This is a genomic window from Arcobacter sp. CECT 8985 (genome assembly GCF_004116495.1).
GTDB lineage: Bacteria > Campylobacterota > Campylobacteria > Campylobacterales > Arcobacteraceae > Malaciobacter.
This window is the reverse complement of sequence record NZ_PDKC01000019.1, coordinates 1-56,818: the sequence shown is the minus strand read 5'-3', so window position 1 is coordinate 56,818 and position 56,818 is coordinate 1. Positions and strand designations below refer to the sequence as shown.

General features: G+C 27.9%; 50 protein-coding genes. 30 read left to right on the top strand and 20 right to left on the bottom strand.

Annotated elements, in window-relative coordinates:
* Nucleotides 1-194: 194 nt before the first annotated feature.
* From CRU93_RS09240 to CRU93_RS09225, 4 genes are read right to left on the bottom strand one after another with little or no spacing between them, the layout of a single operon-like run.
* A complete protein-coding gene (locus tag CRU93_RS09240) occupies nucleotides 195-833 on the bottom strand; it encodes a type II secretion system protein (protein WP_129103915.1) in 639 nt (212 codons plus the stop codon).
* A complete protein-coding gene (locus CRU93_RS09235) occupies nucleotides 830-2,029 on the bottom strand; it encodes a hypothetical protein (RefSeq protein ID WP_258238879.1) in 1,200 nt (399 codons plus the stop codon). Before CRU93_RS09235 ends, CRU93_RS09240 begins: the two co-directional genes overlap by 4 nt.
* Entirely contained in the window at nucleotides 2,026-2,595 is a 570-nt protein-coding gene (locus tag CRU93_RS09230) for an aminodeoxychorismate/anthranilate synthase component II (RefSeq protein WP_129103914.1), read from the bottom strand. Before CRU93_RS09230 ends, CRU93_RS09235 begins: the two co-directional genes overlap by 4 nt.
* Nucleotides 2,579-2,848 carry a hypothetical protein gene (locus CRU93_RS09225; RefSeq protein WP_129103913.1) on the bottom strand — a complete coding sequence of 90 codons (270 nt, stop codon included), beginning with the start codon at nucleotides 2,846-2,848 and terminating at the stop codon, nucleotides 2,579-2,581. Before CRU93_RS09225 ends, CRU93_RS09230 begins: the two co-directional genes overlap by 17 nt.
* Before the next feature lie 149 nt (nucleotides 2,849-2,997).
* Between CRU93_RS09225 and CRU93_RS09220 the strand changes: the two genes are divergently transcribed.
* The 3 genes from CRU93_RS09220 to CRU93_RS09210 are packed head-to-tail and all read left to right on the top strand — an operon-like array spanning nucleotide 2,998 to nucleotide 6,609.
* On the top strand, nucleotides 2,998-4,005 hold the full coding sequence (locus tag CRU93_RS09220) for a Fe(3+) ABC transporter substrate-binding protein (RefSeq protein WP_129103912.1): 1,008 nt from the start codon (nucleotides 2,998-3,000) through the stop codon (nucleotides 4,003-4,005).
* 3 nt (nucleotides 4,006-4,008) lie between these two features.
* Nucleotides 4,009-5,613: an iron ABC transporter permease gene (locus CRU93_RS09215; RefSeq protein ID WP_129103911.1), complete on the top strand. Its 1,605-nt coding sequence runs from the start codon at nucleotides 4,009-4,011 to the stop codon at nucleotides 5,611-5,613.
* A 3-nt stretch (nucleotides 5,614-5,616) separates the two neighbouring features.
* On the top strand, nucleotides 5,617-6,609 hold the full coding sequence (locus CRU93_RS09210; RefSeq protein ID WP_129103910.1) for an ABC transporter ATP-binding protein: 993 nt from the start codon (nucleotides 5,617-5,619) through the stop codon (nucleotides 6,607-6,609).
* Between the two features lie 18 nt (nucleotides 6,610-6,627).
* Here CRU93_RS09210 and CRU93_RS09205 read toward each other — a convergent pair whose 3' ends face one another.
* The gene (locus tag CRU93_RS09205; protein ID WP_129103909.1) at nucleotides 6,628-8,442 is read right to left on the bottom strand and encodes a menaquinone biosynthesis decarboxylase; all 1,815 of its coding nucleotides are present in this window, start codon (nucleotides 8,440-8,442) and stop codon (nucleotides 6,628-6,630) included.
* A gap of 74 nt (nucleotides 8,443-8,516) precedes the next feature.
* Here CRU93_RS09205 and CRU93_RS09200 point away from each other — a divergent pair, with 74 nt between their 5' ends.
* The 20 genes from CRU93_RS09200 to CRU93_RS09105 all read left to right on the top strand — a co-directional run bounded on the left by CRU93_RS09200 (nucleotide 8,517) and on the right by CRU93_RS09105 (nucleotide 32,494).
* A complete protein-coding gene (locus tag CRU93_RS09200) occupies nucleotides 8,517-9,683 on the top strand; it encodes a MalY/PatB family protein (protein WP_129103908.1) in 1,167 nt (388 codons plus the stop codon).
* A 149-nt stretch (nucleotides 9,684-9,832) separates the two neighbouring features.
* A complete protein-coding gene (locus CRU93_RS09195; RefSeq protein WP_129103907.1) occupies nucleotides 9,833-10,195 on the top strand; it encodes an NADH-quinone oxidoreductase subunit A in 363 nt (120 codons plus the stop codon).
* Nucleotides 10,186-10,704 (top strand): NADH-quinone oxidoreductase subunit B, encoded by a 519-nt coding sequence (locus tag CRU93_RS09190; protein WP_129103906.1) that lies wholly within the window; start codon nucleotides 10,186-10,188, stop codon nucleotides 10,702-10,704. Before CRU93_RS09195 ends, CRU93_RS09190 begins: the two co-directional genes overlap by 10 nt.
* Nucleotides 10,697-12,328: an NADH-quinone oxidoreductase subunit D gene (locus tag CRU93_RS09185; RefSeq protein ID WP_129103905.1), complete on the top strand. Its 1,632-nt coding sequence runs from the start codon at nucleotides 10,697-10,699 to the stop codon at nucleotides 12,326-12,328. The genes CRU93_RS09190 and CRU93_RS09185 overlap by 8 nt, the downstream gene beginning before the upstream one ends.
* Complete coding sequence (gene nuoE, locus CRU93_RS09180) at nucleotides 12,328-12,825, top strand: NAD(P)H-dependent oxidoreductase subunit E (protein WP_129103904.1); 498 nt, start codon at nucleotides 12,328-12,330, stop codon at nucleotides 12,823-12,825. Before CRU93_RS09185 ends, nuoE begins: the two co-directional genes overlap by 1 nt.
* A complete protein-coding gene (nuoF, locus tag CRU93_RS09175) occupies nucleotides 12,803-14,047 on the top strand; it encodes an NADH-quinone oxidoreductase subunit NuoF (protein WP_129103903.1) in 1,245 nt (414 codons plus the stop codon). Before nuoE ends, nuoF begins: the two co-directional genes overlap by 23 nt.
* Nucleotides 14,048-14,066: 19 nt before the next feature.
* Nucleotides 14,067-15,353, top strand: a complete 1,287-nt coding sequence (locus CRU93_RS09170) for a citrate synthase (protein WP_129103902.1) — start codon at nucleotides 14,067-14,069, stop codon at nucleotides 15,351-15,353.
* Between the two features lie 31 nt (nucleotides 15,354-15,384).
* Nucleotides 15,385-16,821 (top strand): 2Fe-2S iron-sulfur cluster-binding protein, encoded by a 1,437-nt coding sequence (locus tag CRU93_RS09165; protein ID WP_129103901.1) that lies wholly within the window; start codon nucleotides 15,385-15,387, stop codon nucleotides 16,819-16,821.
* Entirely contained in the window at nucleotides 16,818-18,101 is a 1,284-nt protein-coding gene (locus tag CRU93_RS09160) for an NADH-quinone oxidoreductase subunit H (protein ID WP_129103900.1), read from the top strand. The genes CRU93_RS09165 and CRU93_RS09160 overlap by 4 nt, the downstream gene beginning before the upstream one ends.
* 1 nt (nucleotide 18,102) lies before the next feature.
* A complete protein-coding gene (locus CRU93_RS09155; protein WP_129103899.1) occupies nucleotides 18,103-18,609 on the top strand; it encodes an NADH-quinone oxidoreductase subunit I in 507 nt (168 codons plus the stop codon).
* Entirely contained in the window at nucleotides 18,599-19,129 is a 531-nt protein-coding gene (locus tag CRU93_RS09150; protein ID WP_258238878.1) for an NADH-quinone oxidoreductase subunit J, read from the top strand. Before CRU93_RS09155 ends, CRU93_RS09150 begins: the two co-directional genes overlap by 11 nt.
* A complete protein-coding gene (gene nuoK, locus CRU93_RS09145) occupies nucleotides 19,126-19,440 on the top strand; it encodes an NADH-quinone oxidoreductase subunit NuoK (protein ID WP_129103898.1) in 315 nt (104 codons plus the stop codon). Before CRU93_RS09150 ends, nuoK begins: the two co-directional genes overlap by 4 nt.
* Entirely contained in the window at nucleotides 19,437-21,320 is a 1,884-nt protein-coding gene (gene nuoL, locus CRU93_RS09140; RefSeq protein ID WP_129103897.1) for an NADH-quinone oxidoreductase subunit L, read from the top strand. Before nuoK ends, nuoL begins: the two co-directional genes overlap by 4 nt.
* 1 nt (nucleotide 21,321) lies before the next feature.
* On the top strand, nucleotides 21,322-22,803 hold the full coding sequence (locus tag CRU93_RS09135; RefSeq protein WP_129103896.1) for a NuoM family protein: 1,482 nt from the start codon (nucleotides 21,322-21,324) through the stop codon (nucleotides 22,801-22,803).
* Complete coding sequence (locus tag CRU93_RS09130) at nucleotides 22,800-24,302, top strand: NADH-quinone oxidoreductase subunit N (RefSeq protein ID WP_129103895.1); 1,503 nt, start codon at nucleotides 22,800-22,802, stop codon at nucleotides 24,300-24,302. Before CRU93_RS09135 ends, CRU93_RS09130 begins: the two co-directional genes overlap by 4 nt.
* A 224-nt stretch (nucleotides 24,303-24,526) precedes the next feature.
* Complete coding sequence (locus CRU93_RS09125) at nucleotides 24,527-25,309, top strand: fumarate reductase cytochrome b subunit (RefSeq protein ID WP_129103894.1); 783 nt, start codon at nucleotides 24,527-24,529, stop codon at nucleotides 25,307-25,309.
* A gap of 1 nt (nucleotide 25,310) precedes the next feature.
* Nucleotides 25,311-27,296 carry a fumarate reductase flavoprotein subunit gene (locus CRU93_RS09120; RefSeq protein WP_129103893.1) on the top strand — a complete coding sequence of 662 codons (1,986 nt, stop codon included), beginning with the start codon at nucleotides 25,311-25,313 and terminating at the stop codon, nucleotides 27,294-27,296.
* Entirely contained in the window at nucleotides 27,296-28,030 is a 735-nt protein-coding gene (locus CRU93_RS09115) for a fumarate reductase iron-sulfur subunit (RefSeq protein WP_129103892.1), read from the top strand. The genes CRU93_RS09120 and CRU93_RS09115 overlap by 1 nt, the downstream gene beginning before the upstream one ends.
* A gap of 115 nt (nucleotides 28,031-28,145) precedes the next feature.
* Nucleotides 28,146-30,476 carry a dynamin family protein gene (locus CRU93_RS09110; protein ID WP_129103891.1) on the top strand — a complete coding sequence of 777 codons (2,331 nt, stop codon included), beginning with the start codon at nucleotides 28,146-28,148 and terminating at the stop codon, nucleotides 30,474-30,476.
* Nucleotides 30,473-32,494 (top strand): dynamin family protein, encoded by a 2,022-nt coding sequence (locus tag CRU93_RS09105; RefSeq protein WP_129103890.1) that lies wholly within the window; start codon nucleotides 30,473-30,475, stop codon nucleotides 32,492-32,494. Before CRU93_RS09110 ends, CRU93_RS09105 begins: the two co-directional genes overlap by 4 nt.
* 9 nt (nucleotides 32,495-32,503) lie before the next feature.
* On the opposite strand, the gene CRU93_RS09100 is transcribed toward CRU93_RS09105, so the two are convergent.
* The 4 genes from CRU93_RS09100 to CRU93_RS09085 form a co-directional block, all read right to left on the bottom strand.
* Nucleotides 32,504-33,652, bottom strand: coding sequence for a glycerate kinase (locus tag CRU93_RS09100; protein ID WP_129103889.1), 1,149 nt, complete (start codon nucleotides 33,650-33,652; stop codon nucleotides 32,504-32,506).
* A 72-nt stretch (nucleotides 33,653-33,724) separates the two neighbouring features.
* Nucleotides 33,725-35,395: a hypothetical protein gene (locus CRU93_RS09095; RefSeq protein WP_129103888.1), complete on the bottom strand. Its 1,671-nt coding sequence runs from the start codon at nucleotides 35,393-35,395 to the stop codon at nucleotides 33,725-33,727.
* A gap of 86 nt (nucleotides 35,396-35,481) precedes the next feature.
* The gene (locus CRU93_RS09090; protein ID WP_129103887.1) at nucleotides 35,482-37,296 is read right to left on the bottom strand and encodes a PhoX family phosphatase; all 1,815 of its coding nucleotides are present in this window, start codon (nucleotides 37,294-37,296) and stop codon (nucleotides 35,482-35,484) included.
* A gap of 152 nt (nucleotides 37,297-37,448) precedes the next feature.
* Nucleotides 37,449-37,883, bottom strand: a complete 435-nt coding sequence (locus CRU93_RS09085) for a hypothetical protein (RefSeq protein ID WP_129103886.1) — start codon at nucleotides 37,881-37,883, stop codon at nucleotides 37,449-37,451.
* A gap of 199 nt (nucleotides 37,884-38,082) precedes the next feature.
* Here CRU93_RS09085 and CRU93_RS09080 point away from each other — a divergent pair, with 199 nt between their 5' ends.
* Nucleotides 38,083-39,465 (top strand): chloride channel protein, encoded by a 1,383-nt coding sequence (locus CRU93_RS09080; RefSeq protein ID WP_129103885.1) that lies wholly within the window; start codon nucleotides 38,083-38,085, stop codon nucleotides 39,463-39,465.
* 12 nt (nucleotides 39,466-39,477) lie between these two features.
* Here the strand turns inward: CRU93_RS09080 and CRU93_RS09075 are convergent, their stop codons facing one another.
* Entirely contained in the window at nucleotides 39,478-41,037 is a 1,560-nt protein-coding gene (locus tag CRU93_RS09075) for a nitrite/sulfite reductase (RefSeq protein WP_129103884.1), read from the bottom strand.
* A 462-nt stretch (nucleotides 41,038-41,499) separates the two neighbouring features.
* Between CRU93_RS09075 and CRU93_RS09070 the strand changes: the two genes are divergently transcribed.
* From CRU93_RS09070 to CRU93_RS09045, 5 genes are all read left to right on the top strand, one after another.
* Nucleotides 41,500-43,170, top strand: coding sequence for an acetolactate synthase large subunit (locus CRU93_RS09070; RefSeq protein ID WP_129103883.1), 1,671 nt, complete (start codon nucleotides 41,500-41,502; stop codon nucleotides 43,168-43,170).
* A complete protein-coding gene (locus tag CRU93_RS09065; RefSeq protein WP_129103882.1) occupies nucleotides 43,163-44,557 on the top strand; it encodes an aldehyde dehydrogenase family protein in 1,395 nt (464 codons plus the stop codon). The genes CRU93_RS09070 and CRU93_RS09065 overlap by 8 nt, the downstream gene beginning before the upstream one ends.
* Nucleotides 44,558-44,889: 332 nt before the next feature.
* Entirely contained in the window at nucleotides 44,890-46,056 is a 1,167-nt protein-coding gene (gene sucC / locus CRU93_RS09055) for an ADP-forming succinate--CoA ligase subunit beta (protein ID WP_129103880.1), read from the top strand.
* A 2-nt stretch (nucleotides 46,057-46,058) separates the two neighbouring features.
* Nucleotides 46,059-46,931 (top strand): succinate--CoA ligase subunit alpha, encoded by an 873-nt coding sequence (gene sucD / locus CRU93_RS09050; RefSeq protein ID WP_129103879.1) that lies wholly within the window; start codon nucleotides 46,059-46,061, stop codon nucleotides 46,929-46,931.
* A complete protein-coding gene (locus tag CRU93_RS09045) occupies nucleotides 46,928-47,671 on the top strand; it encodes a phytanoyl-CoA dioxygenase family protein (RefSeq protein WP_129103878.1) in 744 nt (247 codons plus the stop codon). Before sucD ends, CRU93_RS09045 begins: the two co-directional genes overlap by 4 nt.
* 14 nt (nucleotides 47,672-47,685) lie before the next feature.
* Here the strand turns inward: CRU93_RS09045 and CRU93_RS09040 are convergent, their stop codons facing one another.
* From CRU93_RS09040 to CRU93_RS09005, 8 genes are all read right to left on the bottom strand, one after another.
* Complete coding sequence (locus CRU93_RS09040; RefSeq protein ID WP_129103877.1) at nucleotides 47,686-48,051, bottom strand: acyl-CoA thioesterase; 366 nt, start codon at nucleotides 48,049-48,051, stop codon at nucleotides 47,686-47,688.
* Between the two features lie 74 nt (nucleotides 48,052-48,125).
* Complete coding sequence (locus tag CRU93_RS09035; RefSeq protein WP_258238877.1) at nucleotides 48,126-48,917, bottom strand: NUDIX domain-containing protein; 792 nt, start codon at nucleotides 48,915-48,917, stop codon at nucleotides 48,126-48,128.
* A gap of 13 nt (nucleotides 48,918-48,930) precedes the next feature.
* Nucleotides 48,931-49,545 (bottom strand): LysE/ArgO family amino acid transporter, encoded by a 615-nt coding sequence (locus CRU93_RS09030; protein ID WP_258238876.1) that lies wholly within the window; start codon nucleotides 49,543-49,545, stop codon nucleotides 48,931-48,933.
* The gene (locus CRU93_RS09025) at nucleotides 49,542-50,165 is read right to left on the bottom strand and encodes a MarC family protein (protein WP_129103875.1); all 624 of its coding nucleotides are present in this window, start codon (nucleotides 50,163-50,165) and stop codon (nucleotides 49,542-49,544) included. Before CRU93_RS09025 ends, CRU93_RS09030 begins: the two co-directional genes overlap by 4 nt.
* Nucleotides 50,166-51,131 carry an amino acid ABC transporter permease gene (locus CRU93_RS09020; RefSeq protein WP_129103874.1) on the bottom strand — a complete coding sequence of 322 codons (966 nt, stop codon included), beginning with the start codon at nucleotides 51,129-51,131 and terminating at the stop codon, nucleotides 50,166-50,168.
* 3 nt (nucleotides 51,132-51,134) lie between these two features.
* Entirely contained in the window at nucleotides 51,135-51,950 is an 816-nt protein-coding gene (locus CRU93_RS09015) for a transporter substrate-binding domain-containing protein (RefSeq protein ID WP_129103873.1), read from the bottom strand.
* Between the two features lie 23 nt (nucleotides 51,951-51,973).
* Entirely contained in the window at nucleotides 51,974-52,795 is an 822-nt protein-coding gene (locus tag CRU93_RS09010) for a transporter substrate-binding domain-containing protein (RefSeq protein WP_129103872.1), read from the bottom strand.
* A 10-nt stretch (nucleotides 52,796-52,805) separates the two neighbouring features.
* Entirely contained in the window at nucleotides 52,806-53,534 is a 729-nt protein-coding gene (locus tag CRU93_RS09005) for an amino acid ABC transporter ATP-binding protein (protein WP_375153647.1), read from the bottom strand.
* A 436-nt stretch (nucleotides 53,535-53,970) separates the two neighbouring features.
* On the opposite strand from CRU93_RS09005, the gene CRU93_RS09000 reads away from it, so the two are divergent.
* Nucleotides 53,971-55,083, top strand: a complete 1,113-nt coding sequence (locus CRU93_RS09000) for a glycosyltransferase (RefSeq protein ID WP_129103870.1) — start codon at nucleotides 53,971-53,973, stop codon at nucleotides 55,081-55,083.
* 9 nt (nucleotides 55,084-55,092) lie between these two features.
* Here the strand turns inward: CRU93_RS09000 and CRU93_RS08995 are convergent, their stop codons facing one another.
* Nucleotides 55,093-55,887: a class I SAM-dependent methyltransferase gene (locus CRU93_RS08995; RefSeq protein WP_129103869.1), complete on the bottom strand. Its 795-nt coding sequence runs from the start codon at nucleotides 55,885-55,887 to the stop codon at nucleotides 55,093-55,095.
* Nucleotides 55,888-55,890: 3 nt separating this feature from the next.
* The coding region (locus CRU93_RS08990) for a bile acid:sodium symporter family protein (protein WP_309109279.1) at nucleotides 55,891-56,818 on the bottom strand (928 nt) is incomplete at its 5' end.

Genomic DNA, 56,818 nt, shown 5'->3' with positions numbered 1-56,818 from the left:
AACTCTCACTTATTCCTTTCGGCCTCAGCGAATTTGGACGGGAATTATAGTATCTTTTTTTACTTTTGTCAACACTTACACCTTAATATTAACTTAAATTTTTTAATTCTTTATACTCTCCCTCTTTCCCTTCTCTTTCTTATTCTTTTTTTATTGATTTTCTCCGCTTTTTATTGCCTTTTTTTGCTTTTTATTTATTCGATTTTTCTTTTACCTATATATCCTCCATTTGGTTGAAGCAATAATTCTCTTATATTTTTATTTTTATCTATTAATTTAATTATACAAACTCTATTAATTTCATATTTATTACTTTCATTTGTGTTATTACTAAGTTTTTTATATACCTTACCATCAGAGCCAAAGGATATTTTTCCTAATGAAGCATCCATTTTACAACTTATATCTACTTTATTAATATCAAATTCTTTAGTTAATAAAACATACTTTGAACTATCACTATTTTTTTCACACTTATTACTACTATAAATATACTTATTTGTTAAAGGATCTTTCATTGATTCAGATTTTTTAGGATGTCCACTCTGATTTTTGTCAGAATATAATACATAATATATACCTTTATGATTTCTGCAGTTAAAGAATTTTAGTGTCCATCTTTGCTTATACCATTTTTTATTTTCTAAATAGTATTTATCATCAATCAAAGCTTGATACCTACTTTGTTTTAAATAAAGAAGTAATCTATTTGTGGCTAAATCAATTTTTTTTATTTTAAGTTCAGATGTTTTATTTAAATTAAAAGAGAAGATGGTTATTGATATTATTATAATTGCAAAAATTAGTTCTAGTAAAGAAAAAGATTTTCTCATATTTTTTTCACATAGGCTGTTGCTACATTCACACCAAAATATTTAATTGGAAAAACAAAATTATAATCATTTAATTTATTTAAACTTATATAATATTTTTTTCCTTTATATATTTTATAAAATTTTAATCTCAAAAGTAATTTTTCATCACTTGAAGTAACATAATTGATATGTTGTTTTTTTAGTTCCTTACTTAACTCTTTTACGACGTGATACTTATAAACAAAATGTTTTTTAGGATTATTTAATACTAAATATAGTGGTTTATTAAATATGGTAATTGTAATATTTAATAAAAGAGTAATTAAAACCAAAATTGCAAAGAAATTATGTACTTTTCTAAACTCTTTTAATCTAACTCTATATGAATGAAAAAATAGTTTTACCATTAAAGGAATAGAAATTACTACAAAAGGAGCATAATTTTCTATATATACTTGTTGTCTAAATGAAAAAATCATTGAAAAAATCAATGCAGTTACACTTATATACCAAATAAAACTTCTTTCATTTTTTACACCTAATCTATAAATTGAATAGAAAAAATATAAGAATAAAAAAGGAGAAAAAATTGAAGCATAAATAGCAAAAGTATCAAGAAAAAAACCTTTTGGTTTTCCACTACTTTCAAAACCATAAATTCCCATAGATAATCCAAATAATATTAAACTTACATATATCATAAGGTTATCTTTTTTTCTAATTGAATGGAAAAATATTGCAAGAAAGAATATTGCAAAAGAGTTATCAACAAACAGATATACAATTAAAAAAAAGTAATTATGTTTACCTGTTTTTTGATAATAATATATATATAACAAAGTACAAAATGTAACTACTATCGCACTATTTACTAATAATGATGCACTTAATACTCCTGGTAAAAACATAAATATAATTGTTGAAATTGCTCTATCTATTTGGTATTTAAAGTAATCCTTTGTATTAATATAAATTAATACAACACTAAAAAAATAAAAAAATAAAAAGGGTAATCTTAGTGCAATATCATTTTCACCAAAAATTGTAGTAGAAATATTTGTTAATATTGAGAGTAATGAATTATTATAAAAAAAGTTAAGTGCTTCTTTATATGAAATACTAAGAGTATTTGAAACAAAAATCAATACTATTGTAGTAATAGCTAAAGTAAAATAAATAATTTTATTGTATTGATTTTTGCTTTGTATCATCATGACTTTAAGAAATTATCAATCATCTCATAACCATATTCACTCATTATTGATTCTGGATGAAATTGAACTCCATATAATTGTTTATCTTTTATCTCTAAAGACATTATTTCATTATCATCTAAACTAAAAGAAGTTGGTATAATATTATCATTTAATGTATTTTTATCTACTGTTAAAGAATGATATCTAGTTTGCGTAAATTCATTTGGTATATTATTAAAAAGTAAAGAATCATTTGAAACTTTAATTTTTGAAGTCTTTCCATGCATCATATTTGGTGCTTTTATAACTTTTGCTCCAAATGCCTGCGCTATACTTTGATGTCCTAAACATATACCAAAAATTGGAGTTTTTCCTGCAAAGTTTTTTATAACATCTAAACATACCCCTGCATCATCAGGTGTTGCAGGTCCAGGAGATAATATAATTTTTTCAGGATTTAAATCTTCAATCTCTTTTAAAGTTAATTCATCATTTCTTATTACTTTTAAATTTGCTCCTAATTCTTTACAATACTGAACAATATTATATGTAAAAGAATCATAATTATCAATCATTAGAATCATTGAATAGTTCCTTATGGTATTTTGCCATTTGTATTTTTACCTCTGTTAAATGTTCTGCAGAAACATTTTCATCGACAATCCACTTTACTTCATCAATATTACCACCGTAATCTTGACCCATTTTTTCAATTGTTGTAGAAAATTCTTCTAAATTATTGCAGTTTTCAATTCGCCCATCTACGGTATCTTTAAGCTGGATAAACCATCCACCTAATCCATTCTCTTTAATTGTCGCTTCAAATATAATTTTCATATATAACCTTAAAATAAAACAATATTATATCAAATAAAAAATAAATTTGGATAAAGAGTTAATTATTTGATAATAGTTATTACTATTCAGAAGAATAAAAGCTTGAAAAAATTATAATTCCAATAACTATTATCAATAAAGGAAGATAAATGATAAAAAATTTTGCATTAGGTGCAGTAATATTAGCTTCTTCACTATTTGCAAGTGGCGAAGTAAATGTATACTCACACAGACATTATGATACAGATAAAAAATTATTTAAAATGTTTGAAAAAAAAACTGGTATAAAAGTAAATGTAGTAAAAGCAAAAGCTAGTGCATTAATTAAAAGAATAGAAACTGAAGGTAAAAAATCACCAGCAGATGTATTAATTACAGTTGATGCAGGAAGATTATATCAAGCTAAAAAAGAAGGAATATTACAACCTATTCATTCTGATTATTTAATAAAAAATATTCCAGCAAATTTAAGAGATAAAGACAATGAATGGTTTGGTGTAACAATTAGATCAAGAGTTACTGCATATAGAATTGGTTCAGGAATGAAAGATAAACTATCAACTTACGAAGATTTAGCAGATCCTAAATTTAAAGGTAAACTAATGGTTAGATCTTCAAATAGTATCTATAACCAATCTTTAATGGCAGCAATGATTGCACATCATGGAAAAGATTATGCAATAAAATGGGCAAAAGGTGTAGTTGAAAATTTAGCTAGTTCACCAAAAGGAGATGATACATACCAAGTTAAAGCAATTGCTAATGGAATTGGTTCAGTTGCTTTAGTTAATACTTATTATATTGGTAAAATGGCCGGAAACAATGATTTGTCTCAAGCTGAATCAGTAAGAAAAATCAAAGTTTTTTTCCCTAAATTTGAAAATGGAGGAACACACATAAATATTAGTGGTGCAGCAGTTGCAAAATATGCACCTCACAAAGAAAATGCAATTAAATTTATTGAATTTTTAACTTCAAAAGAAGCACAAAAAATATTTACTCAAGAAAACTTTGAATATCCAGTTTTAAAAGGCGTGCAAAATACAGATATAGCAAAAGCGTGGGGAACATTTACACCTGATAATATTTCACTTGATGAATTAGGAAAATATAATAAACAAGCAGTTATGGCTTTTGATATTGCTGGATGGAAATAATAATTGAAAAACAATTTTTCAAAAGTAAAATTAAGTAGTGTTATTCTTACACTACTTATTTCTGCTCCTGCAATTATAATATTTTTGTATTTATTTATAGGACATAGCGATAATTGGCAGCATATAAAAGATAATCTACTTTTTACTTATGCTACTAACTCTTTATATATTATGGTTGGAGTTGCAGTGTTAACAACACTTCTTGGTTTCTCAACTGCATATTTAACTTCACTTTTTACATTTAGATTTTCTAGATTTTTTCACTACGCTTTAATTTTGCCTTTTGCTATTCCTACATATATTATTGCTTTTATATATGGAGGAATGTTTAACGTAGCAGGAACTGTAACTCAATTTATATTACATTTAATTGGGAAAAATATCACTGAAGTTCCTTTTTATGACATCATGTCTATACAAGGTGCAATTTTAGTAATGTCATTTGTTCTTTATCCATATGTATATTTAATCTGCAAAAGCTATCTAAGTTTCGAATCTGCTTCAATTATTGATGCAGCAAAAACATTCAATCTATCTTCATGGCAAATATTAATAAAAGTAATCCTTCCTATTTGTAGACCTGCAATAATAGCAGGTGTTACACTTGCTGTTATGGAAGCTGTTTCTGATTTTGGAGTAATGGACTTTTTTGGAGTAAATACTTTTGTAACTGGGATTTTTAAAACTTGGTATGGTATGGGAAGTGTGGATGATGCTGCAAAACTTGCAAGTATTTTAATGTCATTTGTTTTTTTACTAATTGTATTAGAAAGAATTCAAAGAAGAAATAAAGTATTTAAAAGTTCAGGGAAAGATTTTAAGCCAATAGAAAAAACAAAATTAACTGGATTTAAAGCCTTCATTGCAATTTTAATATGCTTTATTCCATTTTTCTTTGGCTTTTTACTTCCAGTAACACAATTAATATATTGGTTTGCAATAACTTATAAAGAAATAATTGATGATGATTTTATACAAGTACTTTATCAAACACTAATACTTGCAATTGTTAGTGCAACAATCATAACTTCAATGGCACTTTTATTTGTTTATAATGTAAGAAAAAATAAAGATAAAACATCATCATTTTTAACACAAGTTGTAAAATTAGGATATTCTATTCCAGGTGCAGTTATTGCTGTTGGAATTCTTTCATTTTTTGCAATAATTGATAAATATGTAATTGATATTTTCACTTCTTCATATATTATTAGTGGAACAATAATAGCAGTTGTATTTGGATATTGTGTTAGATTTTTAGCAGTAGGAATTAATAACTTTGAAGCAGGTTTCACAAGAATACCTCAAACATATGATGATGCAGCAAAAGTTTTAGATGTTGATGAAAAAAGAACTTTCTTTACAATATTTGCACCTTTAATTAAAACTTCTGCATTTTCTGCTTTTATTATTATTTTTATAGAAGTTATTAAAGAATTACCTTTAACAATGATTTTAAGACCATTTAATTATGATACTTTATCAATTATGGCCTTGGAGTTAACAAAACAATCTCAACTTGCAGAATCAGCTGTTCCATCAATGTTTATTTTAATTATTGGAATGATTTCTGTTTTATTATTAGCAAAAAATATAAATAAGGCATAATTTATGGTAAGTATAGAAAAATTTGGAGTTTCATTTGGAAATACAAAAATATTAGAAGATATCTCTTTTGATGTAAAACCAGGTGAAATAGTTACAATTCTTGGTTCAAGTGGATGTGGAAAAACAACCATATTAAGATCAATTGCAGGTTTACAAAAAGAACATGAAGGAAATATTTGTATTGGAGATGAGTGCGTTTCATCTAAAGATATTTATGTAAAAGATAGAGAAGTTGGATATATTTTCCAAGATTATGCATTATTCCCTCATCTAAATGTTTCTGAAAATATCGCCTTTGCACTTTATAAGCTACCAAAAAAAGAAAAAATTAAAAGAGTTGATGAGTTATTAGAACAATTCAATTTAGTTGAGCACAAAACAAAACAGATACATCAATTATCTGGTGGACAGCAACAAAGAGTTGCAATAGCAAGAGCTTTAGCAAATAATCCTAAAATATTGCTTCTTGATGAGCCTTTCTCAAACTTAGATGCAATGCTAAGATATAAAACTAAAATTTGGCTAAAAACACTTATAAAAGAACTTAATTTAAGTGCTATTCTCGTAACTCATGATAAAAAAGAAGCACTAACAATTTCAGATAAAATTGGTGTAATAAATGACAAAAAATTACTACAATTTGACACGGCAAAAACTATTTTTAATAATCCTAATAATTTATATGTTGCTAATTTCTTATGTGAAATAAATCAGCTTCCAAATAAACTTGTTAAAAAATTAGAAATTGATATTGATGATTCTCAAGTTGCAATTATAAAAATTGACAAATCAATTGTTAGTTTAGAAAAAAGTCAAATAAGAGTAAAAATAATTGACATTTCTTTTTGTGGTGATTATTATGAACTTGTTATTGAGTTAATAGATTTTAATAATAAAACATTAATTGTAAAAATGAATGATGTTCAAGATATTAATATCTTAGATATTGCATATATACATATAAATAAAAATGATATAAAAATAATAAATAAATAAGAGTAAATCTACTCTTATTTATAATTGATATTTTTTTTGAAACTCTTCATCAATATCAATAATTCCTCTTTGCTTTAAAGATTCAATAACCTCTTTTGTACAATCTACATCTCCAGGCCATCTTCTTTTAAAGTTATCAAGATTATTTTTATTTGTTCCATCAAGACACACTGTGTTTGAGTCAATATATAAATCTCTATTAGAATCAATATTATTTACAACTCTCCAAACTAACATATAAGGGTTTTCAACATCATTTTGATTTGCATCATCAATAATAATTAATATTTTAATATATTCATATAAGGGTTTCAAATCTTCAAATAGATGTTTTTGATTTCTTGTTTTATCAACTGCAATAACAGTTATTGGATTTTTTGTATTTGTATAATACTGCTTTAAATTTTTTACCTCATTAGTAATTTTTTGCATCTTTTCTAGTAATTCATCATCACTTAATAAAGTAATTCCTAAATCATTAATCTCTTCACCTGTACAATCAAGACCTAACTTACCACCCACTGCAAATTTAGGGCTAGAGTGATCAAGTGCATCAACTACACCTCTTGAAACTAACATCTCCTCAATATCAATTCTATTTAAAATGTATTGAACAATCTCATCATGATTTGTTAATTCAGGTGCATCTTCATTTACAAATATTGCATGTTTTACAAAACTCATTTGCCCTACTCCCCAAAAAGCATGCATCATTTGACTTGCATGTCCTGGATAAAGTGTTTTTATTTTTGCAATAATTAAGTTATGAAATACTCCATTTTCTGGCATATAGTAATCAATTAAATCAGGAGCAGTTGTTTTTAAAAGTGGAAGAAATATTCTTTCTGTTGCAAATCCCATATATTTATCTTCTAAAGGTGGTTTACCAACAACAGTTGCCAAATAAGTAGGTTTTTTCTTATGTGTAATTGCACTCACTTCTAAAAATGGATACTCTTCTTCTAATGTATAATATCCAGTATGATCACCAAATGGTCCTTCGATTTTCATCTTACTTGTATCTACAAATCCTTCAATTATAAAATCATTATCTTTAGGTACATAAATATCATTTGTAATTGATTTAACAAGTTGAGCATTTTTATTTTTTACAAATCCATATAACATTAATTCAAAAACTCCAATTGGTAAAGGTGCTTGCCCACACCAAATATACATTGGATCTCCACCAATACCTATTGATACTGGCATTTTTTTACCTGCTTTTTTATATTCATGAAAAAAGTGATTCGAATCTTTATGTATTTGCCAATGCATTCCCAAAGTGTTATCATCATAAACTTGTAATCTATACATTCCTAAGTTCTTCATCTCTCCATTAAGTGAAGTTGTATAAACTTGTCCCATTGTAATGAAAGGACCACCATCTTCTTCCCATGTAGTTAATATAGGTAAATCAGATAATTTGGCATCATCACCTAACTTTATAACTTCTTGGCACTCACCTTTTCCTTTTAATTTTTTTGGAATTGTGTTTTTTAAAGCAAATAATTTTCCAAAAGTTGAAAGTTTTTCACTAAATGTAACTGGTGGCTTCATTTTTAATAAAGATTCAATCTCTTTTCCTATTTTGTCTGATTCTCCTATAAATAATTCTACAGCTTTTTTAGAACCAAATACATTCATTAAAACTGGTATATCAAACTTTTTACCACTTTTTTTATCAATTGGATTAGTAAAGAGTATTGCTTTAGAATCTTCTTTTTTTACCTCTATATATGCAATATGAGGAATTTCTAAATATATATCTAATTCTTCATCAATAATCTTTAATAAATTATGCTTTTTTAACAATGCAATTGCTTTTTCCATAAAGAACCTTATTTTTAATTAATTTTATTTTTATATCATTATATCAATAAAATTTAGTTTATAATAGAGGAAATATGAATATTTATAATTTTGACGAACACGTTAATAGAAAAAATACAGACTGCGTTAAATATGATGGATTAAAAAAATTATTTAATGTTGAAGATGCAAAACCACTTTGGGTTGCTGATATGGATTTCAAAACTCCTGATTTTATATTGGATGATTTAAAAAAAAGTTTTGATAAACAAATACTTGGGTATCCAATAATAACAAGTAAAACTTCTAATAGTATTATATCTTGGTATAAAAGAAGACACAATATCTCATGCATTGAAGAATCTGATATATCATACACAACTGGTGTCGTAACAGCACTTAGCGCTTGTATTGAAGCATTAAGTCAAGAAGATGATGAAGTAATTATACAAACTCCTGTATATTTTCCATTTTTTTCTGTAGTAAAGAACAACAACAGAAAACTTATATTAAATGAATTAAAAAATAAAAATGATTACTATACTATAGATTTTGATGATTTAAAAAAGAAAATAACAAATAAGACAAAACTTCTTATTTTATGTTCTCCTCATAATCCTGTAGGAAGAGTTTGGAATAAAGAAGAGTTAGAAGAATTAGCAAAAATATGTTATGAAAATAATATTATAATAATTAGTGATGAGATACATTCTGATTTGGTATTTAAAAAATTTACTTCAATTTTACATCTTGATAAAAAATATCATGATAATATTGTACTTTTAAACTCTCCAAGTAAAACTTTTAATATTGCAGGATTAAAAAGTTCTTATATTATTACAAAAAATGACACAATAAAAAAACATATTGATAAAATATTAGAAAAAAGACATATTGGTTCAATAAACATTTTTGGGATTGAATCAATTGCTTCAGCATATAATAAAGGTGAAGAGTGGTTAGAGATGTTACTAAATTACTTAAAAAATAATATATTAACTTTAGAACAGTACGTAGAAAAAAGTAACTTAAAGATAAAGTTTAATTCACCTGAAGCAACATACCTGATTTGGCTTAACTTTTCAGAAGTTATAGATACACATGAAAATATACAAAAAAGGCTACTGAATAATTGTAAATTAGTCCTAAATGATGGGATAACTTTTGGTAAGGAAGGTAAAAAGTATTTTAGGTTAAATATTGCTCTTCCAAATGATGAATTATTGGAATCATTAGAACTATTAAATTATGAGTTTAATTGATTAATTTAAGTTAAAAAAAATGTTATTTTAAAGTATTACAATTTTTCTCACTATTATAAATAATATGCAAAATAATTATGTAATGACTTTGTTGTGGCATTAAAATATTGTACAATCGTTACATAAAAAATAATACGGGATAAATTAATATGTCAACAGAACTACTTTTATCAGCAAGTGTCTTTGTTATTATGGGTTTAGTCTTAGTATCAGTTTTTGTATTAACTAGATACTTAGGCCCAAGTAATAAAGATGACAAACAAAAAAATACAGTGTACGAAAGTGGGGTAACAAAACCTATTGGTACAACAAATCTAAGATTTTCTATCAAATTCTATCTTGTAGCAATCCTTTTTGTAATTTTCGATGTTGAAATTATTTTCATGTTCCCTTGGGCAGTTAATATTAGAGAACTAGGATATTTAGGACTAGCAGAGATGTTTATGTTTATGGCATTATTATTTGCAGGATTAATTTATATTTATAAGAAAAAGGCGTTATCATGGGATTAGGAGCAGAATCTTCATTTGGTGATTCAATAATCACTACGAAATTAGATCATGCAGTTAACTGGGGAAGATCATACTCTTTATGGCCAATGGTTTTTGGTACTGCATGTTGTGGTATTGAGTTCATGTCTGTAGTTGGTGCTAAATATGATTTGTCTAGATTTGGTGCAGAAGTTGTAAGATTTTCACCAAGACAAGCTGATTTAATGATTGTAGCAGGAACAATTACATATAAGCAAGCGCCAATTTTGAAAAAAATATATGATCAAATGTGTGAACCTAAATGGGTTATTTCAATGGGTGCATGTGCATGTTCTGGTGGTTTTTATGACAACTATACTACTGTTCAAGGAATTGACGAAATAATTCCAGTTGATGAATATGTATCAGGATGTCCACCAAGACCTGAAGCAGTACTAGATGCAGTAATGAGAGTTCAACAAAAAGCTCAAGGAGAATCTGTTTTAGAAGATAGAGCAAAAAGGCACTACAAAGGAATTTTAGATGCATAAAAACGAACTTTTAATAAATGCAAATGAGATAAGAAATACAATTGCAAAATTAAAAAATGATGGATATACACTTTTATTAGATATTACTGCTATTGATTATTTAAACTATCCAGATGCAACTGCATCAAGATTTGCAGTTGTATATATTTTAAGAGATTATACTTTCAAAAAATTCATCACAGTAAAAGCTTTTGTTGATGATGTTAGTTTAACTGTTGATTCTATTAGTGATATGTATTACAGTGCAAACTGGGCAGAAAGAGAAACATATGACCAATATGGAATTATTTTCAATGGTCATCCTAATTTGAAAAGAGTTTTAAATCATCATCAATTTAACGGTCATCCATTAAGAAAAGATTATCCAGTTACAAAAAGACAATTATGTACAGAAACTGAAGATTTAATGGATGAGATGACTCCATTATTAGAATCATATGGTTATTCAAAAGAAGATCATGATGATTTAATGTTTTTAAATGTTGGTCCATCTCACCCTGCAAGTCATGGTACTATTAGAAACTTTATGGCTATGGAAGGTGAATCAATTAAAGCATGTGTAACTGAAGTTGGATATTTGCATAGGGGATTTGAAAAATCATGTGAAACACATACGTATTCACAAGTAATCCCATATACTGATAGATTAAACTACTGTAGTGCAATTTTAAACAATATTGGTTACTCAAAAACAGTTGAAGATATGTTAGGAATAGATATAACTCCAAGAGCTAAAATGTTAAGAATTATTATTGGAGAACTAAGTAGAATAATAGACCATTTAGTTTGTAATGCTGCAAATATGGTTGATTTAGGTGGATTAACAAACTTTTGGTATCTATTTACACCAAGAGATAAAACATATGATTTATTATCAAAACTAACAGGAGCAAGACTAACAAACTCATATACTAGAATTGGTGGATTAGAATTTGACTTATATGACGGTTTTGAACAAGATCTAGATGAAGTTATAAAAGATGTAGAAAAAGGTATCAAAGATGCCTTATCTTTAGTTGAGCATAATAAAATTTTCTTAGATAGAACTCAAGATGTTGGAGTAATTAAAGAAGATTTTGCAATTAGTGCAGGAATTACTGGACCAAACCTAAGAGCTGCTGGAGTTGCATTTGATTTAAGAAAAAATGCACCATATTATGGATATGAAAATTTTGAATTTGATGTAGTTGTAGGTTCTCATGGAGATGTTTATGACAGAATAATGGTTAAATTTGAAGAGATAAGACAATCAATAAGAATAATAAAACAAGCTATGAAAGAATTACCAGATGGTCCTTTAAATGTAGATGATCAAGGTGTATTTTTACCTGCAAAAAAAGATGTATACGGAAATATTGAAGGATTAATGAATCAATTTAAATTAACTTTTGAGGGAATTAAAGTTCCAAAAGGTGAATATTATGGATACACTGAAGCTGCAAATGGTGAATTAGGATTTCATATAACAAGTGATGGTTCAGGAACTCCATACAAAGTAAAATGTAGACCACCATGTTTCTATTCACTTGGAGCATATTCAAAAATTGTAGAAGGTGGAATGCTAGCAGATGCAATTGTTACAATGGCAAGTATGAACTTTATTGCAGGGGAGTTTGATAGATAATGAGTAAATTTAAATATACACCTGAAAACGAAGCAAAGTTTCAAGAACAAATAAAAAAATATCCAAATAGTGATTCTATGATGCTTCCAGCTTTATGGTTAGTACAAGAACAAGAAGGATGGGTAAGCCCAGATGCAATGGTTTTTGTAGCAGACAAATTAAATAAAGCTCCAATTGAAGTTTATGAATTTGCAACATTTTATACAATGTTTAATTTAAAACCAATTGGTACTTATCATATCGAATTGTGTAAAACACTTTCATGTATGGTAATGGGAAGTAGAGATTTAAAAAAATTCATAAAAGATACAATTGGTATAGAACCAGGACAAACAAGCGAAGATGGATTATTTCATTTTAGTGAAGTTGAATGTATGGGTGCTTGTGGAGGTGCTCCTATGTTTGCACTTAATGGAGAATATCATGAAAACCAAAGTGTTGAGTCATTAGAAAAAGTAATTAAGGAGTGTAGAGATGCTAGTAAAAGTAGTAAGTAAAAATTTCGATATTCCTAATTCACATAAATTAGAAGTAGCAAAAGCTAATGGAAGATACACTTCAATAGAAAAACTTTTTTCTATGAAACCAGATGATGTTACAGAAGAAGTTACAAAATCAGGATTAAGAGGAAAAGGTGGTGGTGGTGCTGCTTGTGGACCAAAATGGAAATTAATGCCAAAAGATGATCCACGACCTGCATATTTAATTGTAAATGGTGATGAATCTGAACCAGGAACATTTAAAGATAGACAAATATTTCAATATGACCCACACCTATTAATAGAAGGAATTATTTGCTCTTCTTATGCGATTAATGCCCATGATGCTTATATCTATGTAAGAGGTGAATATAAATGGTTTATTGATAGACTAAATGAAGCAATCGATGAAGCATATGAAGCAGGAATAATTGGTCCAAAAGTCATGGGTCATGATTATAGAATGGATATAACTGTTCACCGAGGTGGTGGAGCATATATTTGTGGTGAAAAATCTGCATTAATTGAGTCTTTAGAAGGTAAAAGAGGACATCCAAGATTAAAACCACACCAAAAAGAGAGTGAATGGTTCTTTGGTAATCCTGCAACTGTTAATAATGTTGAAACTATAGCAACTGTACCTTTTATTGTTGAAAATGGATATGAAGCATACACTGCTTATGGAACTGAAAAATCACCAGGAACAATGCTTTTTGCTATGAGTGGTCCAGTTAAAAACCCTGGAGTTTATGAATTAGCATTTGGTAACAAAATGATTGATGTAATTAATCAAATTGGTGGTGGGATGCAAGATGGAAAGAAATTGAAAGCTGTAATCCCTGGAGGATCTTCATGCCCTATTTTAACTGCTCAAGAAGTTGAAAAAGCAGTACTGGATTATGAATCAATGTGGGATATAGGTTCAACACTTGGAACTGGTGGTATGATGATTATTGATGATAGTATGAATATGGTAGATGTTGCAAAAAACCTAATTGAATTTTATCATCATGAATCATGTGGTCAATGTACACCATGTAGAGAGGGTTGTGGTTGGATAGATAAAATACTTGCAAAAGTATTAGCTGGCGAAGGTACAAAAAAAGATTTAGATACAATTTTGGAAGTATGTGACACAATGAATGGTAAGACAATCTGTGTTTTTGCACCCGCTGTAAAAGACATCATAAAAAGTATTCTTATTAAATTCGAAGATGAATTTATCAAAGAAATTAAATAACTAACTCAAGGAGAAAAAAATGGCAAAAAATACAATGACATTAACTGATAATAGAACAGGAACATCATATGAATATAATATTATTGATGGTTCAAGAGGACCAAGTGTTGTAGATATTAGATCTTTTTATAAAGATTCAGGAATGTTTACGTATGACCCAGGTTATACTTCAACTGCTTCATGCGAATCAAAAATTACATTTATTGATGGAGAAAATTCTGAGTTAAGATATAGAGGATATGACATTAGAGATCTTGCAGGAAAAAAATCATTCCTTGATGTTTCTTATTTATTAATGATGGGTGAACTTCCAACAAAAGAACAATCTATAGATTTTGATTTAGAAATCAGACATAGATCATTTTTAAATGAAGGTATTATTAGACTATTTGATGCATTACCAGATGGTGCACATCCAATGGCAACTATGGGTGCAGCAACAACTGCATTATCTGCATTTTATAAAGACCACTTACATTTAGAAGATGAAGAAGAATTTAAAACAATGAGAAGAAGAATTTTTGCTAAAATGCCTACAATTGCAGCAATGGCATATAGAAATTCAATTGGAACTCCACTAATTTATCCAGATGTAAATAGATATTTTACAGAGAACTTCTTATATATGTTAAGATCTTATCCAGGTGGAAAAATGAAATATCTTGGAAATGGTCTAAATGATGAAATCAAACAAGTTGAAGTTGATGCACTTGATGCAATTTTAACTTTACATGCAGATCACGAACAAAATGCATCTACAACAACTGTAAGAAATGTAGGTTCAACTGAAGCTCATCCTTATGTAGCTATATCTTCTGGTATTGCAGCATTATGGGGAAGTGCTCATGGTGGTGCAAATGAAAAAGTTATGGACCAATTAAGATTAATTGGTGATGTAAAAAATGTACCTGCATATATTGAAAAAGCAAAAGATAAAAATGATCCATTTAGACTTATGGGATTTGGACATAGAGTATATAAAAATAGAGACCCAAGAGCAGAAACTCTTAAAAAATTACAAGATCAATTAAAAGAAGAATTAAATCTTGATTCTAAACTTCTTGATATTGCACATGCAGTTGAAGAAGCAGCACTAAGTGATGATTATTTTAAAGATAGAGGATTATATCCAAATATTGACTTCTATTCAGGAGTAATATTAACTGCACTTAGAATTCCAATAGCAATGTTTACTCCAATTTTTGTAATAGGTAGAATTCCAGGATGGATTTCTCAATGGTCAGAATTAAAACAAGATCCATCTCATAAAATTGCAAGACCAAGACAATTATATACAGGTAAATAAAATTGCTGATACTTAAAGGAGATATCAAAATATGAGTGAAATTGTTAAAATATCAGTAAATGGCGAAGAATTAGAAGCCCCAAAAGGTGGGCTTTTAATTGATACTTTATTAGATGAGAAAATACACATTCCTCATTTTTGCTATCACCAAGCACTAGGGAAAGATGGGAACTGTAGAATGTGCATGGTTGAAATAGAAGGTCAAAAAAGACCTCAAATTGCATGTGATACACCAATAAAAGATGGAATGATTGTAAGAACAAAAGGTGAAAATATTGAAAAAGTTCGAAGAGATATTTTAGAACTTGAATTAATAAATCACCCTATTGACTGTCCAACTTGTGATCAAGCTGGAGAGTGTAAACTTCAAGATTACTATATGCAATCTGGTTTCTATGAATCAAGAGTGAATGTTGATAGCAAAAATAATGCTAGAAAAAGAGTTGATTTAGGTGCAAATGTAATGTTAGATCAAGAAAGATGTGTTCTTTGTACAAGATGCGTTAGATTCTGTTCAGATATAACAGGCACAAATGAACTTGGTGTAATAAACAGAGCAGATCACTCTGTAATTGGAACGTTTCCGGGTCGTCCTTTGTCTAATCCTTATGCAATGAATGTTGTAGACTTATGTCCAGTTGGAGCTTTAACAAGCAAGGACTTTAGATTTAAACAAAGAGTATGGTTTTTAGAGACTTTTGATGCAATTTGTAAAGGTTGCTCAAAAGGTTGTAATATCCATGTAGATCATAGAAAAGAAAAATATAAAGATGATAATATCTTTAGATTTAGGCCAAAAGTAAATAATAAAGTAAATGGCCATTTTATTTGTGATGAAGGTAGATTATCTTATCACGATGAGAACAAAAATCGATTCAACACTCCAATTGTAGATTCTAAAGAATCTTCTTTAGAAAACTCTTTAGCTTCAATGTTCAAACTATTAGCAACTAATGATAATGTTTTATTTGTAGTTAGTCCTAACTTATCATGTGAAGAGTTACAAAATGTAAATGCACTTGCAAAAATGACAAATGCAAATATAACAGGATATTCACCAAATTATATTGATAATTCATTTGGAGATGATTATTTAAAAAATAATGATAGAAGTGCTAATAGAGCAGCATTTAAAGAGTATCAAATTAGTGAGCAAGAAGATGAATTCAATTCAAAACTAGCACAAGCAAATTTAGTTCTTATATTTGATAATAACTATTTCGATGACAATTTATCTTTACTAGAAAATAAAAAAGTAATCAGCTGTTTTTCACATAATTGTTTAACAATTGGAAAATCAGATGTTGCAATTCCAGTTTCATCTTTTTATGAAAAAAGTGGTACTTACATAAATTGTGATGGTATAAAACAAAAAGTTGTATCTAAAATGAACAAAGAGAATCCTGCTTTAAGTATTACTTCATTATTAGAAGAACTCAAAAGTATGGTTGAAAAAGGAAATATATGACAACAGTTTCTATTATAGCTACTATAATTAATATTAACCTTGCTCTAATATTAGCAACTGGTATGACTCCTGTTTTAGTTTGGTGGGAGAGAAGAATAGCAGGTTTTATCCAAGATAGAGCTGGCCCAAATAGATGTAATATTGGACCCTTAAGATTAGGTGGATTAATCCAAAGTATTGCTGATATGTTAAAACTTGTATTTAAAGAAGACTTTACACCAAGCCATATTAAATATAAGTTTTTCTTTACTTTAGCACCAATTATACTTTTCTTCTGTGTATTTTTAACTTTTGGAGTAATTCCATTTGCTGATAATTTAGTAATTGATGGACAATCTATTATGATGCAAGCACTTCCAATACAACTTGGAATTATGTGGTTTTTAGCATATGCAGGGTTATCAACATATGGAATTATTCTTGGAGGTTACTCTTCTGGAAGTAAGTTTGGTATTTTAAGTTCAATTAGAGCAACTGCGCAAGTTATCTCATATGAAGCAGCAATGGCACTTTCTGTAGTTTCAATGCTTTTAACGTATGGTTCAATTCATTTAGGTGATATTGTAACAGCACAAGGAGATACATTTTTTGGTTTTATTCCTTCATGGGGTGTATTTATGCAACCTTTAGCAGCACTTATATTTATTGTTACAGCTTTTGCAGAAACTAATAGAACACCATTTGATATTGCAGAAGGTGAATCAGAAATTGTTGCAGGTTATCATACAGAATATTCAGCTATGAAATTTGGTCTTTTCCAAGTTGGCGAATTAGCAGCAATGTGTGCAGCAAGTGCAATTATTGTTACACTTTTTTTTGGTGGATATCAAATTCCTTGGTTAGATACTCAAACATTAAAAGATAATATTGATTATGTAATGATTGCTATTATGATATTAGTACCTATTAAAATCTTTATCTTTACAAAATGGATGAAAAAGAATAATAATTGGGCAGATTCAAGTAATATTAGAGCAAAAGAGACTGCAATTTTAACAAAAGTTTTTTGGACAATTGCAATAGCTATTGTTGCTCTTTTTGCATGGTTCTTAGCAACAGGATTAAGTGCAAACGGTGTTGCTATAACAGTAGCAGTTCTTCAAGTATTAACATTTATCGTTAAATTTTTACTAGTTGCACTAGTATTTATTTGGATTAGATGGACTTTACTTAGATTCAGATATGACCAACTTCAAATGTTAGGTTGGAAAGTGTTATTACCTTTATCTTTATTAAATATAGTAATAACAGCAACATATATCGTAGTTACAGGAAGTTAATATGGGAATAAAAGTAGTACCTAGACACGGACAATCGCTAAAAGATAAATTATATTTACCTGCAATTGCAGGTGGTATGAAAACAACTTTTACGCATTTTGTTAAAAATTTAAAAGATACATCAAACCTAAGAACGATGGCATACCCAGAAGTACAACCTGATGACTTAAATGAAAGGTACAGAGGTGTACATAGATTAACAAAATGGGATGATGGTAGTGAAAAATGTGTTGCATGCTATATGTGTGCAACAGCATGCCCTGCTGAATGTATTTTTATTGATGCAGAAGAGAGATTTGACGGTTTTGCAGAAAAGAGACCTAAACAGTTTAAAATTGATCTTTTAGAGTGTGTATATTGTGGATATTGTGTAGAAGCATGTCCATGTGATGCAATTAGAATGGATACTGGTATTTTTTCTTTCACTGGTTCAAAAAGAGAAGATTTTGTTGTTGATAAAAAATACCTTATGTCAAATGAGCGTTCAAAGGATTTAAATGATGACTGATATTATTTTTCTTGCACTTAGTGCCTTTGCTATTATTGGTGCTATTGCAATGTTAGTAAATAAAAGTCCTATATATAGTGCATTGGGATTACTAATCACTATGTTATCAATTGGTGGATTATTTGCACTATTAAGTGCAAGTTTCTTATTTATGGTTCAAGTAATAGTTTATGCAGGTGCAATTATGACCTTAATACTATTTATTCTTATGTTTCTTAATATTAAAGAAGAAGATTTACCTAGTGAACCTAAGAAATTCCCTTTAATTGGACTTGGTGTTGTATTAATGATTCCTTTAAATGTATTAGTATTAAAAGCAATTTCTAATCTACCAAATAAAGACCTTAATATAATTGCTAATTCTAATTTTGGAGATATAAAACCAGTTGGAATGGCCTTATATAATAATTGGCTTGTTTCTTTTGAACTTATATCAATTTTACTTTTAGTTGCACTAGTTGGAGCAATTGTTCTTGCTAAAAAAAGAAAGCCTAGAGGAAATAAAGGAGAACAACAATGATAAGCTTAACATCATATGCTTTTGTTTCAATGATACTATTTTCAATAGGTGTTATTGGAGTTATAGCAAGAAGAAATATATTTGTAATATATATGTCAATTGAGCTAATGCTAAATGGTATTACACTATTTTTTGTAACATTTGCAAGATATCATTTTAGTTTAGATGCACAGATTATATCAATATTAGTAATTGCAATAGCTGCAGCTGAAGCTGCAATATTCTTATCAGTAATTATTTTATTATTTAGATCTAAAAAATCACTTGATACAGATGTATTTAATACACTAACACAAGGAGAAAATTCATGAATACTCCTTTATTAGTTTGGATAATTTTAGCTCCTTTAATAGGTTCATTATTAAATACTGTTTTTTACTTCTACCATATTAAAAAACAAAAGATATCAGAAGTTGTATTTGCACTTATTGGAACAATTACTCCTTTAATATCTTTTATAATTACACTTTGTTTATTTTTAAAAATGGATGATAATACAGCATTTTCTCAAGATTTATTTACTTGGGTTTCAATAGGTAATTTAAATATTGAAATGGCACTATTAGGAGACCACTTAGCAATATTTATGTCAATGTTTGTAACTTTTATTGGATGGTTAATTCATATTTATGCAGTTGGATATATGAAAGGTGACGATGGATTTGGTAAGTTTTTTGCTTATTTTAATTTATTCTTAGCATCGATGTTAATTCTTGTACTTGCTGATAATCCAATAATTTTATTCATTGGTTGGGAAGGAGTAGGATTATGTTCTTACCTTTTAATTGCATTTTATTATCAAGATAAAGATAATGTTCTAGCAGGTAATAAAGCATTTATTGCAAATAGAGTTGGTGACTTTGGATTCATATTAGGTATTGTTACACTATTTTTTGCAATAGGTGCTGATTCATTAAGTTTTTCTTCAATTGAAGCAAATATATCTAATGCATCAACACAGTTATTAGTATTATCTGGATTTTTACTTTTTGTTGGTGCTATGGGTAAATCAGCACAAATTCCATTATATGTATGGCTTCCAGATGCAATGGCAGGACCAACACCTATTTCAGCATTAATTCATGCAGCAACTATGGTAACTGCAGGTGTTTATATGGTATCAAGATTCCACTTTTTATATAGTGGTATAGAAAATATTGGGATATTTATTGCTTACATTGGTGCTTTTTCTGCTTTATTTGCTGCAATAATTGCAACAAAACAACAAGATATAAAGAAAATTCTTGCTTATTCAACAATGTCACAATTGGGATATATGTTTATAGGTGTAGGACTTGGCTTTTATAGTACTGGATTATTTCATGTATTTACTCATGCATTTTTTAAAGCAATGTTATTCATGGGTGCAGGTGGAATTATTATGGCACTTCACCATGAACAAAATATATTTAAAATAGCTCAACATAGAGCACAATTACCAATTATTCATTTTACATTTTTAGTTGGAGTTATTGCAATTTCAGGAATTCCTCCATTTTCTGGATTCTTTTCAAAAGATGCAATACTTGCAGCTGCATTTCAAAATGGTGAATATTTAATCTGGGGGATTGGAGTATTTACAGCATTTTTAACTGCATTTTATATGTTTAGATTGTATTTTGTAATTTTTGTTGCTCCAACAAAGCATGTAGCACAATATACATATACATCAAAAACAATTACAATACCACTTTTAATTCTATCTGTAGGAGCAATTGCAGCAGGTTTTTTAAATCTTCCAGAAGTACTTGGAGGGGAAACAAGAGTTGATACTTGGTTATCACAATTAAACTCACATAAATTACACCTTGCACATTCAACAGAATATATATTAATGGTAGTTTCAGTTTTAGTAGCAATTGCAGGAATTGTTGTAGCATATAAAAAATATGCAAAATTTGATGTTTACAAACCTGAATCTGATGAAGGAATTATTGCAAATAAATTCTATGTAGATGAGTTTTATGACAAAGTTCTTGTTAAAACAAGTAAAAAATTAAGTACTTTTATTGATAAAGTAGTTGATGAAAAAATCATTGATGGATTCATTATGGGTATATGTGATGGATTTATATCATTTGGTAAAAAAGTTGCAATGATACAAAATGCAAATGTAAGATTTTATGCTGCATTTATGCTAGTTGGTATGTGTTGTATCTTTGTATATTTATATAATTTGTTAGGATTGTAGTATGAGTGCAGATGTATTATCTTTTATAATATTTTTACCAGCTGTTGTAGCATTTGGATTAATGATTACAACAAAAAATGTAGAAGCTGTTAGAAATATAGCTTTTTTAACGACTACAGTTGTTTTAGCTCTAGTATTAAAATTATATTTGGAGTTTGAACCAAGTGCAGGTATGCAATTTGTAACAAATACTCCTTGGATTACAAGTTTTGGAATCAATTACTACATTGGAGTTGATGGTTTTTCATTAACAATTCTAATGATGATTGCTATTTTAATTCCAACTTCATATTTATTATTATGGGAAGGAAGAACAAAAGGTTATTGGATTAATTTATTATTAGTTCAAACAGGGGTTACAGGTTCTCTTTTAGCTTTAGATGTAGTACTATTTTATTTCTTTTGGGAAGTTATGCTTCTACCAGTTTTCTTATTAATTGGTATTTATGGATTTGGTGATAAAGTATTTACTACTATTAAAGTAACAGTTTATACTATGGCAGGATCATTATTTATGTTCGTTGCTATTTTATACCTAGGATCTGCTTTTAATGCAGAATTTGGTCACTGGTCATTTCAATATACAGACTTAATGAAAATATCAACACTTTCTTATAATGAAAAGATATGGTTATTTTTAGCATTTCTTGCTGCATTTGCAATTAAAATTCCAATTTTCCCACTTCATACTTGGATTATGGAAACATATAAAAATGCTCCAACTGGTGCAGTTTTCTTATTATCTTCTATTATGGCAAAACTTGGTGTTTATGCAATTGTAAGATTTATGATTCCAATTTTCCCTGATATTTATGTTGAATTCTCAACTTGGTTTGTAATATTTGGAATATTTGGGCTTGTATACTTTGGTATTGCTGCACTTATGCAAGATGATATAAAAAGAATGTTTGCATATGCATCAGCATCTCACTTAAGTTTAATATCAGCAGGTATTTTTTCACTAAATGAATTTGGTATAAATGGTGCTTTATATTTAATCATTGCACATGCAATAGCCACTGGTGCATTATTCTTACTTGTTGGAATCATTCATGATGAAACAGGTACAAAATCTATTAAAAAACTTGGTGGTTTAGCAAAAACTGCTCCACTATTTACAGTTGTATTTGCAGTAATGCTATTTGCAAATATTGGTTTACCAGGAACAAATGGATTTGTATCTGAATTATTAATTATTTTTGGTATTTATGAATTTAACCACACATTAGGTTATATTTCTGCACTTACAGTAATAATTGGTGCCTCATATATGTTATGGATGTTTCAAAGAGCTATTTTACAAAATAGAGATGGTGAATCTTTAAAAATGAGAGATTTAAAAATCAAAGAACTTATAGGATTAGCTCCTTGGGTGATATTAATTTTTGTAATGGGTATTTGTCCAGATATTTTTATCGATAAATTTGAACCAACAGTAACTCATTATATCAACGACATTTTAAAAATTGGAGTAATGAAATGAATCAACTAATATTATTAATGCCAATTTTAACGGTTTTAGTAGCAAGTATTGTTTTAATGCTGTTAAGTATGTATGATAGATTTAGTACAAAATATTTCATTGCTTTATCTTCAGTATTTTTAATTGTTGCATTAGGTTTTTCTATTGCAACTTTAACACATGAATATTCAATAAAAGTTTTTAGTGATATTTTCAATAATGTTTTAATATTTGACTCATTTTCTAATTTCTTTACGATTTTATTAATTGCAGGTACATTACTTACAATATTAATTGGTGAACATTATTTCTTACATAGAAAATATTTTAAAGGTGAATTTTTTACAATTTTAATGTTTGCTTTATTTGGTATGATATTACTAGGGAATGCAAACGAATTAATAACTGCTTTTATTGCTCTTGAAATTGCATCTTTTTCAATTTATGTGATGGTTGGATATAACAGTGATGATAATAAAAGAGTTGAAGCTATTTTTAAATATTTAGTTTTAGGTTCATTTATTGGAGCTTTTTACCTATTAGGTACAGTTTTAATCTATGGAGCAACTCAAACAACAAATTTATCTGAAATTTCAACTTATATCTCAACACATTCAGGAAATGATTTAGCATTAGTGTATATAGGTCTTACACTAATTTTATTTACATTTTTATTTAAAATTGCAGCATTCCCATTCCAATCTTGGTTACTAGATGTATACCGAGGTGCACCAATGATTATTACTGCATATATGGCATCTGTATTTAAAATTGCAATATTCTCATTTTTCTTAAGAGTATTCTTACAAGATATAACATCTGTAATTGACTTTTGGGATTCAATAATGTATGTAATTGTTATATTAACTTTAGTATTTGGTACTTGGTTAGCAATAACACAAAAAATTGTAAAAAGAATGCTTGCAGCATCTTCAATTGTGCATACAGGATATTTATTATTAGCATTTTTAGCAGTTGGTCAAAATTTTGAAGCTGCATATGCTACTATGTTCTATCTTATTGCATATTTACTATCAGCAATTGGTTCATTTGGACTTGTTTCGCATATTAATTCAGAAACAAGAGTAAGAGTTACATATGATGATTTTAAAGGATTATCAAAAGAAAGACCATTTTTAGCAGCAATGATGACTATATTTTTATTAAGTTTAGCAGGTATTCCTTCAACAATTGGATTTATTGGTAAGTTTTATGTATTTACTGAAGCAATTAATGCAGGATTTACTAGTTTAGCTGTACTTGCAATCTTAGCAACAATTGTATCTGTTTACTACTATTTTAAACTTATTGCAGTTATGTATTTTTACCCTGCAAATGCCTCTTGCGAAAGTGAAGGGTTTAATGATAAAAGAGTTTCAACTTATGCAATTGCATTTATTGCATTGTTGACAGTTTTAGGTGGTATTGGTAGTGCGATCGTATTTTTTATCCCAATGCCAGGCATAGATAATATGATAGATATTGCTCAAATGTCAGTTCAATCATTGATGATGAAATAAAATGTGTTATTATGTAACAATACAAGTATAACAATTTAAAATTATTTTATTTTTAACTACTTTTCAAAAGCCCTTTTTTAAGGGCTTTTTTTTTACTTATCAACTTTTTATGTACAATAATTGTACATAACACTAAAATTATTTTATAATTATTATTGAAGTGCTTATTTGCTATTATTGCGCTACGATTTAAAGATTAGTAATATCACTAGAAAGGATGTAAAATGAGTGACCTAATAGAAGGTTATATTGGTACTACTACAGAAAGAAAAAAGAGTAGGCTTCCAGCGAAACTTGACTATTTACAAAGTGCAACTGGACTATTCCTTGGTCTTTTTATGTGGGCTCATATGTTGTTAGTATCTTCGATATTAATAAGTAACGATTTCATGTATTATGTGACAAAAGCTTTGGAAGGAAGTTTTATTGTTGAGGGGGGAAATCCAATATTTGTTGCAATATTTGTTGCATTTATTTTTGTTATTTTTATTACTCATGCTGCTTTGGGAATGAGAAAATTACCGGGGAACTTTAAGCAATATCAAGTAATGAAAGCACATGCAAAAAGTATGGGTCATGATGATACAAAACTTTGGTTCATTCAAGCTTTCACAGGATTTGCAATGTTCTTCTTAGGTTCTGTACACTTATATATTATGTTAAGTAATCCAGGGGAAATAGGACCATATGCAAGTTCTGATAGAGTTGTTAGTGACTGGATGTGGCCATTATATATTCTTTTATTATTAGCTGTAGAATTCCATGGAACAATTGGTTTATACAGATTGTGTGTTAAATGGGGTTGGTTTGATGGGAAAGACCCTAAAGAGAGTAGAAAAAAACTTAAAAAAGTAAAATGGGTATTAACTGGATTTTTCTTAATATTAGGTTTTGCTTCACTTGCTGCATACATTAAAATTGGTTTAGAACATAAAGCTGATTATGGTCAAAGATATGTTCCAACTGCAAAAATTTTAAAAATTGATAATACAGGGAGGCTAGCATAATATGAAAATTAATTATTGTGATGCATTAGTAATTGGCGGTGGATTGGCTGGACTTAGAGCTGCTGTTGCTGCACAAAAGAAAGAGCTTAGTACAATCGTTTTAAGTTTAGTACCTGTTAAAAGATCACACAGTGCTGCTGCACAAGGTGGTATGCAAGCTTCATTAGGTAACTCAAAAATGTCTGAAGGTGATAATGAAGATTTACACTTTGCAGATACAGTAAAAGGTTCTGACTGGGGATGTGATCAAGAAGTAGCAAGAATGTTTGTTACAACTGCACCAAAAGCGATTAGAGAACTTGCAGGTTGGGGTGTGCCTTGGTCTAGAGTAAAAGCAGGAACAAGAGAAGCTGTTATTAATGCTAAAAAAACAACTATTACTGAAGATGAAGATAGACATGGTTTAATTACATCAAGAGACTTTGGTGGTACAAAAAAATGGAGAACATGTTACACAGCAGATGCAACTGGACATACTATGTTATTTGGTGTAGCAAATGAAGCTTTAAGACATGATGTAGATATTAGAGATAGAAAAGAAGCTATAAGATTAATTCATGCAGATGGAAGATGTTATGGTGCTGTTGTTAGAGATTTAATTACTGGTGAACTTGAAGCTTATGTAGCTAAAGGGACATGTATTGCTACTGGTGGATATGGTAGAGTATTTAAACAAACAACTAATGCAGTAATTTGTGAAGGTATTGGTGCTGCAATTGCTCTTGAAACTGGTGTTGCAACACTTTCTAATATGGAAGCTGTACAATTTCACCCTACTCCAATTGTTCCATCTGGTATTTTATTAACAGAAGGTTGTAGAGGTGATGGTGGTATTTTAAGAGATGTTGATGGTCATAGATTTATGCCAGATTATGAACCAGAGAAAAAAGAACTAGCATCAAGAGATGTTGTTTCAAGAAGAATGATTGAACATATTAGAAATGGTAAAGGTGTACCTTCTCCTTATGGATACCATGTATGGCTAGATATATCTATTTTAGGTAGAGAGCATATTGAAAGAAACTTAAGAGATGTTCAAGAAATTTGTCAAATCTTTAATGGTATTGATCCAGCAGATGAAGGTCCAAAAGGTTGGGCTCCAGTTTTACCAATGCAACACTACTCAATGGGTGGTATTAGAACAAAACCAACTGGTGAAGCAACAAGATTAAAAGGTTTATTTGCTTGTGGTGAAGCAGCTTGTTGGGATATGCATGGATTTAATAGACTTGGAGGAAACTCAGTTTCTGAAACTGTTGTTGCAGGTATGATTATTGGTAACTATTTTGCAGATTTTTGTAAAGAAAATGATATTACTCTTCCTACTGCAACAATTCAAAAATTCATAGATGAAGAAGATGCATATTTAGATGAAATTTTATCATATGATGGACCTGAAAGCATCTTTAAAATTAAAAATAGAATGAAAGACATTATGCATGATAAAGTTGGTATCTTTAGAGATGGTCCACACTTAGAAGAAGCTGTTAATGAATTAAAAGAGTTATTAGTAAAAACAAAACAAATCTCTGTAAAATCTAAAGAAAGAGCTGGAAATCCAGAACTTGAAGAAGCATATAGAGTTCCCAAAATGCTAAAAGTAGCACTTTGTGTTGCTAAAGGAGCAAGAGACAGAACAGAATCAAGAGGTGCACACTCAAGAGAAGATTATACAAAAAGAGATGATGCTAACTGGTTAAATAGAACTCTTTGTACTTGGCCAAAAAATGATGATTTAGAACCAACAATTGAATATGCTCCATTAGATATTATGAAAATGGAAATGCCACCAGCATTTAGAGGTTATGGTGCTAAAGGTATGATTATAGAACATCCAGATTCTGCAAAAAGACAAGCTGAAGTTGATGAAATTAAAGAAAAACTAGAAGCTGAGGGAAAAGATAGACATGAGATTCAAGATGCATTAATGCCATTTGAATTACCAATGAATTATAAAGATAGAAACGAAAGAGCAGGAGACAAATAATGAGTAATGAACAAAAAGGTAGAGAAATAACTATTTCAGTACTTAAATTCAATCCAAGAAGTAAGATTTCAAAACCTCACTTCGTAGATTATAAAATTGAAGAGACTCCAGGTATGACTCTTTTCATTGCATTAAACTATATTAGAGAAAACCTTGATCCTGATTTATCTTTTGACTTTGTTTGTAGAGCAGGTATTTGTGGATCTTGTGGTATGGTTATCAATGGAAAACCAGCTCTTGCTTGTAGAACTTTAACTTCAAGTTATCCAGAAGGAAAACTGAAATTAATGCCAATGCCAGCATTTGAACTTATCAAAGATTTATCAGTTAATACTGGTAAATGGATGGATAAAATGTCTAAAAGAGTTGAATCATGGATTCACTCAAATAAAGAAGTTGATATTTCTAAAATGGAAGAAAGAATTGATCCAGATGTTGCAAATGATACATTTGAATTAGATAGATGTATTGAGTGTGGTATTTGTGTTGCTTCTTGTGGTACTATGCTTATGAGACCAGATTTTGTTGGTCCTGTTGGTTTAAATAGAGTTGCAAGATTTGAAGTAGATCCTCATGATAATAGAACATCAGAAGATTTCTATGAATTAGTAGGTGACGATGATGGTATTTTTGGTTGTATGTCATTAATGGCTTGTGAAGACCATTGTCCAAAACACTTACCATTACAAAACAAAATTGCTTATCTTAGAAGAAAACTAGTATCAGTAAAATAGTTAACTTAAATTGTGAAGAGTTTTACTCTTCACAAAAATAACCCTATAAATAAAAAAGTTAATTACCATATTATATGGTAATTAACTTTTTCTATTTAATAAGTATGGAGACAAAATGAATTTAGCAAACGATTACTTTTTACTTTACCATGGTAGTCAAGTAAAAAAAGAGATTTCTTATGAAATCAAAAATACAAATGAAGCTGAATTTTTTGAAGTTGCTGCGCTAATTTTAAGTGCAACAAGAAAAAATTATGAAAAATATTTACCTTTAAAATCTTTCAATAAACTTTGTAAAAAAATAACAAATAATACACCTAACACAATTAATGAATTATATCAATTACAATATAACTTAATAGAAATAATTTCCCAACATAACAATAAAGATGAGATAGAAAAACTTCACAGTACGTTTGAATATCTAAAAAATGAACATATTTTAAATAATGCAGACAATGAAAAATTAATATCATTATTTGATCCTAGTGAACTAGTTGTAGAAGAGAATAAAAACTCAGAAATTTATATTGATAATAACTTAACATTTAAAGAGCATAAAAATCAAATAGAAGATATTGTTAATGAATTAAAAGAGCTTTTCAATAAAGAAGAATTAAAAAATAATTTAGATGAAACAATTAATTATATAAATAATCAAAAATTTTCAATTGGTATTACTGGTGTTATGAATGCTGGAAAATCAACAATGTTAAATGCACTAATGGGCAAAGAAATATTAGGAAGTGCTGTTGTTCCTGAGACTGCAAACTTAACAATTGTAAAATATGATAAAACACCAAGTGCAAATGTTTTTTATTGGAATAAAAAAGAGTGGGAAAGAATTGAAAATAGTGCAAATGAAATTGAATCAATCAAAGATTTTGTTATAGAAACAAAATCAATATTTAAAGATGAATTAAATAATTATATAAAAGATGAATCAAGAAATGATAGTGTTGATATAAACAATCTTGCAGCCTTTACCTCAGCAGAAGCTAGTGGTAAAAAATGTAACCTTGTAAAATTTGTAGAATTAAAATCCAATTTAGATTTTTTAAAAGATGGAATTGAAATAGTTGATACTCCAGGACTTGATGACCCAGTTATTCAAAGAGAAGAGATAACAAAAGAGTATTTATCAAATTGTGATATGATGCTTCACTTAATGAATGTAAGTCAAAGTGCCACACTTAAAGATGTAGAATTTATTATTGATGCTTTACTTTATCAAAATATATCAAAACTATTAATTGTTATAACAAGAGCAGATACAGTTACAAAAGAACAACTACAAGAAGTAATTGAATATACAAAAGCTTCAATAAAACAACAACTAAAAGCTTTAAATAAAGATAGTAAATTAGACTATATTTTAAAAACAATAAAATTTATACCAATTTCAGGGAGAATGGCATTACTTCATAGAACAAATAGACAGCAAGAAGCATTAGATGCAGGATTTAAAATAGAAGATACAGGAATTCTTGAAATAGAAGATTATTTAAATGATTCTTTATTTGGTAAAAATAGTTCAAAAAGTGAATTGATTGTAAAAAGTGCAAAATCTCAATTAATTAAAACTATAGAAAAACAAAATTCTGCACTTAATTATGAGCTAAGATTATTATCTAAATCAAAAGATGAATTAGAAGCTGAATTAAAAAATTTTAATAGAAAAAAAACTGCTAATGAGAAGATATTCCAAGCTATGAAAGAGGATATTTTATATTATAAGGATGATACAAAAAACTATATAAATTCATTAGAAACATTTTTAGTATCAGAGTTAATTGAACTTCAAAATGTTATAAAACAAAGAGTAATAAGTGATGTAAAATATACTTATGAAAAACATAAGAAAAAACCTGAAGACTCTAGAACAAAAAGTATTGTACAAACAGCAATAAAAGATGGAATCATTGATATTATAAGAGATTATAGATATAAGTTTATTAAAAAATCTCAAAGTATTGGAGAAATTTGTGAACAAAAATATCATGATTTTGGATTTGCCATTGGTCATAAAAATGATAATTTTGATGCAAGAGGTTTTTTTCAAGAAGACTTTAAAAGTGGTTTTTTAACAAAATCAAATGACATATTAATATCAAAAATAATTAATGCAGTAAATAAAACAAAAGCGACTAAATTAGAAGAATTGCAATCAAAAATAGAACTATTTTTAAAACAAGAGTTTAGTACTATTGAAAAAAGTATTACAACAAAAGCAAATGAAATATCACAAATGTTGATTAATAACTTTTTTGATGCATTAAATGCTCCATTAAAACACTTTGAAGATAAATTAAAAAGTGATGAAGAGATTCTAAATAATCAGTTAAAACTTGCTCAAGAAAATGACAAAAATAGAGATACTTTATCTCTAGAAATTCATAAAAAATTAAAAAAATTAGAAAGTATAAAAGAGGGTTGTAAAAAATGAAACTATTACAACAGTTTATAAATGAATATAAATTTGCATACGAAAAAAAAGAGGTCGTATATGATGATAGTATTACAGGAAATATAAATAGAGTAAAAGATTTACTATTAGATGATGAATTTATGCCATCAGTTCAATTAAAATCAATTTTAGATAAATTTAATAGAAAAGCAAGATATCCAATGGAAGTTGCAATAACAGGACAATTTAGTGCTGGAAAATCTACATTTTTAAATGCATTATTATCTAGAAATATTTTACCAACAGGAATAACTCCTGTTACTTCAAAAGTAAATTTTATTAATTATGGTGAAGAGTATAAACTTAAGATTACTTATAAATCAGGTGCTGAAGAGTACCATAGTATTGATGCAATTGCTGATTTTACAGACCAAAGAAAAGATGAATTAGATGATGTAAAATATCTTACATTATATGCTCCAATGGATATTTTAAAAGATATCTCTTTTGTTGATACTCCAGGTCTTAACTCACAATCACAAAATGATACAGAAACAACAAGAAGAGTTTTAAGAGATGTAGGTGGTATTATTTGGTTAACTCTTATTGATAATGCAGGTAAAATGAGTGAGGCAGAAGTATTAGAAGAGTATATGCAACACTTTAAAAATAAATCTTTATGTGTATTAAATCAAAAAGATAAATTTACAGATGAACAAATTAGTACAACTACAAACTATATAAAAAACAAGTTTGGTAAATATTTTGCAGAAGTTATACCTATTTCTGCAAAACAAGCACTTGATTCAAGACAACACCAAAAAAGTATATTACTTGAAAGTGCTTATGAAAAAATTACTAATAAATTCAAATCAAAACTAAGTGAAAATTTACAAGTTGAATCAATAGAGTTTTTTGATAAAGAATTTAATGATTTTAAACAAGAAGTATCAAAAATTAAAATAAAAGATGATACTCAAGATCTAAAACTAGTCGAAGATTCAAATATTAATAAAGTTTTAGAATTTATTGAAAATACAATTAGACCACAAGCAAAAGAAGCAAAAGAGTTTTCAATTAAAAATGATTTAAGAGGTGTTTGTGATATTTTAATAAAAGAGTATGAAACGATTATTGGTTCTTATGATTCTTTAGAAGATATTTTAAAAAATACTGAAAGTAAAGTTATCAATGCATTTGATGAAATTCATATAAAATACTCTAAAGATTTATATAATATATATAATTCTTTAGAGAATATTATGGAAAAAATAGCAAATGAAACTTTTAAAAATATAAAAAGAGTTAAATCAACTAGATATCAAGAAAAGAAAGGAAACTTTCTAACTGGTAATAAAATAGAAAAATTTGAATATGAAACATATTGGATTGATAGTGACAATGTTTATAAAAATCTATTTTATGATGATCAAACAATAGATAAAATGTTTAAAAGATCTATTAAAATGTTAAAAAATAATGAATTACAAACAGATGAAGCTTTCAGAGAAGTATACAGAAAACTAGAATCAGAAGTACACAAATGGCAAGAAGCCTATGAAAAGATAAGAAAGCACAGAGAAATTGCATCTGATTTAGAGTTTTCAAATACAAGGCACTTTGCTGCAAAAGTACATGAAAATGTATTAAAAGATTATCAAAAAGCTATATTAGAAAATATCTCAGCTTTAAGAAAGAAATTTGCTTATTTTAATGGTGCATTATCATATTCTTATATTCAAACAACTCAAGCAACTATTGCACATTTTGAACAACAAATAAAAGAATCTGAAGATTTGTATAAAAAAGAGCCTACAAAATTTAGTGTTAATCATCCAAGAGAAGATGAAATTTTGACTAAATTAAGAGCAAATTTTGCATTTGAAAAAATTGAAGATTTTCTAACATCAAAAAGAAACTATTTATTTAAAATCATTAAATATTCTAAAGAACAATATTTAGAAATAAATGAAGATAGAATAAAATTTGTAGAATCTAAAAAACAAAACTTTAAAAATAAAATAGATAAATTAATAGAAATAAAAAAGAGTATATAAATACTCTTTTTATTTATTTATATCAATTGCTAAAGTATTTGCAATTGCATATGCAGTTGATATAAGATTTTTTTCTGTGTGAGGTAATAGTTCTTCTAAAGGTTTACTAATTGGCGTAATATCATAAATAGCACTTGCCCCATACGAATATAATTTTTCGTATCCTTCATCTAATCCACCAGCTATTATAATTACTGGTTTATCATATTTTTTTGCGATATTTAAAACACCCATAATAGTCTTTCCATAGATAGTTTGTTCATCAACTCTACCTTCACCAGTAATTATTAGATCAGAATTAGCAATTTTTTCTTCTAAATTAATAAATTCAATTATAGTTTGAATTCCACTTCTACTTTTTGCTTTTAAAAATGCTTGTAAAGCAAAACCAACTCCACCTGCTGCTCCTGTTCCTTTCTCATTATGAACTTTTTGTTGAAGTCTTTTTTCACAAATATTACTATATTTTAAAATACTCTCTTCTAAAAATAAAATATCATCAGCAGATGCACCTTTTTGTTTTGCAAAAGTATAAGTTGCACCATTTTTTCCCGTAAGAGGATTATCAACATCACAAGCAACTACAAAATTAATATCAATAAACTTTTTCAATGAAGAGATATCAAAATTTTCAATTTTATAAATATCTTTTGCAGTTAAAATTTTTTTATGACTTATCTCTTCATTATGCTCATCGTAAAACTTTACTCCAAGAGCTTGAAGCATTCCTATTCCAACATCATTTGTAGCACTACTACCAATTGTAAGAATAATATCTTTTGCACCTTTTTTAACTGCATCAGCTATTTGTTGCCCAAAACCAAAAGATGTAGAATTTAAAATATCCCTATTCTCTTCTTTAACCAATTCAATACCTGTTGATTTTGCCATTTCAATTACTGCTGTATTATCATCTGTCAAAATATATTTTGCTTTAATTTTTTCTTCAAGTGGGTTTAGAACGTCAACTTCAATTTCTTCATAATTTTTTATACTATCTTTTAGACTATCAATAGTTCCTTCTCCACCATCTGCAAGGGGAACTTTTTCATATTCAAAATAATCAAGAACTCTTTTGAATCCTATTTCAATTGCATTTGCCACATTATGTGAAGACAATGAATTTTTGAATGAATCACTTGCTATTAATATTTTCATAAAATCTCCTTGAATTAAAATAATACAATAAGAAACTTTATAATATACTATTTTACAAGTTTTTCACCTTTTTTAATTATTAACTTTTTTAATCTTTGTTAATTGATTCTCTTTAACTACTTTATGTACTGTATTAATAGGCTTAATATGTGCATCTCTACCATAAATAAAACTTTGTTCTTCAACTATTACTTTGTATGCTTTATTAAGTTTAAGTGCTCTTTGTTTACTTGGCATAATTAAAAAAGTAATATCTTTTTTTAATTTATTTAAAGCATCTTTTTTTAAACTCAAATCTTTATTAAAAAACTTTTTCATTATCTCATCATTTGCTCTAAATTCATCACCTGATTTATTTAATTGCAAATATCGTGCATACTCTGTTTTATTTGAAATTAATTTTTTATCATTAATACCTTTCAATCCTTTTTGTGTCCAATGATACCAACCATATTTTAAAGATTTTGTATCAAACTTTCTTTGAAATACAAATGTAGAATCTGCAATTGCTCCAATATTACTATGACAACCTATACAATAAAGAGTTTCCTCTTTGCTTTGAGGTCTTAAATTACCTTTTTCATCTTCAATAAAACCTTGATAATACCAACCTCTTTTATTATTTAATCCTATTTCTATATTACCTGTATATTTTTCTGCTCTATCAGGATAATCACTCTCATCTTTCATCTCTTCTGCACTGATTTGCTCTAATTGAGAATATGTTGACCAATATCTTTTTTTGGCATATCTCAACTCTTTCATTCTAGAAGAAATTTTTATTTGTGAATTTTTCGTAATATCCAAATATCTAACAGAATGCAAAAATTCTGTACCTTTAGGATACAAACCTGGTGCAATATGTATTTGATTATTTAACAATGCTATTTGAGCTAAACCAACATAACTCATAGTAAAATTTTTTAATTTATTTGTCGAAATATCATAATCTGGTATTTTCCATTTAAATACAATTTTACTTGCAATATCAATTTTGCCATTTTTATTTAAATCTATACCAAATTTTGATTCATCTATATTTTCTATTGATATATCTTTTTGCTTTAGTAAACTCTCTACTATTGATAAATTTGTTTTATAAACTTCTAAATCTATTTTTCCCTTTTTATCTTTCCAAAATATTTTTGGAAGACGAATAAGTACATCATCTATGCTACCATTTGTTGGCCAAAATGTACCTAGAAATGGATAGTATGCAAATGCTCTCCATCCAGTAATATCACCTTTATTATTCCTATCAAAACCTTCTTTATCAAAATTATAATAACAATCAGGGATATAGCCATCCCATTTGCCATTATTATTTGCATCCCAATTTGTTGGAAGATTTTTTAATTTTTTAGCAAGAATAATATTCCTATTTTTATCTATATAGTTATTTTGTTTTATATATTTTAAAATCTCTTGATCTGATATTTTACTAACTTGTTTTGTTCTATCCTTAAACAAATTTATCCATGGATTTTTTAATGCAGAAGATGGAAAAGAATACTCTTCTTGTAAATCACTATCAGAAGATGTGAAATTTGGAATTTTATTTTTTCTATGACAAGAATAACATGGATTACTCAATAGTTTATTATCTTTTTCATGAATAGTTTTTGTATAACATTGACTTGTTATATAAGCTGTTGGATTATAAAAAATTGTATCTTTTAAATCAACTTTACTTGCATGAAGAGACTCAATTGTTATTAGTAGTAAGAAAAATAAATACTTCATCTTTTTTCTACTTTAATATAATAAATAATAAAAGTACTACAAAAAAGTAGTACTTCAATTAAAGATTTAAAACTCATTTTAAATCCTTATTTACTAATTACGGGAAGTGGTCCAATAAAACCTGTATATGCCTTCATATCTCCTACAGAGTTTGCATTCTTTGGCATATTAGTTTCACTTGTAAGTGCATCACCTTCACCATAAGGATGTTGAATAACCGCCATTAAATATCCATGACCTCCAATATTATTATAATAATAAGGAGATGTTGTTTCAGAACCATAAGGTGAAGTTAATATTCTTGTTAATTTATTTTGTTTAATATTGTATGACCAAATAAAATCATTTTGATGCCCTGATCCTGTATCTTCACCAATTATTAAAGTATTTGTATTTGGAATATAAGTAAGATTATCTGGATTTGCCAAACCATCTAAAGAACATTTATTTGCCTTTGCCATTTCATCTGTTTTTTTATTTTCCATACCAGCAATCAATCCTTTCATAGACTCTACAACATATGATGATTTTATATCTGAGCCATCATTAGAATATTTAATTGCATCTGTACCAGCTAGACTTAATTCATAAACTGCACCACATCTATTATATTTGACTCTAATATCATTATTTCCACCATCGTCATATTTGCTATTTACTTTGCCTTTTTTCATATTATCTTCCATCCCTTTTGCAATTTCAGAGATTGATAAATAAACTTTATTTTCATTTGGATTATATGTAATACCTTCCATTTTTCTAAATTCAGTAGTTGCACCTTTAATAGCTGCATATCTTCTTGTTTCCATTCTTGAAACTAATTTTTCCATTCCTGGTTTAATTTTTAAATATTCATGACCCATTGTCGTATTTATAGAAGAAAATCCTTCTTTTGGTGAATCTGAAACTTCAAATAAATCATCAAAAGTTAACTTTTGATCTAATCCAGCTTTTACATATTCATCACTTAAATGACCTAAATTAATCCATTTAATATTTGCAGAACCAGCTTTAATATTACTTTTTTGTTTCCATTTTGCAGCATATAATGTACCACTACTTAAATCTTTTGGTTTATCTGCTACATACATATATAAAGCCACATTTGTTCCATCATCTGATAAATATACAGTTTTTTCGTCAGGCATAACATAAGCTAACTCATGGGCAAATCTCCCCATTGAATAATGTTTTTCAACTTTAACATCACCTTTTTCATTTAAAACTGATATTTCAGGAACCCATCCATAATCATAAACATTTAATGCTTTTAAATCTTTATTATAATAATCAGCCATAGGAGCATAATAATCATCTAAAGATCCATCACTTGCAATTTTTCTTGCATCTGGTTCATACTCTTCACTTCCTAAGTGAGTATGCCATGGTGTTACGCTTCCTGCACATGGAACCCATAATCCATTTACTTTAGAAAAATCAATATTTTTAGTATTAACAGCTTTTAATTTTCCATTTGATTCTTGTTTTAATTCTGTTAAATACATAGCTGCTGGTCTACTTTCAAAGTGTGATACCATAAAAAGTTTATTTCCAACTGGCAATAATGAAGCAAAATCATTAGAATTAGAGATTCTTAGTGAACCATCTTTTTGTCTTATATGATTACCATTTTTATCATATAACAGACCAAAAATACCATCCCCTACTTTATCTCCACTTCTAATAATAGTGTTATAAGAAATATTTGTATTTCTACCATCTACTGTAATTTGATTTGTTGCAATTATTTTTCTTTTTTGATTATCTGTTGTTGGAACAGGGACTTCATTAAATTTAATATTGTGTTCAACTGTAGAATTAGTCATATCTGATTTTGACGCACATGCTGTAAATAGCACTGATGCAGCAACAACTGAAGCTGTAATTACTTTATTTCTCATTTTACTCTCCTAAATTGAATAATAATTCAGGATTGTATATGTTTATAGTTACAATATAATTACATTTTATTTGGAATAGTGTAGTCATTTTAATAAAAAGACTACACAAAATTATAAGTTAGCTGATTTTAGATGATTTTATTTGAAGATTTTTAATTATTATTTAAAAATCTCCATTTTTTAGATTTATGAGTTAATATTATTTCTCTTACTTTTTGGTAATAAGTTACATTTTTAAACCCAAGTTCTTTTAAAGCTCTTTTATATCTATATTTAATATTTTCCCAATTGATTTCACTCTCTTCTTTTGAGATTTGATTTTCAATCCATTTTACTTCTGTATCTAAATCTAAAATTTTACTATTTACAGACCTTGGATAATCACTATCAAAAGTAACTTCAAAAAATATTTTATTATTATTTTTGTTTACCCAAACAATATCATCTTTCGTTAATAGATTTTCAACTTCTCCTAAAAGATTCTCATCTTTTTGTAAAATATCTATAACATCATCCATATTATCTGTCATATTTGTAATTCTACTTGAAACTATAACTTCAGAAATTTCTTTCGCTAAATCTTCCACTATCAACCTTTTTTTCTAATATCTATATATATTATAGCAAAATTTAAGGTTATTTATGGTTGATTTTTGTATTTTTTTTGACATTTATTAAAAACACGCCTAAAAATAGGCATCAAAATTATGAAATTTATCGTTTTTATTATCTTAAATTCATATTAATTTCGTTAAAATTAATAAAAAACTATTATTAAGTGCTTACATGAAGAAACATATTATAGAACAATCAATTATATTTTTTAGTGTTACAAAATGGGTATTATTATCTTCATTTATTGGTGTAACAATCGGTTTTATTATCACTTTTTTCTTAAACTCCATACATGCTGCAGAAAGCAGTCGATCATTTTTGCCTTTTCATTATTATTATTTACTACCATTCGCTTTAATGTTAAGTGTTTTCTTAGTTAAAAAATTTGCACCAAATGCAAAAGGACATGGAACAGAAAAAGTAATTGAAGCAGTACATAAAAAAGATGGGAAAATTGAAGTTTCAGTTATTCCTGTTAAATTAGTTGCTACATTATTAACACTATTTGCAGGTGGTTCAGCTGGTAAGGAAGGTCCTGGTGCACAAATTGGTGCAGGAGCAGCTTCTTTTATCTCTGATATTTTTAAATTTTCTAAAGCAGATAGAAAAAAACTTGTTATTTGTGGTATTAGTGCAGGTTTTGCTTCTGTATTTGGTACTCCAATATCAGGTGCAATATTTGGTATTGAAGTTTTAATTGTCGGAATTATTATGTATGATGTACTTTTACCATCTTTTATATCGGGTTTTGCTGCATACACTACTTCAAAAATTTTAGGTATTAATTATACATATTATAATTTACATTTTGCTCAATCTATTCCAATTGAAATTACATTAATTTTCCAAGTTATTATTGCAGGGTTATTTTTTGGTATTGTTTCAGATTTTTTAATTACTGCTTTTAAAAAATCTGAATATTATATAAAAAGAATAGATATTAATATTTATGCAAAAGCTTTTCTTGGTGGATCAATATTAGTTTTCCTTTCATTTTTTGTAGGAGATAGATATTTTGGTTTAGGACTTGATACAATTTCTGATATTTTATATTCAGACCCTGCAGTTGGAGATTCACAAATTCCTTGGTATGCATTTATTATGAAAACCATTTTTACTTCTATTACCCTATCAGCAGGTGGAAGTGGTGGAGTTATTACTCCTATTTTCTATATTGGTGCAACAAGTGGGCACTTCCTAGGAACACTTTTTGGAGACCATTTAGCACTATTTGCTGCTTTAGGATTTACAAGTGTTTTAGCAGGTGCTGCAAATGCTCCTATTGCTGCAACAATTATGGCGGTTGAATTATTTGGTGTTGAAATTGCTCACTACGCAGCAATAAGTGCAGTTATTAGTTTTCTTATAACAGGACATAGAAGTGTCTATTTCTCTCAAATACTTAAGATGAAAAAATCTGATTTATTAAGTATAGAATTTGGTAAAAATTTAGAACATAATGAGATAAATTTATCCGAAAAAAGTAAAGAAAAGATTGTTATTATGAGAAGAAAATTAAAAAATATAAGAAGAAGAACTAGAGAAGAAGATTAATTCTTCTCTTTTTTAAATCTCTACTTTTGTTAAATACTGTTTAAAACTATTTGTTCCTAAATTATTTTCTTGGTAACCCGTAATTAATTTTTCTAAAAAGGAAGGAATTTCATCTGCAGGTACTTTAACTTTTGTTGATCTTGCAATTTGACTTTTTATTGTTCCTTCTAAATGACCACCTAATTGAATATCATAAGCATCAACTCTTTGGCCATCTACTCTTGTTTTACAACCAACAAGTCCAATATCTGAAACTTGTGGATGAGAACATGAATTTCCACACCCAGAAATCGATATCATTACATACTCATTAAAGTTAGGAAACTTTGTTTCTAAATGTTTTATCAATCTATTTGCATATGCTTTTGTTTCTGTAATACCAAATTTACAAAATTCTATTCCAGTACAACTTTGAGTTCTAGCTCTAAAAGTATTTGGTTTATATGGGTATCCTAATTCATCAAAATCATTTGCTAAATCTTCTGCAACTTCATCTTTTACACCATAAACAATAAAATTTTGAGTAGTTGTTAATCTAATTCCTTTTGCATCATATTTTTCAATAATCTGTGCAAATTTTTCAAAATCTTCCCCAGGAATTCTTCCTGCAGTTGTAGCAAAGCCAATAAAACTTTCACCTTCTACTTTTGATTTATTTATTCCAAAATGGTTTCTTTTTTCAATTGGAGTAATTTTTGGTTCAACTTCCCCTACTTCCAATTTATAACCAAGTTTATCTTCAATTGCATCAACAAACTTTTCTAATCCCCATTCATTAACAAGATGTCTAACCCTTGCTTTATTTCTATTATATCTATTACCATTATCTCTAAATATCTCAGCAACTGCAATTGCTACGTCTTTTATTTGTTCTTGTTTTACATATCTATTTGCTCTATATGCAATCTGTTTTGATTTTGCTAAACCACCTGCTAAAGTTAAATCAAAAATCACTTCATCATCTCTTTTAAAAGCAGTAAATGCAATATCTTGAACTTCATGCCCACAACAGTGACAGGCACATCCACTTACGGATATTTTATATTTTCTTGGAAAATTACAGAATTCATCTTCATGCGTATCAAAATAGGTATCTATCTCTTTAACAATCTTTGTTACATCGAAAATTTCATTTGCATCTACTCCACTTACAGGACAAGTAACAATTGGTCTAGGTCCATCACCTGAAGCCATTCTTGAAGTTAATCCAACAGATTTAAGTAATTCAAATATTGTTGGTAAATCTTTTATTTGAATAAAATGAAACTGTACATTTTCTCTTACAGTAAAATCAACTAAACCTTGCGCATACTCTTTACCAATTTTTGCCATAACTTTAAGTTGTTCAAGATTTAAAGAAGCATCTACTAGTTTTATTCTTTTCATAAAATATTTTTTATCTTCTTTATTTTCACTATTAATATGCGGATACATTCCATACCATTTAAGAAGCCCTATATAATCATCGCTTAAAGGTATTCCTTCAAGTGCTTCTTTATATATATCATCTATAACTCTTAATGGATTTCTTGATGCTTTTAACTGCTCTAATTTTGATAACTCTTTTTCCATAATTTTCCTATTAACCTATTAATTATTATTCAATCTTATTTTTATAATAAGTAAAACGTATTATAATTTCATTAAACTTACAAAAAACATAAGCAAAAATAGTATTTATTTATCATAGCAAAGATTTTCTTTGTTCATTTAATAAATACTTTATTTTTTTTATTCTTCTTTTTTTGTATAAATTCGTAACAATACATATTAAAATTACAAAAATAAATAATTTTATATACAAAAGTACCATTTTATGGTACTTTATAGTTTCATTAAATATTTTTTTGAATATTTAATATTTATCATATATATTTTCTATGCAAAAAACAATGTTTTTATGTATATTTACTGTGCATTTGTATTCAAAAAGAATTACGAATAGAAAGTATATTGTAGGTTTAATTTCAATTTAAAACATTTTGTGGGAAACTAACACAAATGTTAATTTTAAATCAATAATTTGGAGATAAGATGAAAGCATCTGATTTATTTATCAAAGCTTTAGAAAACGAGGGTGTGGAGTATATTTTTGGTATTCCAGGTGAAGAGAATCTAGATTTACTAGAATCACTAAGAAGTTCAAAAATCAAACTAATTCTAACAAGACATGAACAAGGCGCAGGTTTTATGGCTGCAACATATGGTAGGCTAACTGGAAAAGTTGGTGTTTGTTTATCAACACTTGGCCCTGGTGCTACAAACTTCGCTACTAGTGCAGCTTATGCACAACTTGGTGCAATGCCAATGATGATGATTACTGGTCAAAAACCAATTAAAAAATCAAAACAAGGTAGATTTCAAATTGTAGATATTGTAAGAATGATGAGACCAATGACGAAATATGCAAGACAAGTTGTTAATGGCAATAATATTTCTTCAATGGTTAGAGATGCTTTTAAAATTGCTACAACTGAAAGACCAGGTGCCGTTCATATCGAATTACCTGAAGATATTGCAGCAGAAGAAGCAGATGATGGTGTTTATCCAGTAAGAAATGTAAGAATTCCAAAAGCTGATAGCACTACTATAAATGAAGCAGTTAAAATGATTGAAGCTGCTAAAAATCCATTAATTTTAATTGGTGCAGGTGCAAATAGAAATAGAATTGGTGATGCATTAACAAACTTTGTTAATAAAACTGGTATTCCATTTTTTACTACTCAAATGGGTAAAGGTGTAATTGATGACAACCACAACCTTTGTTTAGGTACAGCTGCACTTTCTGCAGATGATTTTATTCACGGCGCGATTTCTAAAGCAGATTTAATTATCAATGTTGGACATGATGTAATTGAAAAACCACCATTTTTTATGAAAGAAGGACCAGATGCTACAAAAGTTATTCATGTTAACTTTTTCCCATCAGAAGTAGACCCTACATACTTCCCTCATTTAGATGTAGTTGGAGATATTGCATCAGATATTAATGATTTAAATGAAGCATTAACTCCACAAGATCATTGGGATTTTGATTTTTATAAAAAAATTATTAAAACAATTAATAAAAGATTAACTAAATACTTTGGAGATATGAGATTCCCAATCTTACCTCAAAGAACAGTAAAAACTATTAGAGATATTTTAGGTGAAGATGATATCTTAACTTTAGATAATGGTGTTTATAAAATTTGGTTTGCAAGAAACTATAAATGTGCTAAACCAAATACATTATTATTAGATAATGCACTTGCAACAATGGGAGCTGGTCTTCCTTCAGCAATTGCTGCAAAAATGGTAAATCCAGATAAAAAAGTTGTTACTGTTTGTGGTGACGGTGGATTTATGATGAACTCACAAGAAATTGAAACTGCTGTTAGACTAGGTATTGATTTAACTGTAGTAATATTAAATGACAATGCATATGGAATGATTAAATGGAAACAAACTGGTATGGGATTTGATACTTTTGGACTTGACTATAGCAACCCAGATTTTGTAAAATATGCTGAAGCTTATGGAGCAACAGGTCATAGACCACAATCTTGTGAAGAATTCACTGAAACGTTAACAAATTGTGTAAATTCAAAAGGGGTTCATATAATTGACGTAGCAGTTGATTACTCTTTAAATCATGCAATCTTAAATGACCTTGTGAAAAATGCTGAAACATTATTAGAAGAAGAAGGAGTAAATAATGAGTAATATGATAGATGTAACATCACCATTTGATGATAGCGTAGTTGGACAAGTTCCTTTTAGTACACAAGAAGAAGTAGAGGCAGCTTTAGATTTAGCTCACTCTACATTTCTTGATAGAAAAAACTGGCTACCAAAATATAAAAGAATTGAAATTTTAGAAAAATTAGCTCAAATTATGTCATCACAAGTTGAAGACTTAACTAAACTTTGTGCAAGTGAAGGTGGAAAACCTTACATGGATTCAAAAGTTGAAGTATTAAGAGCGATTAATAGTGTAAAACTTGCTATTGAACATTTAGGTGCATATGAAGGTAAAGAAGTTGCAATGGGTCAAACTCCAACTTCAGCAAATAGAATTGCATATACATTAAAAGAACCTATTGGTGTTGCAGTTGCAATTTCTGCATTTAATCACCCATTTAACTTAGCAATTGGTCAAGTTATCCCTGCAGTTGCAGTTGGTTGTCCAGTTATTATTAGACCAGCAACACAAACTCCAATGTCTGCACTAAAAGTAGTAGAAATGCTAGAAGAAGCAGGACTACCAAAAGGTTGGGCACAAGGAATTGTTTGTGATAGACATGGTAGTGAATATTTAGCTACATCTTCTAAAACTTCTTTCTTAACTTTCATTGGTTCAGCTTCTGTTGGTTGGTACTTAAGTTCAAAAGTAGCTCCAGGTACTAGAGTTGCGTTAGAGCATGGTGGAGTTGCACCAGTTATTGTTGCAAAAGATGCAGATATTGATGCAATGATTCCAGATTTAACTAAAGGTGGTTTTTATCACGCTGGTCAAGTTTGTGTATCTGTTCAAAGAGTATATGTTGATGAATCAATTTGTGATGAAGTTGCAACTAAACTAGCAGATTCTGCTTCTAAACTTGTAGTTGGTAATCAATTAGACCCTAAAACTGAAGTTGGTCCATTAGTTAACAATGCTGAAGTTGATAGAGTTGAAGAGTGGGTAAATGATGCAGTTGCAAAAGGTGCAAAAGTATTAGTTGGTGGTAAAAGAATCTCTAAATCTTGTTTTGAACCAACAGTATTATTAAACCCAACTGAAGATTCAATTGTATCTCAAAAAGAGGTATTTGGACCAGTTGTTTGTGTTTACTCATATAAAGATATTGATGAAGCAATTGAAAGAGCTAACTCTTTGGATGTATCATTTCAAGCAGCAGTATATAGTAAAAATATTGATACTTGTTTCAAATGTGTTAAAGAACTAAATGGAACAGCTGTAATGGTAAATGACCATACTGCATTTAGAGTTGACTGGATGCCATTTGGTGGTGCAAAAGAGAGTGGTATTGGTGTTGGTGGTATATCTCATGTTATGGATGAGATGTCAAATGAAAAAATGATGGTAATTAAATCACCAGTACTTTAATTTATAAAAAAGAATAAAAGTTTATACTTTTATTCTTTTATCTTCTACATAATAACTTCCAAATTTCTCATGTAATAGCAAACTATTAATATTTTTTTGTTATTATTAACCCAATGAAAGAAATCAAATTACACAAAAAGTATATACATTATAAAAATCTCAAAACATATATTCCTATAAATATTTGCAAAATACAGAAAAATGATATTTGGATTGAGGCAATTATATATAAAGCAGATGATGAAAGCTTATACGTAAGAGATAAAGAAGAATTCTTAAAGAAATTCTCTTTAAAAATATAGTAAAAAGCTTTAAATATTGGAGAAATCAAAATGAATTTACATGAATACCAAGCAAAAAACCTATTTAGAAAATATAAAATTCCTACAACAGTTGGCAAATTATTAACACATAGTTCTCAACTTGATGATATATTAGAAACACTAGGTGAAGAAGATCTTGTAATAAAAGCACAAGTTCATGCAGGTGGAAGAGGAAAATCTGGTGGTGTTGTATTAACTAAAAATAAAAAAGAAGCAAAAGAAGTAACAAATAGACTTTTAGGAAGTAGATTAGTTACTTACCAAACTTCAAAAGAGGGACAACCTATTAACTCTTTATATATTGAAAAACCTTGTGAAATCGATAAGCAATTATATCTTGCATTTGTTATTGATAGAAGTAGTCAAAGAGTTACAATTATGACTTCAATAGAAGGTGGAATTGAGATTGAAGAGGTTGCAAAAAATGATCCTAAAAAAATATTAAAAAGCAAAATCAACCCAGTTGTTGGAATTATGCCTTATCAATGTAGACAAATAGCCTTTGATCTAGGATTAGATGATCATCAAGTAAAACAGATGATTCCCCTTTTACAAAATATGTATAAAATGTTTTTAGATAATGATTTATCGCTTATTGAAGTAAATCCTTTAGTTATCACAAAACATGGTGATTTAGTATGTTTAGATGGAAAAGTACAAGTTGATAACTCAGCACTTTATAGACAGAAAAAATTAAATGAAATTAGAGATGAAACACAAGAAGATGCAAGAGAGTTACAAGCTGAAAAAATGCAATTAAATTATGTTTCACTTGATGGAAATATTGGTTGTATGGTAAATGGTGCAGGTCTTGCAATGGCAACAATGGATCTTATACAAACATATGGTGGTGAACCAGCAAACTTTTTAGATGTTGGTGGTAGTACAAATGAACAAAGAGTAATTGAAGCATTTAGAATTATACTTTCAGATGAAAAAGTAAATGGAATTCTTATTAATATTTTTGGTGGAATTGTAAGATGTGATGTAATTGCAAATGGAATTATTGCTGCAGTTGATAAAATGAAAATGGATATCCCACTTGTAGTAAGGCTTGAAGGAACAAATGCAAAAGAAGGACTTAAACTAATAAGAGAGTCAGGATTAAACATTGTAGAAGAGCAAGATTTAGATAAAGCAACTAAAAAAATTATTGAATTAACAAAAGGGAACTAATTATGGCTATTTTATTAGATGAAAATACAAAAATTATGTGTCAAGGTATGACAGGTACTCAAGGTAGTTTTCATACACAAAAGGCATTAGAGTATGGCACAAATATGGTTTGTGGTGTTGTTCCTAAAAAAAGAGGTTTAACACATCTTGATCTTCCAATGTATAATAGTGTTAGATGCGGTATTGACTTAACTGGTGCAAATGCAAGTGTTATTTATGTTCCTGCACCTTTTTGTAAAGATTCAATTATCGAAGCAGCTGAAAATGGAATTGAATTAATTGTTTGTATCACAGAAGGTATTCCTGTTCAAGACATGTTAGATGCAAAAGCAGCAGTGGATGCAAATGGTGCAAGATTAATTGGTCCAAACTGCCCTGGTGTTATTACTCCTGGTATTGGTAAGATGGGTATTATGCCAGCTGAAATTCATAAAATTGGAAGTGTTGGTATTGTTTCAAGATCTGGTACACTTACATATGAAGCTGTAAATCAATCAACTTTAGCAGGACTTGGACAAAGTACTTGTGTAGGTATTGGTGGAGATCCTATCCCTGGAAGTGATTTTATTGATATTCTTAAACTTTTTGAAGAAGATGAACAAACTGAATCAATTGTTATGATTGGTGAAATTGGTGGAACAAAAGAAGAGCAAGCTGCAGAATATATAAAAAATCATATAACAAAACCCGTTGTATCTTATATTGCTGGAGTTACAGCGCCAAAAGGAAAAAGAATGGGACATGCTGGTGCAATTATTGATGGTGGAAGTGGAAAAGCAGAAGACAAATATAAAGCTTTACAAGCAGCTGGTGTAAATACTGTTAAAACAATTACTAGTATAAAAGATGCACTTTTGGAAGTTACAAAAAAATGAAACTAACTCAAGAACAGATTAAACAGTTTCATGAAGATGGATTTTTATTATTAAGAAATTTTGCAGATAAAAAATTATGTGATGATATTTTAGAAAAAGCAAAAATTCATTTAGATAAAAAAATAGCCCCAATAGAGAGTGAACAAGAGTATCAAAGAGTAAATGATGATAATATTACAGTTAGAAGATTAAGACAAGTATATGATAGAGAAGATATTTTTAAAGAATGGATGACAAATAAACAGATTAGACCAATTTTAAAACAACTTTTAAATGATACTCCTGTCTTAACTCTTGCTCACCACAATTCAATTATGACAAAAATGCCAAAAGATAGTACAAGAACAACTTGGCATCAAGATAGAAGATATTGGAATTTTGAAAATGATGATTTAATTAGTGTATGGTTAAGTTTAGATGATGAATTTCTTGAAAATGGACTTTTAGAATTCATTCCAGGTTCACACAAGCTTACATTAAAAAAAGATCAATTTGACGAAACTACAAGTTTTAGAGATGATTTAAAACAAAACAAACAAATAATTGATAAAGCAATACATTATAATTTACATAAAGGTGATATTGTTTTATTTCATTGCCAAACGCTTCATCATGCCCATAAAAATGATACAAATGAACCTAAAATTTCATTTGTTTATACGGTAAAAGCAAAAAGCAATAACCCAATAAAAAATACAAGAAGTGATTTTAAAGAAATTGTGTTAGAAGATTTAGATTAAAAAGAGAATTCTTTTTAATCTGGCTCAGGAAGTCCATGAGGTGTTGGTTGTTTATTATAATCTAAATTAACCATAACAACTTCATCTACTTTTACAATAACTTTGTCAGTCGTTTTATTTCTAAGTTCACATTTTACAGTAATTGAAGTTCTTCCAATCTTTACTAATTCTGTTCCAATTACTAATATATCTCCAATATTAGCTGGATTTTCAAATCTTATTTCGCTTATTTTAACCAATGCAAGTCTAGTTGTTCCTAGTTTATTTGCACCAAAGATGATTACTTCTTCATCAATCCAAGCTAATGCTTGCCCACCAAATAAGATTCCTGCTGCATTTAAATGTGGATACATAACTAATCTTTGTGTTCCATATTCCATGATTTGTTAACCTTGTTTTTAGTTGTGTATTTATATCACTTATATAGTAAATAAATGATAAAAGCAGTATATATTTAAGCTAAATTTTCATTTGTAACATTTAATTTAGGAAAGAATAATTCATAATCTTTTTTTATATTTTTAAAAGCTTCTAATTTTTGAGAGTAAAAACCTTTTTTACTTAATGCTGCATTTATTATTACTTTATTATATTCAAAAACAGTTTCATCTTCTAAAAATTCAAATACATTTACCCATTTCGCATCTTCAATTTCAGCAATGTCTTTTATATTAATTTCATAACTTAATGGCTTTGCACTACATAAAACATATAAATTTGACTGGTCAAATTGATGTGGATAAAAATGTCCAATACTTATTATTGAGTCAAACTCAACTTTCACCCCTGTTTCTTCAAAAGTTTCTCTTGCTGCAGCATTTGAAATTAATTCACCATTATCAATATGCCCACCAGGAAGTTTATATCCAAGTCTTGAAACTCTTTCTTTAATAACTAATATCTCATTATCATCATTGATAACTACTACACCAACACCTAAAGTATGATTCACTGCAGTTGGAATAATTGCATCATCAACTAATCTTTTAACCATAAAAACATAATCTTTTTCACAAGTATGAAACTCGAAATTATGCTTTACTGCAATAGGAATTAAATGAGACTTATTTATATCAATAGTTATCCAAATAAGTCTTCTTTTCTTATTTTTTAATACTGAAATAAGATTTATTAAATTTTTTTCAAACTCTGTAATATCAAAAGGAACTGTATCTTTTGAAACTGTTATTCCATTATAAGGATCTAAAACAACTTCAAAACAACCTATTTTTTCTATATAATCCACAATAATTTAACTCCTATAATTTAACCAATTCAGTTAATGAATAAGCAATATAAAGCATCAACAGTGCAATTAAGATATCTAATATTTTCCATGTTATAGGTTTTTTAAATAATGGAATTAAAAGTCTTGAAAAATATCCTAATGATAAAAACCAAACAGCAGAAGCAGTAGAAGTTCCTAATATAAAAAATATTTTTAAACTATCTTCTACATTTGCACCAATACCGCCAATTAATAATACAGTATCTAAATAAACATGAGGGTTTAAAAATGTAAACATAAAAAGCATAGCAAATACTTTTTTTACAGGATTAGTTTTCACTTCATTATCTATTTTTAAACTTTCATTTTTTAATGCACTTTTAAAAGACAAAAATGAGTAAAAACAAAGAAAAATAATTCCAAATATAGCAATGCAATTAATTAATAATTGATTCCCTTTTATAAAATATCCAAGACCTAAAACACCACTTGATATTAATAATACATCTGTAATTATACAAAATAATACAGCTTTAAATATATGTTGCTTTAAAAGTCCAAGTTTCAAAATATATGCATTTTGAGAACCTATTGCAACAATTAAGCTAATTCCAACAATAAATCCATGAGTAAATACTTCTATCACATATAAACCTTAGATAAACTAACAATTCCAGAAACAATAAATTGTATTGATAAAGCACCAACAATTAATCCCATCAATTTAGTAATAATATTTTGTCCTGTCACTCCTAAATACTTTTTAATATATATTGAGTTTTTTAATACTAAATAAAATAAAAGAGCATTAATACAAAATGAAGCGATTAAAGATATAAGCTCTTCTACTGATGCAACTTGATTTTTAAAAATAATAATTGTTGTAAATAATCCCGTACCAAAAGCAATTGGAATACCAATAGGGATAACTGCAAGTTCTAAATCATTTTTATCACTATTTTCATCTCTTTTTTCATTACCAATACCCCTAACCATTGATATAGCCATAAGTAAAAGAATAAGTCCACCCATTACTTTAAGAGAATTTTCATGAATACCAAATAGTTTTAAAATAAAATCACCTGTTATTAAAACTACAAAAAAAGCTACTAATATTGTAGTTGTACTTCTTTTGGCAATTACAGAGATTTGACTCTTTGTGATATTTGGACTAAGTAAAGATAGAGCCATAGCACTAACTCCAATTGGATCCATAATTGCAAACAAACTTGTAGTTTGTTGCAAAAAATTCTGTAAAAGTTCCAATTAATTCATCCCACCTTTTGCTGTCATTCTTTTTTCAATTTTGTGACCTATGTAGCTAAGTGTTGAAGTAATTGTCAAATAAAGTAAAGCTATTATTATCCAAGTTTCAAAAGGAGAGAATGTATTTGCAACAATTTCTTTACCAACTTTTGTTAAATCTGTAATTGATATTACTGAAACTAAAGATGAATCTTTTACTAATGCAATCATTTCACCAACTAAAGTTGGTAATGCACGTTTAAAAGCTTGAGGTAGAATAATATATCTCATTGATTGAACTTTAGTAATACCTAAAGATGTAGCTGCTTCTTGCTGTCCTTTATCAATTGATTGAATAGCACCTCTTAAAATCTCAGCCATATATGCACCAAAGAAAATTCCAAGAGATAAAACACCTGCAACAAATCTATCTAATTCAAAAATATTTGCAATTATAAAATAAAAAAGAAATATCTGAACAAGAAGTGGTGTACCTCTAACTATAGTAATATAAACTGTTGCTATATCTTTTAAAAATTGATAAGAAGATAGTTTCATAAATGCTACGATAATTCCTAAAATATAAGTTAATATTGCAGCAAAAAAGGATATTTTTAAAGTAATCCATAAACCACTAATTACTGGCCCTGCTCTTAAATTTTCAGTAGAAGCAATATAATCACCTTGATAAACAAATTCACCTACTTTATAATCAAATGAAAAACTACTATTCAGATTTTTTAGTTCTACTTTTTCATCACCATCAATGAAATATTTATTATTCTCAAATACTAGTTTACCATCTATAGGAGCTTCTATCGTTGTTGTTTGATTATATGCAAAATATTTAGGAACAGAATTCCATTTCCAAACATAATTCATATTTGAAGCTGCAGAATAAAGGGAATACCCAAGTAGTAAAAAGAAAGCTAGAGCAATTACATGCCCTAACTTTTTATTTTGTGCTAAAGATTCTTTTCTCGCCATGTGCTACTGAACTCTTTTCAGCCATCTAGTATCAACTAGCCATTTTTTATATAAATGATCAGAGAATCCAACAACCTTATCCTCTTGCATTTGTCTTAAAAAATTATTTAGCCAGTTTAAGAAATCTGGATCACCTTTTCTAACTGCCCAACCAAGTGGTTCATAAGTAAGAGGTTTGTCTAAATGAATAAGTTTACCTTTACCTTTATCAGACATAAATAAAACATTATATGGTTGATCATAAACCATTGCATCAGCTTTACCGTTTAATACTTCTGCAGCAGCATCAGCTTCTGTTTCAAAAGTAACAATTTTTGCATTTTTAAAAAATTTTCTTGAAGCAATTTCACCAGTTACCCCAAGTTTTGTAACAATTGTATATTGTGGTTTGTCTAAATCTTTTGCAGTTTTTATTTTTCCTTTTAAAGATTTATTCATCATTACTGTTTGTCCCACAACTAAATATGGATTTGCAAAATTAACTTTTAAATTTCTTTTTTGTGTAATTGTCATACCAGACATAATAATATCACATTTACCAGTTACTAATGCAGCAATAATACCATCCCAAGCAGTTGGAAGAAGTTTTAATTTTACTCCCATTGCTCTAGACATTTTCTTTGCAAAATCCACATCATAACCAATAATTCTACCTTTTTTATCTTTCATCTCAAAAGGCATATACCCAGGTTCCATACATACTTGTAATTCACCTCTTTGTAAAACCTTATTAAGTGTAGATTTTTTCCATAAATTTATATCATCTGCAAAAAGAGTTGATGTAAATAACACTATAAACGCTAAAACCAAATTTTTCATTTTTTCTCCTAATCTTAAGATTATTATTGTACTTTTCTTAGCCAACTAGTATCTACAAACCATTTTTTATAAAGTTTTTCATAAATATTTTGAACTTTATCATTTTTTATTTGTCTTAAAAAGTTGTTTAGCCAATTAAGAAAATCTGGATCACCTTTTTTTATTGCAAATGCAAGAGGTTCATAAGTTAAAGGTTTATCTAAATGAATTAATTTATTTTTACCTTTTCCTGTCATAAATACAGCATTATAAGGTTGGTCATTTACAAAAGCTACTGCTTTGTTATTTAACACTTCTGATACTGCTTCTGATTCAGTATCAAAAGTATTTATTTTTGCATTTTTAAAAAATTTTCTTGCTACAATTTCACCTGTTTGTCCAAGTTTTGCAGTAATTATATATTTTTCATTATCAAGATCTTTTGCACTTTTTATTTCATCTTTATATTTTTTATTCAAAAGAATAGTTTGACCTATAACCAAATATGGGTCAGTAAAATTAATTTTTGAATTTCTTTTTTGTGTAATTGTCATACCTGCAATTATTATGTCAAATTTACCTGTTAATAATCCAGCTATAATTCCATCAAAAGTTGTTGGAACTATTTTTAGTTTAACTCCCATTTCTTTTGCCATAATTTTTGCCAAATCAATATCATAACCAATTAATCTTCCCCTTTTATCTTTCATTTCAAAGGGCATGTAACCTGGGTCTAATCCCACTCTTAATTCACCACTTTGTAATATTTGATTAAGTGTTGATTTTTTCCAAACATTGATATCATCTGCGAACGTTGAACTTGCACAAAATAAAAGTGCAACTAAAATTAATAGTTTTTTAATCATAATTATCTACCTAGTGTGTTAATATTTCTTTTAGAAAGTCTTTTGCTCTTTGGCTTTTTGGATTAAGAAAGAATTCATTTGGAGTACTCTCTTCAACAATTACTCCTTTATCCATAAATACAATTTTATCTCCTACTTCTTTTGCAAAACCCATCTCGTGAGTTACACAAACAATAGTAAAGTTTTCTTGTGCCAAATCTTTCATTACTGAAAGTACATCCCCAATAGTTTCGGGATCTAGAGCTGATGTAGGTTCATCAAAAAGGATAACTTTGGGTTTCATTGCTAAACTTCTAGCAATTGCAATTCTTTGTTTTTGTCCACCACTTAAATCTGAAGGATATGCATTTGCTTTAAATTCAAGTTTTACTTTTTTTAAAAGCTCCATTGCAACTTTTTGAGCTTCTTCTTTATTAACCTTTTTAACTAAACCTGGAGCTAATGTAATATTTTCTAAAATAGTAAGATGAGGGAAAAGATTAAAGTGTTGAAATACCATTCCAACTTCACCTCGAATTGTTTGTAAACTTTTTTTACTCTCATTTATATCAATCCCATCAACAATAACAGTTCCAGAGTCAATCTCCTCTAGTCCATTAATACATCTAATAAGTGTCGATTTTCCTGATCCTGAAGGTCCACATACAACTACGATTTCACCTCTTTTAACTTCAAAATTGATATTTTTCAATACATGAAAATCATCATAATATTTATCAATTTTACTCATACTAATAATATTCTTATTCATTATCTCTCTTTTTTTAGTCTAAACTATTATAATATAATAAATAGATTTAAACTTGAATATAATGTGTAACAATTATACATTTTTTATGTTTCAATAATTAAAAAAAATTAATTTCTGTATTTAATTAAACGCATATTTTAAACAAGAGAATTACTAATTTTATTGATTTTTAATAGTGAACTATTAGCTTTAATTTTTCTATTTTATTTGCACTTCAAATTTTATTTACAAATAAGTATTCAAAAAAATAAATGTATTATTACTTGTACTTTTTTAGTTTCTAACAGTAACAATTTTATTGACTATCTCACTTTTAATACTAAAAATCAGAAAACTTCCTTAATAAAATAAATTTTTTATAAAATGCTTTTCTTTTGCAACTATAAAAGTATATAATACATATTATTTTCTTCAAGGAGCGTTTATGAAAAACTTTTTATATATCACAGACCAAGATGAATATACAGATCACAGTTTTATTGGAGCTTTTTTTGAAAAATACCTTGGTAAACATATGAATGTACATATTTTATATTTTTCACATTATAAAGCAGACTTTGAAAAAAAGGATAGTAAACGTTTTGTTCTTCCATTAAAATTTAAAAATAATTTACTTAAAGAACTTGAAAAAAATCAAATTGATATCAAATCTTATGATTTTATTGTTGTAAGAAATGACATTGAACTTTTAAAAGATATCCAAAAAGCCAAAATCAGATATAATTACAAAGTTGGTTTTAGACTATCTTTTCCTAAAAGAATAGCAAAACTTAAAGAAGATGAAGCAAACAATAAAAAAACTTTCTTTGATATAATTGGAGATAAGATTCAATCATATAAAGAAACAAATATAATAAATGAATGCGATATTTTTATTCCATCTACAAATCAAATGAAAGAAGAATTTTTTTCTTCTATTAATATCAAAACATTTCCTGTACCAACAGGTATTGATCCAGAAATGCTACATGAAAATATTCAACATGTAGAAGATTTCAAAAGATTTATATACGCAGGGACTCTTGATAATCTTAGAAAATTTGAAACTATTTTAGAAGCATTTAGCCAAATAAACAATAATTTATTTAGAATTGTAATATCTACAAAAGATCCAGAATATGCAAAAAATATGATTTTAAAATATCCAAATTTGAAAAATTGTATTGAAATACATAATGCAAAAAATAAACAAGAACTTCTAGATTTGATAGCAAAAGCAGATATTGGTTTATCTATTTTACCTAATATTGCACTTTTTAATACATCAACTTCAATAAAAATTATTGATTATTACTCAAGTGCTGTACCTTGTATTATGACAAATAATGCAAAAAACAATACTCTTTTTAAAGATAATGTTGAAGCATGGTTTTGTGATTTTAATAAAAAATCAATTAAAGCAAAAATAGAAGAGTTACTAACTCTTTCAAAAGAAGAAGTTGCAAAAGTAGGTGAAAATGGTCAGAAAAAACTTTTAGACATTAGAAATTATGAAAAAATTGCACAAGATTTTGCAACAGAGTTAAACTTAATATAAATAAGAAGGTTATTCCTTCTTATCCCAAGATAGCATTGCCCATTGAACAAACTCTTTTTTGTTTTTTCTTTCTTCGCTTAAACTATCATAATACTCTTCTAAATTTTTAATCTCTTGTTCATCTAATTCTCCAATACTCCATTTTATTGATTGTATAAAGTTTTCTTTTGATGAATAAATAGTATTTCTACCCTCACTATTTATAAAATTAACACTTGCATTTATTCCCATAGAATAAAGAATATTTACAACATAAATATAATCAGGTTTTTTCACAATATCTTTTTTTAAAGCATCAAGTATTTCATCGCTTACAAAAGAACCACCTTTTTTATAAGATATTACAACTTTCTTATTTGCTTTTTCATTTAATTTACTCAAAGCTTCTTTCATATCTTTTACTTCCATAGATCTTGAAGCAATTACTAAATCTGCATTTGGAATATTATCCCAATTATCATACCAAGAACTATTTATTGTAGTAATATTTTTTATATTTTGTTCTTTTGCATTCTGCTTTAAAAGTTCTAACATTTTAGTAGAGTAGTCTAAACTATAAACATTTTTTAATTTTTTAGCTAATTTCAAAGATAAATTTCCAACACCACAGCCAACATCTAGTAAAGAGTCAATTCCATGTAAATCTAAATTTTTTAAAAACTCATCATTATAAATAGAAGTATGAACTCGTTCATTCATTGAAGGTGCTTTATTATTCCAATCATCACTACTTTTTGGTTTAAATGTTGTTTTTTGTTTCTGTTTTTTATATAATTTATTAAAATCTATATCTTCTAAATTCATAAATCAATCCTTTTGTTTTGTCCAATAACCTGCAAGAATAGAGCCTGAAATATTATGCCAAATACTAAATATTGCTCCAGGTAAGGCACTTAATGCAGAAAAATATTTCATAGCTAAAACTACAGCTAATCCTGAGTTTTGCATTCCTACTTCAATGGCAACTGTTTTACACTCTTTTTTATTATAACCAAATATTTTAGATATAAAATACCCACCTAAAAGTCCAATTAAATTATGACAAATAATTGCTAACATCAAAGAAATAGCAATGGAAGATATTTTACTCTCATTTATTCCTATTATTATACCAATAATAAATACAATTGAAATAATAGAAAAAAGTGCAAAAATATCAACTTTTTTATCTATATATCTATGGAAAAAGTGGTTTAATATAATTCCAATAACAACAGGAATAAATACAATTTTTAAAATACTAATAAGCATACTACTAGCTGGAACAGGAACTGTTTGTCCTAAATAAATAAGAGTTAAATAAGGTGTAATTAAAATTGAAAGTAGTGTTGATACAATTGTCATAGTAATAGATAATGCTACATCTGCTTTTGCTAAATATGCAATTACATTTGATGCAGTTCCACCAGAAACTGCTCCTACTAAAACCATTCCTATTAATAAATCAGTTGATAAATTAAATAGTTTTGATACTAAATATGCAGCTAAAGGCATCAATAAAAATTGTAATATAGTAGTCAAAGCAATTATTTTAGGCTTTTTTAATACTCTTTTAAAATCATCAATTTTCAAAGTTATTCCCATACAAAACATTATAAATATTAGTAATGGAACAATTAGTGCTTTAAATCCTACCACCAAATTTGGATATATATAACAAATAGTAGAAAATAGTACTGCCCATAAAGGAAATAACATAGTTATAGTTTTAATCATCTTGTATCCAGTTTTTTTA

Bases quoted from the DNA above. Each gene is read 5' to 3' on its own strand.
- CRU93_RS09240 (WP_129103915.1), bottom strand. From the start codon at position 833: ATGAGAAAATCTTTTTCTTTACTAGAACTAATTTTTGCAATTATAATA.
- CRU93_RS09235 (WP_258238879.1), bottom strand. From the start codon at position 2,029: ATGATGATACAAAGCAAAAATCAATACAATAAAATTATTTATTTTACT.
- CRU93_RS09230 (WP_129103914.1), bottom strand. From the start codon at position 2,595: ATGATTCTAATGATTGATAATTATGATTCTTTTACATATAATATTGTT.
- CRU93_RS09225 (WP_129103913.1), bottom strand. From the start codon at position 2,848: ATGAAAATTATATTTGAAGCGACAATTAAAGAGAATGGATTAGGTGGA.
- CRU93_RS09220 (WP_129103912.1), top strand. From the start codon at position 2,998: ATGATAAAAAATTTTGCATTAGGTGCAGTAATATTAGCTTCTTCACTA.
- CRU93_RS09210 (WP_129103910.1), top strand. From the start codon at position 5,617: ATGGTAAGTATAGAAAAATTTGGAGTTTCATTTGGAAATACAAAAATA.
- CRU93_RS09205 (WP_129103909.1), bottom strand. From the start codon at position 8,442: ATGGAAAAAGCAATTGCATTGTTAAAAAAGCATAATTTATTAAAGATT.
- CRU93_RS09200 (WP_129103908.1), top strand. From the start codon at position 8,517: ATGAATATTTATAATTTTGACGAACACGTTAATAGAAAAAATACAGAC.
- CRU93_RS09195 (WP_129103907.1), top strand. From the start codon at position 9,833: ATGTCAACAGAACTACTTTTATCAGCAAGTGTCTTTGTTATTATGGGT.
- CRU93_RS09190 (WP_129103906.1), top strand. From the start codon at position 10,186: ATGGGATTAGGAGCAGAATCTTCATTTGGTGATTCAATAATCACTACG.
- CRU93_RS09185 (WP_129103905.1), top strand. From the start codon at position 10,697: ATGCATAAAAACGAACTTTTAATAAATGCAAATGAGATAAGAAATACA.
- nuoE (WP_129103904.1), top strand. From the start codon at position 12,328: ATGAGTAAATTTAAATATACACCTGAAAACGAAGCAAAGTTTCAAGAA.
- nuoF (WP_129103903.1), top strand. From the start codon at position 12,803: ATGCTAGTAAAAGTAGTAAGTAAAAATTTCGATATTCCTAATTCACAT.
- CRU93_RS09170 (WP_129103902.1), top strand. From the start codon at position 14,067: ATGGCAAAAAATACAATGACATTAACTGATAATAGAACAGGAACATCA.
- CRU93_RS09165 (WP_129103901.1), top strand. From the start codon at position 15,385: ATGAGTGAAATTGTTAAAATATCAGTAAATGGCGAAGAATTAGAAGCC.
- CRU93_RS09160 (WP_129103900.1), top strand. From the start codon at position 16,818: ATGACAACAGTTTCTATTATAGCTACTATAATTAATATTAACCTTGCT.
- CRU93_RS09155 (WP_129103899.1), top strand. From the start codon at position 18,103: ATGGGAATAAAAGTAGTACCTAGACACGGACAATCGCTAAAAGATAAA.
- CRU93_RS09150 (WP_258238878.1), top strand. From the start codon at position 18,599: ATGATGACTGATATTATTTTTCTTGCACTTAGTGCCTTTGCTATTATT.
- nuoK (WP_129103898.1), top strand. From the start codon at position 19,126: ATGATAAGCTTAACATCATATGCTTTTGTTTCAATGATACTATTTTCA.
- nuoL (WP_129103897.1), top strand. From the start codon at position 19,437: ATGAATACTCCTTTATTAGTTTGGATAATTTTAGCTCCTTTAATAGGT.
- CRU93_RS09135 (WP_129103896.1), top strand. From the start codon at position 21,322: ATGAGTGCAGATGTATTATCTTTTATAATATTTTTACCAGCTGTTGTA.
- CRU93_RS09130 (WP_129103895.1), top strand. From the start codon at position 22,800: ATGAATCAACTAATATTATTAATGCCAATTTTAACGGTTTTAGTAGCA.
- CRU93_RS09125 (WP_129103894.1), top strand. From the start codon at position 24,527: ATGAGTGACCTAATAGAAGGTTATATTGGTACTACTACAGAAAGAAAA.
- CRU93_RS09120 (WP_129103893.1), top strand. From the start codon at position 25,311: ATGAAAATTAATTATTGTGATGCATTAGTAATTGGCGGTGGATTGGCT.
- CRU93_RS09115 (WP_129103892.1), top strand. From the start codon at position 27,296: ATGAGTAATGAACAAAAAGGTAGAGAAATAACTATTTCAGTACTTAAA.
- CRU93_RS09110 (WP_129103891.1), top strand. From the start codon at position 28,146: ATGAATTTAGCAAACGATTACTTTTTACTTTACCATGGTAGTCAAGTA.
- CRU93_RS09105 (WP_129103890.1), top strand. From the start codon at position 30,473: ATGAAACTATTACAACAGTTTATAAATGAATATAAATTTGCATACGAA.
- CRU93_RS09100 (WP_129103889.1), bottom strand. From the start codon at position 33,652: ATGAAAATATTAATAGCAAGTGATTCATTCAAAAATTCATTGTCTTCA.
- CRU93_RS09095 (WP_129103888.1), bottom strand. From the start codon at position 35,395: ATGAAGTATTTATTTTTCTTACTACTAATAACAATTGAGTCTCTTCAT.
- CRU93_RS09090 (WP_129103887.1), bottom strand. From the start codon at position 37,296: ATGAGAAATAAAGTAATTACAGCTTCAGTTGTTGCTGCATCAGTGCTA.
- CRU93_RS09080 (WP_129103885.1), top strand. From the start codon at position 38,083: ATGAAGAAACATATTATAGAACAATCAATTATATTTTTTAGTGTTACA.
- CRU93_RS09075 (WP_129103884.1), bottom strand. From the start codon at position 41,037: ATGGAAAAAGAGTTATCAAAATTAGAGCAGTTAAAAGCATCAAGAAAT.
- CRU93_RS09070 (WP_129103883.1), top strand. From the start codon at position 41,500: ATGAAAGCATCTGATTTATTTATCAAAGCTTTAGAAAACGAGGGTGTG.
- CRU93_RS09065 (WP_129103882.1), top strand. From the start codon at position 43,163: ATGAGTAATATGATAGATGTAACATCACCATTTGATGATAGCGTAGTT.
- sucC (WP_129103880.1), top strand. From the start codon at position 44,890: ATGAATTTACATGAATACCAAGCAAAAAACCTATTTAGAAAATATAAA.
- sucD (WP_129103879.1), top strand. From the start codon at position 46,059: ATGGCTATTTTATTAGATGAAAATACAAAAATTATGTGTCAAGGTATG.
- CRU93_RS09045 (WP_129103878.1), top strand. From the start codon at position 46,928: ATGAAACTAACTCAAGAACAGATTAAACAGTTTCATGAAGATGGATTT.
- CRU93_RS09040 (WP_129103877.1), bottom strand. From the start codon at position 48,051: ATGGAATATGGAACACAAAGATTAGTTATGTATCCACATTTAAATGCA.
- CRU93_RS09020 (WP_129103874.1), bottom strand. From the start codon at position 51,131: ATGGCGAGAAAAGAATCTTTAGCACAAAATAAAAAGTTAGGGCATGTA.
- CRU93_RS09015 (WP_129103873.1), bottom strand. From the start codon at position 51,950: ATGAAAAATTTGGTTTTAGCGTTTATAGTGTTATTTACATCAACTCTT.
- CRU93_RS09010 (WP_129103872.1), bottom strand. From the start codon at position 52,795: ATGATTAAAAAACTATTAATTTTAGTTGCACTTTTATTTTGTGCAAGT.
- CRU93_RS09000 (WP_129103870.1), top strand. From the start codon at position 53,971: ATGAAAAACTTTTTATATATCACAGACCAAGATGAATATACAGATCAC.
- CRU93_RS08995 (WP_129103869.1), bottom strand. From the start codon at position 55,887: ATGAATTTAGAAGATATAGATTTTAATAAATTATATAAAAAACAGAAA.